The sequence below is a fragment of the Carboxylicivirga mesophila genome (assembly GCF_018271975.1).
In the GTDB taxonomy this organism is placed as follows: Bacteria; Bacteroidota; Bacteroidia; order Bacteroidales; family Marinilabiliaceae; genus Carboxylicivirga; species Carboxylicivirga mesophila.
Genome location: NZ_JAGUCN010000020.1, coordinates 57,672 through 115,342 on the forward strand (window position 1 = coordinate 57,672; position 57,671 = coordinate 115,342).

The following is a 57,671-nucleotide window of genomic DNA, read 5'->3' on the forward strand; positions in this document are numbered from 1 at the left end:
TCCAGTAGACGCTTGAACTTGACATATCTGAAGACTGAGAAATCAATTTTCTGAGATAGAATTGACTTGGTACTATATACAGTTTTCAGGATTTCACCATTCTTTGTCGACACAGCCCGAAGATAAATACTCACCCTATCTTCACGATACTGACCTGATGCTCCTGCTCCAAAATAACGTAAGCCTGCACCGCCAGTCCTTACGTTGGTTTCATAGGAAATAATGCCACCTTCCAAAATAATACCTGCAAATAAGAGCGGACTTAAGGCTGTTTGTCCCTTTCCTTCATAGGCTGCCAGTGTATTTGTAATAATCTGGCGCTCTGCACTTAAGTTCCCCAGATTTTCACGCTCAAGCGGACGGAACCAACCCGACTCTTCCAATGAGCGTATTAAAATGGTGGTAGCGCCTTGTGTTACTGCAGTCGACCAACTTGATCCGTAGTCAGTTGGCTTGTATTGCCCGGTCTGATCCCTGAACTTATAGACTGCAGCAATTAATTTTTCCTGAGGAGGAGGTAAGTCTTTTAATTCTGAATGAAATGGTGTTTCAGCACCTAACCTGGCCGGTTCTGTCTTATGTGTTTGATGAATTGTCGGACTGCACCCCCAAAGAAGCACGACAAGCATAAAGAAAGAGAGGTATATTTTCATGCCTCAATATTTTAGGTTTAGGTTAATTCTGTGGAACCGTCACGCTGGTTTGGCTACCATTTAAGGCATCCAGTATTGAAACGTTCAGCCCATCAGCCCCATCTGTAACTTCAATATGATATGAGCCTACATCATATGTACCAGGTAATAGCTCACCGTCACCGAATTGATCGGATACTAACTTTCGACTAAGCTGATATAATATTTGCCTGTTAAGGTCTTCCTGAAAGCTTGCAAGTGGATCATTTTGCTTATTATTATCGGCTTCAGGATCTTTAAATGTATCCTGGGCTTGCGCCTGACTGAGCAGCCAGGAATAGTTATATGTATCTCCACCAAATGCCGGATTAACAGGCTTATATACAAAATCCTGAGCCTCTGCCATAACTGACAAAAATATACAGCCCACTAATATTAATAATGCTCTCATTTTCCCTGGTTTAGTTTGATTATCTATCTTGATTCTGATACCTTCTCTGTTGCTCTAAAATTGCCCTCTGCGCTCTTATTTCCCTATAAATTTGTTGCTGGGCAATACTAACTGCCCCTTTTGCCATTTGTTCAACTTCATCATAACGCCTTCTCATCATCTGCTGATAAATCAGCTGCTCTTTCAGGTACACCTCAATTATAGTGTTGTTAAACTGAAACGGCTTCTCCTTTATTTTTAAATAATAATTGGAATAACCCGTTGGCTTACTCCAATTAGCGAAAAATATTTCGTAAAATTCCCGACCCGATTTCGACATCGTTTCGTCCATTATAATACCGTCAATCTCCAAAGTCGGTGGCTCAACATTTTGTTGTTGGACCCTGGCTTCCTTTACAGCCTTATCGTATTGCCTAACTAATTCTAAAATAGCTTCCGGCACTTCTTTTTGAGTTGAGTCAACTACTGTTGTATCAGTATTCTGACCATATAAACTAGTGGCTAACACCAGCTCAAAAAGAACAACCAGAAAAAACTTATTTTTCATCAAAATGAACCTATTCTTCCCTGCTTTATCAGCACAGTTCCTGCATTTCCTTTCTGCTCTACCTTAACTCCGGGAGCTCCTTCATACTGCACATATGTCACAGAATGTCCATTGCCCCTTTGTATAAACATAGAATTTGCATTCGGATTTGCATTACCAAACTTAATTGTGCTTTTTGTGTTATTATCACCTTGCTGATTTATATTTTCATTTTGTCCATAACCAACAAGTATTGAATTTGCAGAGTTGTTATTGCCATTTTGCGTAACAGTTGTAGTATGTGAATTACCTAACTGCGTAACTAGTGCTTCATTATTTTGACCATTCTGATAGACAGAAGCATCATTGTCAACCCCTATCTGCATAATAAAAGCAGCATTACCAGAGTCCTCAACTTTTGCCTGAGGTATCGTCAACAGCCCCTCTTTACTTTGGCTGTGAACCGATATCCCAATCACAAACAGAACAGTAAGCAGATTAACAACCTTCTTCATTTGGTCTTATTTTTTTGGTAATTACCAAGTTATACTAAGGTAAGTAAAAATAACTGTAGGCTTTAAAAAACTTGATAATCTACTATTTTTCATAGATTAACACATATTTTCGTACAGTTAATGAACAAAACGGAGAGACTAAATCAGCCTCTCCGCTATTATTATTTTAGAAATTCTGATTAATAGTGGAATTATTGCCACTACCTGCCTGATTGATAGCACCATTATTGGCAACACCACCACCTTGATTAATGGTAGCTATATTACCCGTTCTTTCTGACATCATATCAACACCTTGATTAATTACTGCATTGTGAGCAGCTGTACCTCGTTGATTTACATATGCCTCACTGGTAATTTGACCATATTGATTAACTTGAGCTGTTGCTCCATCAACATTACCATACTGACGAATCTTAGCATAGTTCTCTTCACCTGTCAACATAATAAAATCAGTTTGATTAATTCCAGCCGATGAATTAGTTACATTCTGAGCTTGAACAATAACAGCTTCAGAGCCATCTTCCATGGTTTGACCAATACCTGCGAAATTATTATCACCAATTTGTCTTACACGGGCAGTGGCTTCATATGTACCAAATTGACCAACCAAAGCAATATTGTCATCACCTTTTTGTACAACACGAGCTTTTGACATTTCGCTATCATACTGACCAATGGCTGCTGCAGAATAATTTCCTTCTTGCTTAACAACAGCTCTATTCTTTTCGCCACCAAACTGACCTATAGCAGCTAAATTAAAAGTTGATCCATTAGCCTGCTCTACAAAAGCCTTGTTTTTAAATCCATCTTCCTGACCAACAAGCGCTGCACTTGCATAACCCCTTTGATCAACGTCTGCATTGTTCTTTTCACCACTTTGGTTAACCATGGCTGCATTATATGTACCTCTTTGAAGTACATCAACATTGCCTTTTTCTCCTGTCTGGTTTACATATGCTACTTGAGTATAGAAATAAGCATTTTGCTCACCTCTTTGTCTTACTTTGGCGGTATTTTTAAATCCATCCTGATTTACCCAGGCGCCTAATAAGTTACCGTCCTGCTTGATGGTTGCCTTATGCTTATTACCATTTTGATTGATTACAGCCAGATTATCATGTTCTTCATAAGCTGCCCATGTATTCTGGTCAATTTTTGCATTATTTCTATTACCAGTTTGAGTAATCCAAGCCTCGTTATCACTTTCGGTTTGATCAATGGATGCTTTATTCTTATTACCAACCTGCAATACATCAGCATAATTATTGCCCTGAACAATTGGCTGATCTTGTTTCACTGTTGCCAAGTTATCATTTCCATCCTGAGTTACATACGCCACCTGCATATCTCCTGCCTGATCAATTGTGGCATTATTCAAGTCTCCTGCTTGATTGACATCTCCGGTATGATTTGTACCTGTTTGATTAACAGTTGCATTATTTTGCGCAAATGCAACAATTGTTAAAGCGCTAAGCGCCAAACTAAAGAGTAACTTTTTCATGATTGTTTGTTTTAGGTAAAACATTAAAAATTATTTGAATTATTTTATTTGCTCGACCAAAGCATTGTTTTTTCTTCCTTGCTGAATTACGAATGATTGGTTACTATCACCTTGCTGATTAACATTAGCCATGTTTGCATTACCTTGCTGCAGAACAATGGCCATATTATCAGCTCCTTTTTTCTGCACTATCTTAGTTTCATTTTCTCTACCAGATTGTTGAACCAGTGCAGTCTGATTCTCTTTATACTGGTCAACATCAACCTTATTTTCGCGTCCTTCCTGCATAATGTATGCTTCATTATTGACATATTGGCCGCCTCCGTATTGATATACATCCGCCGCATTACCCTCACCCACCTGCGCAACAAAAACACGGCTATTTCGTAGCCTTTGATTAACATTCACCATGTTTTCTTGTCCTTTTTGCAGAACTACTGCCTCATTCCCTCCTTTGTTATAACTATCGTTTTGTTTGATCTTTATTTCGTTACTCCGCCCCATTTGAGTAGTAAGAGCCAAATGATTATCATTTGACTGACTAATATCCAACATATTCATCTCTCCAACCTGAATATGAACGCCGATATTGTTTTCACCAATAAACTCACCAACAATCTGATTGCCTTCTCCTATCTGATACAAATGATGTATGCTATTAGCAACATTTTGAGTTACTAAGGCATCATTACTAATTCCTAGCTGAGTGGCTGTTAGTTGATTATTTTCTCCCTGCTGATTAAGAACAGCCGTATTCTGATTCTGAGCTAACAATTGACTACTTAATATCAATCCAAGAATAAGGTTGGCAATAAGAAATGTGTGTTGTTTCATATTTTGAAAACATTTTAGGTCAAATGCTATTTAGCAATAGAAATACCAAACTCTCTATAGTTCTGATTTATAGCGCATTAAACAAATTAACAATAGCGAATAAAAATTAGAAATGACCATTTTCGTCCATCTCCATATGATATCACTCACAATACAAGTACATTAAACACTGATTTACTGCGTCTTAACAAACATAAATACTGCAATCAATATGGTGCCCCATAATGGCCACCTTTGCGAAATAATTTGGATGATGAATTTTTGTTGAATGATTCAAGATAAACTCGAGACAATTCACTTTGGACAGAATCACTTAATTAAGAGACGAAAATGATTTATTTATTGACGAATGACCTTGCAATATTTAAACATTATCTTTCGATCGTGGATACTCAAATCAAGAAGCGAAAAAGTGGAACAAAAAAAAACGACCGAAAATGGTCGTCCTTATTCGATGCCATGCTTTTTGAGCTTACGATTAAGTGCCTGGCGAGTAATATTTAGCTTTTCAGCTGTATGGGTTTTATTATGACTACAAGCCTTCATGGCTCTTAGTATGGTTTGTTTTTCTATTGCCTCAAGACTATAATCAACGTCTCCACCTCCCGATCCATTAGTATACTCTGTAAAGATGAGATGACGTGGCTTAACCACATTGGTATCACACATAAGAATAGCACGCTCAATAATATTCTTCAACTCCCGGATATTACCCGGGTAATGATGATTGAGCAACAAATTCATCGCCTTTGAATGCAAGCTGACTATACCCTTGTTATGTGTTTCAGAGAATAGTCTCACAAAATGATTCACCAAAACCGGAATATCCTCTACACGTTCTCGCAAAGGAGGAATATGAATATGGAAGGAATTTAGCCGATGATACAAATCAAGCCTGAACTGCCCATCTTCAATCATCTGCTTTAAATCCTTGTTTGTGGCACACACAATTCGGGTATTTACAGTAACAATATCGTGCGACCCTATCCTATTTACCTTGCGCTCATCAAGCACCCTCAGGAGTTTCGACTGCAATGCCAGATTCATATCTCCTATTTCATCAAGAAAAAGAGTTCCACCATTAGCCCTTTCGAACCAGCCTTCGTGATTGGATAACGCCCCAGTAAATGCTCCTTTCTGATAACCGAAGAATTCGCTTTCAAATAGCGAATCGGGGATAGCCGTACAATTAACCGGGTAAAAAGGCGCCCCACTTCTATCACTCATACTATGAATACCTCGGGCAATCAATTCTTTTCCACTTCCACTTTCGCCAGTAATCATCACCGAAGTTGCATCAGCCTGTGCCACCCTTTTCATCAGAGTATTTATTTCTTTAATGGCCTGACTTACTCCGATAAATTCAATCCCCCAATGTGCCTCAAATTTCTTACGAGACTCTTCTAACTGCCTGTCTACAACATAGTTTTTAACTCTAAACTGCTTATAGCTTTCACATTTTTCAATTGAACTCCTTAGCTCCCTGGCTCTAAATGGCTTTTCAATAAAATCGCGTATTCCTAATTTGAGTGATGCGATTGCATTTTTCAGGCTAGCCTGCCCTGTGATTATAATACCCTCAATTTCTGAGTAGTGCTCTTTGAGCTCATAGAAAATAGTTAGACCATCCTTATCAACTAAATTAATATCCAAGATGGCTAAGCGTGGCACACTATCTAGTTTTACATCTTTAAAAGATGCCCAAGAGTCAAACGCCAAAACCTCAACTTTATCCAGCACAATACTATCCTGAATTTCCTGGCGAAGCTCAGCCTCATCTTCAAATAGCAAAATCGTATATTTCATTGATGGTTTTATTTATTGTCCGCTAATCCATTGCCTTTAGCACAAATAAGCTAACTATAGTTAATGTATTGAATCACTCTTCTTTAATTATAGGAAACGACAGAGTTGTTTTAAAAAACTTTCCTTCCTTTGAGTCAACAGTAACCCGCCCATTCATCTTTCTCATCAGATTATTAATAATGAATAAGCCTAATCCGGTTCCTCCAACCTCCTTCTTTGTTGTATAAAATGGTTTAAACAATTGTTCCATTTCAGCATTGCTAACTCCAAGCCCATTATCAATAAAAATGACCGTAATTAGCTCTGATGTTTTTTTGAGAGTCACTTTTAATTTAGGCTTAAAATCCTTATTTAACGACTGTTTCAACTGCAACGATTGAATACTATTAGTAAGGATATTTACAAAAATCTGCTCCAGTTCATTGGCATTTCCATGAACATTAATATCATCCACATGATTGACCACCAATATAAGACCGCTAACTTGCATATAGCTAACATCCTCAAGCGCACAGTTAAGAACAGTCTTTATATTTATCACCTCATCTCTGCTTTCCGGAATTGTAGAAAACTGCTTCATCTCGTCAATAATTCCGCGCATTCGTTTTATTTGGCGCTGAATCTGCTCCCCTTTATTCATTAAATATTCTTCTGTTACATTCCCACGCTGCCAGTTTTCCAGCATATTATCAATCTTCAAACTCAAGTGTGTAAGCGGCTGATTCAGCTCATGAAAGATACCCGAAGCGATTTCACCCAAGGACTCTAAGCGGTTCTTTCGCAGTAATTTTAGTTCAAACGAGCGATTGAGTTCGAATTCATCCTGCACCTGCTGGCGCAACTCCTGGTTCTGGTCTTCGAGGTTTTGCTGCACCTCAATAAATTGCGTTAAATCTTTAATACTGGCCAGGTAAATCCTCTCAGTGCTGGAGTCTACCGGAATGAGATTTAGTAAAAAGGTCTGGTTATTTTCTGCTCCTTTAAAATGACAAAAAACAGCCCGTGAATTGGCATCCGACTTAATCATTTTCCGATAATCGAATGTTTCAGGCGAGAGAATATTGGTCTTAATAATATCCTGAATAAACAAAGGCTTGGCAATAATTTTGCTTTCCAAAAAATAATCAATAAATAACCGGTTGAGTTGAATTATTTCTCCATCTTTTTTGACCAATGCAATTGGCAACGGCAGCTTGTCAATTGGAATTAAGCCTTCCGATTTATAGCTCTCATCAACCAATCCTTTTAGATCAATATTGCCTTGTGCATTTTTAGTAAAACTACACTTAACAGCATATACCTCATTAGCACTGCATACGAGCATGTTGCACTGGAAACGCTTCTCAGCACTTTTAACAAATTGGTAGAACCTTTTTAATACAGTCTCAGGTAATAGTTCAGAAATCCGCTCGCTACTATCGAGCAAACCGCTGGCAATAAAATCGCCATAATAGCGAAGAATAGTACCCTTATTGTCCAGTAAAAAATAAAAAGCTTCCCGAAATGATGTTACACCGCTTGCTATCTGCTCATTAAGATACATACAATTCTCTCATCTGTTCATGAACAAATAAAAGTATGGCGAATTAATCAATTTTGCCTGAAAAATTGATTTACGACCTGTTTACTAAGACTATCGCGGGATATTTTTAGACTAAATCACATATTAGGCTATAAGTCTAAAATGCCAACTGCTGGAGCCAGTTATGTATGCGCACATCAGTTAAATCAGGTTCATTATCTTCATCCAGTGCCAAACCAACGAAATAATCACCAATTTGCGCCTCTGAATCGGAGAAATCGTAACCTTCAACCGATGTTTCACCAATCACTTTACAACCTTTTTCAGCAAGCAGATGATACAGCTTGCCCATGCCGTTACAAAATGTATCAGGATAAGTATGCTGATCGCCTAATCCGAACAATGCAAATGTTTTACCGGATAGATCCATTGACAATAGCAGATCAACGAAAAGCTCAAAGTCATCCTGCAAATTTCCAACTCCCCAGGTTGAAGTACCCAGAATTATATTATCATACATCTTGATATCACTTACCCCCAGATCGTTTACCGGCAAGCAGGTAGCTGTTGGTAGCTGCTGATGTATTTTTTCAGCAACAAACTGAGTGTTTCCTAGTGATGAGCCATAAAAAATTGCAGTTGACATGAGGCGTAAGTTTTAAGTTTAGCTAAGAAACATCTTCTCTCGCAAAAAGTTCTATTTCTTGCGGATGATTGTTATACCATCTCTAATGGGCAAGATAACCTTTTCCACTCTGTCATCTTCTTTAATCAGCTGATTAAAAGCTAATAACTCCTGAGTATAAGCATCATTTGCCTGAATTTCCTGTATCACTTTTCCATCCCACAACACATTGTCGGCCAAGATATATCCACCCGGGTTCAGTCTATCAAATACTAATTTATAATACTGTCGATACTGTCGCTTATCTCCGTCCATAAATACTAAATCATATTTTTTATTGAAGGACGGAATAATGTCAATAGCACTGCCTATATGAAGTTTTATCATCTGATGCATGCCCGCCTTGTCAATAAAAGTCTGTATAAACTCTTCATTCTCATCATTAATTTCGATAGTATCGATACGCGCACCTTCACGACGACAACCTAAAGCCATGCTAATGGCCGAATAACCTGTAAACGTACCAATTTCCAGCACATTCAATGGATTTATCATGAGGCAGAGCATTTTAAGTATCTGCCCCTGAAGATGACCACTTAACATCCTCGGTTGTAACATTTTAATGTGCGTCTGCCGGTTCAATTCCTGTAGAATGGCATTTTCATCATCAATGTGATTGAGTATATAGTGTTCCAGATCTATGGAAATATTAGTCATTACTATTTATAAATGAGGTACGACAAACTGTTAGGATTGAGCATTTCATTGGCAACATCCTGCAATTCAGATGCCTTAATAGAATCTATTTTGTTACAGATTACATCAAGCGGGTCTACCTGGTCGTATAGCATAAAGCTTTTACCCATCGACAACATAAGGTTTTCGCGATTATCGGACGATATAGTGAGCTGCCCTTTCAGTTGCCTTGCCGCCTTATGTAACTGCAATGCTCCCAATTGCCTATCACGCAACAACTTTAGCTCACGATCAATAATACTAAATGAGCGAATCAGATTCTCTTCGTCGGTGCCAAAATAAATATTGAAAACACCTGTGCCAAAATAAGGAGCATAGCTGGACTCCACATTGTATGCTATACCATTTTTCTCGCGTAAAGCCATATTCAGTCGCGAGTTCATACCGGGTCCGCCAAGCAGGTTATTAAGTAAATGAAGGTGCAATCGCTTGTCGTGCCTGAAGTCGTAGGCCACATTACCTATCATTACATGGCACTGATGCGTATCGCGCTCAATGGTTTGCGATTCGGGCACATACTTATTAACCTCAGGTCGGCTAAATGAACGGATATTTTCCTCGACATCCCCAAAATACTTTTCGGCCCATTTAACTATTTTCTTGAAAGAGGCATTACCCACCGAGCAGAACACCATCTCATCAGTATTATAGTTGGCCTGCATAAACTGACGAATCATATTCTCATCAAATGTTTTCAGTTTTTTCTCCGTTCCCAGGATGTTGCGCCCCATCGGATCACCTTTGAATAGCATCTCTTCAAACTCATCAAAGATATACTCGGCCGGACTGTCCTTATAAGAGTTGATTTCATCAACAATCACCTCTTTTTCTTTGGCCAGCTCTTTAGTTGGAAATGTAGAATTAAAAGTGATATCATGAATGAGTTCTATGGCTCGTTCATAATCCTGCTTTAAAAAAGAAGCATAAATACAGGTCTCTTCTTTGGTGGTATAGGCGTTCAGCTCCCCTCCTACATCATCCAAACGGCTCAATACATGATAAGCCTTCCGCTTTTTGGTCCCTTTAAAAATTACATGTTCAATAAAATGAGCCATGCCATGCTCCTCTTCCTTCTCATCACGCGAACCAGCATTGATAATTAACCCACAATACCCAACTGCCGACTTATCCTGCCGATGAATAACGCGAATTCCATTTCGCAAAGTATATATTTGATATTCCATTAATTTTTTTTGAGGGTGCAAAAATACTAAACATCAGGCAAATTCACACACCCATTAAAGAAAAGCAACACTAAAAGTTGAAAAATGTTTTTGTGGTATAAAATCTTTGCCTATATTTGCAACCGCAATTCGGAAGAGATGCAACGAAAAGTCCCGATACGCGGGGGTTTGACACAGATTGGTGCCATAGCTCAGTTGGTAGAGCAACGGACTGAAAATCCGTGTGTCCCTGGTTCGATTCCAGGTGGCACCACCAGTCGTAAGGCTGATTTTAGGGTTTATTAATAACCTGTGGGGACAGGTTATTAATCCAAAGGGTAAAGGGTTATTGTTTATGTTATTTTTACTTTGTAAAAATAACTCGGTGCCATAGCTCAGTTGGTAGAGCAACGGACTGAAAATCCGTGTGTCCCTGGTTCGATTCCAGGTGGCACCACAAGAAAAGATTGCTTAAAGAGTTAAGCAATCTTTTTTTTTAACCTTGATTCAAATTTTCCTCTCCTCTCAAATCTCTCGAATAAAATCTAATTATCATTACCCAATTGAATGCTGACGTTTGAAAAAATGTGGCAATCATATACTAATATTAGATAAAACAATGCGTATGAGAGGTTTTATTTTAGCCCTATTACTCCTGACTACCAGTTTCACATATGCCGGTAATAACAAGCAAGACACCATTACAAATGTCACTAATCAGTATCCTGGACTGGGTAAAGCAGCTTCTAGTATATTCTATTCAGATAAGCCATGGTCAGTAAGCGGCTTTGGGGAGATTAATACTGTTACAACACCCGGCTATACCCCCAACAAGGATGCATTGGGCGATATCGAGCTATATTATAATAATCTCTACCGCCTTGCCACATTCTTTGGCTACAGATTCAATGATAAATTGATTATTAACTCGGAACTGCAGGTTGAATATTTAAGCTCCGGACAGGAGAGCCATACCGAGATAAACTTTGAACTCTTTATGGACTATCGCTTCAATAAAGCATTTAATCTGCGTGCCGGTTTCCATCCCTTAGGTATTGGCTACATCAATAGCAATGACGAGCCAATTTTGTTTTACTCTGTTAACCGGCCCGAAACCGAACGATTGATACTTCCATCAACCTGGATTGAGTTGGGGCTGGCTGCCTATGGACAACTATCACCCAGCATCAGCTACTTTACCAGTATTGTTACCGCTTTGGATGGACAACACTTCAGAAGTGCTACATGGGTAAGAAATGGTCGCGAAGCATTTGATTTGAACTCGCTTGCCTGGGTAGGTCAACTGAATTATACTAACAAATCGGGATTAAACCTAAACATATCGGGCTATTACGGTTCAAACGGCAATGATGCCTATCAAATAGAGGATGCACCACAGCAACTCAATTCAAAACTATCACTACTATCTGGCTATGCACGATATACCCGTCAAAATTTCAGAGTACTCGCTGCCGGGACTTACGGCTGGCTGTCAGATTCCTATGGCGTTTACCACCTTACCAGTCAGGATGGAGGCGACGGACAGGTTCTGGGTTCACAAGTATTTGGCGCCTATACCGAAGCAGGCGTTGATATTCTTCACTGGCTCTGGCACCACCGGAAAGACATCAATAAAACAATATTGGACACGCATGAAATGAAATGGTCATTCTTTGTCAGATATGAACACCTCAACACACACCACAAGGTGGATAGCCGGCTAAGCGAATACCCTCGCGTACAAAACTATATGAATATACTGGCATTAGGCACGAATATTAACCTTACCGAAGATATTGTTATTAAAGCCAATTACCAGTTCAGGCAGAACCTTACTCCTTCGGAGTTCTCGATACCAACTGGTAATTGTTTTGAATTTGGTCTCGGTTTTAACTTTTAATTCTTACTCTCATCAGTAATTCGTATTCCCAGGTTGGCTGTGTTAACAATAGCTGCTTCATCAAACGATGTCATTTTGTTTAACATAGCCACCGCACCTTTCACAACAGTATAAGCTACCGCTGCACCCGTTCCTTCTCCTAAACGAAAGCCTAAATCCAAAATTGGCTCACCCCCAAGATAATCGACCATGTGTTTATGCCCTTGCTCCTGCGACTGGTGAGAAAAAAGCGCATAGCTGACCACATTGGGTTCAATGGCATGCGCTGCCAGCAGAGCCGAAGTTGTTATAAATCCATCGGTAATAATAATCATACGGCGGGCAGCCGCTTCAAGCATACCTCCTGCTATGGTAGCAATCTCAAGCCCACCAAAGCGTGCCAGATTCTCAATGGCATTATCCGAAATACCATGCTTCTTGATAGCATCGCCCAGCACCCTGGCTTTATTCTTAACACCCTCTGCTGTTAACCCTGAACCCGGACCAACAGCCTTGTCCACATCCAGCCCGGTAAAAACTGACAACAAAGCAGAAGCCGGCGAAGTATTTCCAATTCCCATCTCCCCAAAACCAACTACATTAGTGCCTTCATTCGCTAACTTCGCTACAATATTGCGCCCATTATTCAATGCCTGCAAACATTCATCGATGGTCATCGCCGGTTCTTCTAAAAAGTTACGGGTACCCTTCCTCACCTTAGCGTCTATTAGCCTCGGGTGAGGCTGAAAGTCAAAATTAACACCCGCATCTACCACTTTTAAATCAAAACCATACTCCTGCGAAAAAAGGCCTATGCCTCCACCTCCATTAAGAAAATTCAGGCACTGCTGCCAGGTTATCTCAACCGGACAAGGGCTTACTCCCTCATCGCAGATGCGATGATCGGCTGCCACGGTTAGCATCACCGGTTTACTCAATTGAGGCGTTAAAGAACCTTGTATCAGGCCAATTTGCTTAGCCAGACGTTCCATCTGCCCCAGGGAACCAACAGGCTTGGCTTTCTGATCAATTTTATATTGAAGCTGTTCGGCCAATTCATACCGAAGTGGCTCAATGTTAAGGTCATCCAGTTTAATCATTACTGAAGAATTATATATCTTATTACTATACACAAAAGAATACTGCAAAAGCATACCCAATGATTCACCCGGGCAGTTTTATATACATCATGCAATTTCAATGGACGCTCATTGATACCAATAAATGGTTTATCTACCATCCGACCATGGTAAATATTTGGCCCGCCAAATTTGACATCCAAAATACCTGCCAGCGCTGCCTCGGGATACCCAGCATTGGGGCTACTATGTTTATTACCAAACATGACAACAAACCGCATGGCACGAACTGACCCTCGAACTACTGACATTAATAAAGCCGTTATGCGAGCCGGCAGATAATTAGCCGCATCATCAATATAAGCAGCTGCCCGCCCATACAACAGGTAACGCTCGTTCTTATAGCCAATCATTGAGTCAAGTGTATTAATCATCTTATAAGCCATCATACCCGGAACGCCTAATAAGATGAACCAAAAAACAGGGGCAACCACCCCATCACTCAGGTTCTCTGCCATGGTCTCAAGAGCAGCCTTTCTTACTTGCTGTTCAGACAGTTGAGAAGTATCCCGCCCCACTATGCGACTCAACTGCCGGCGACCGGCCTCTATCCCGCTTTTTTCCAGGACCTTAAACACATCAACACCTTCCTTAATAAGCGTTTTGTTGGCCAAGCCGTAAAAGAAGAAAAGCATAGTCAGCAAAGCATTTAACCACATACCAACTTGTTGAGACCAAAACATAAGCCAATAAAACCCCAGATATACTAACACTATTAGCCCGACACTGGAGAACAAACCTTTAAGTAAACGATGGCTACCTTTATTTAAACGATGCTCTGAGAAACTAATCATCCGCCCAAAATAAACCACCGGATGCGGTAACGCTATCGGATCGCCCAGTAATAAATCAAGCAAATAGGCCACTACAACGGCCAATACCAGCCATAAATCTGCATATTCAATCATTGGAATATACTTTTAAAGGCTGTTATCAGTCTATCATTCTTTTCTCGCGAAAGAGTAGCCAGCCGTATATGGTATTCGCACAAGGTTCGGAAATTACTGGCATCGCGCACCAGCAAACCATACTTTTCCACTAATAATTGCTTTAATTCAGCTGCTGGCATAGGTGTTTTAACCAGAAAATAGCCTGTTGAAGAGGGATAGACTTCAATTCCAGGAATGGCTGAAATCTCAGTCCTGAAAGTCTTTGACAGACTCAGATACGTTAATAATTCAAGCTCATCAATAATTGGTTGACGAAGGGCAAATTCACCTGCTTTAAGCGCCAGACTATTAACCGACCAGGGCGGCCTATAGATGGATAATCGACTAACAACAGCCTGATGCCCTAACACATATCCCAGGCGCAATCCGGGCAAGCAATAGTTTTTAGTCATCGATTTAAGGATCAGCAGGTTCTTAAACCTGCCAATATATGGAACCATAGAGATATCCTCGATGCAAAAGTCAGCATAGGCTTCATCAATTACAAATGTGGTCTGAGGATTATTCTTAATGAGATCAAGCAATAGCTCTTTTGAAAACACTTCACCGGTTGGATTATTGGGGTTACATAACCAGAATAGCCCTTCAGGTGTATTCATTCCATCTGAAAGGAACCCTGCGCCACAATAACTAATCTGATGATTGTAAACCTGGCATGCATGCTCATATTCAGAAAAAGTGGGGGTAATAATGCGGCTGCCGGCATTAGCAAAGCCCTGAGCAATGTAAAATATAGCCTCAGCGGTTCCGTTACAAACCAACACCTGATCTTCAGCCACATGATGATTATCAGCCAATGCAGCAGTAAGTGATTCACACTGCAATTCAGGATAGTTGGCAATGCAGGACATATTAGCTTTAAGGAAGCTATCCAACTCAGGATGAGGTCCTTTATACCAGGTATTAGTACTAAAATCGGCAATTATATCATGACAATAGCGATAAGCATCATTACCATGAGCAAACTGACTGCTTCTACTGATTAAGGATACCGGCATTATCATATATGGTTTTAATATTAATGTGCTGACGCAAATGTGCTGCCAGACGATCGTATTCGTTTTCTTTAAACTCATTATACGAAAACAATGCACCTGGTTCATTGGTATAAGGAGCTACCAGCCGGTCAATTACCTCCTGGTTATCAAGTATCCCATGCATATAGGTTCCCCAGCAATAGTCATTCAGGTAAATTCCATCAGTATGCCCGTCATTAGTGGTAACCAATGAGCGCACATCATCGTGTATAGTACTTTCACCCATATGTATCTCGTAGCCGGCACAAATACCCCTGCCATCAAGAAAAGTAAATTGTTGCTGCACCGTCTTTTTATGACTCGTAATCACTGTGGTCATCGGCAGCAGTCCTATGCCTTCAATAGTGGATACAACGCCCTCGATATTATGCGGATCATCAATACGCTCACCCAACATCTGGTAACCTCCGCAAATACCTATAATTGTTTTATTAGCCTGTTGCATTTGTTTTAACAAGGCAGGAATACCTTTTTCGCGGATATAAAGTAAATCTTTGATTGTGCTTTTTGAGCCCGGGAGAATAACAATATCGGCCTTTTCAATTTGAGATAGCTCTGTTGAATAGTATACATTTATGCGTTTATCAAACTGCAAAGCATTAAAATCGGTAAAGTTTGACATCTGTGGCAACTTTACAACAACTACATTCACTTTGCCCTCTGCGGGTATATTATTCCGGGTTTCAAGCGCCACCGAATCCTCGTCCTCAATATAAATATCTTTAAGATAGGGTACTACACCTACTACCGGAATACCAGTGAGGTCTTCAATTATCTGTCTGCCTTCGTCAAACAAACGCACATCGCCCCTGAATTTATTTATGATTATGCCCTTCAGCAAAGCACGTTCCTCTTCATTAAGCAGCATTACCGATCCATAAACACTGCCAAACACACCACCGCGCTCAATGTCGGCTACCAAATACACATCTGCGCCAGCCCTAGCAGCCATGCGCATATTAACTATATCACGTTTTTTCAGGTTTAATTCTGATATTGAACCTGCCCCTTCCATAACAATGGGTGAATATCTTTCTGACAGTCGACAGAAAGCGGCATAGGCCTCATCAAACAAACGAACATTGTCATCCTTACGGAAATACTCATAAGCCGAACGATTGCCAACAGGTTTACCATTCAAAATGACTTGTGACATCATTTCACCACTTGGCTTTAACAGAACAGGATTCATATCGGTATGACAGGCTATTCCGCATGCCTCGGCTTGCACAGCCTGAGCACGCCCAATTTCATAACCGTCAGGCGTAGCAAAGCTATTTAAAGACATGTTTTGTGCCTTAAACGGAGCCGGAAGGCAGCCATCCTGTTTCAGAATCCGGCAAAAACCGGCATTTAAAACACTTTTACCGGCATCGGAGCATGTACCAACAAACATTATCGGTTTGTGCATTTTCATAAGTAGGGGTAAAATTTTGCCAAATATAGCAATTAAAGATCAGGCATCGGGGACTTTCACTACTTATTAACCTAAGACTTATACACAGTTTTTGTCACCCAACCAATAAAAAATTATCTTTAGGACCAATTCTAATCCCAGTTATAAACCTATGAGTACGGCCGAACACCAAACCGAGAATGAGCTAATAATTTGTAAAAACTGTGACAACCAATTTAGTGGCAAATACTGTTCAAACTGCGGACAGTCAGTAAAAGAGCTCGAACGCCCCATTCGCTTTATGATAGCAGATTTTATGGGCACCATCATTACATTCGACACCAGACTGGTAAAAACCCTGGTGACCATACTTTTTAAGCCCGGCCGACTGACGCTTGATTACATAGCTGGCAAAAGAGCCAGGTACATGCCTCCTTTCCGCTTTTACTTGTTTATCAGTTTTGTAATGTTCTTACTCATGTCTATTGTCACTAACAATTCGATACATGACAATTACGACAATACCAAAAATAAAGTAGAAACTGGTAAAGCAGAAATAAGTGCTATGGTTGATTCGGTTAAGCATAGCAACGATTCCATTTATGTAGCCGCACGCGAAGCCATTAAGGCAGAATTGGATAGCGCACAGATTGATTCGATAAAAATGGACAAAATGGACTCATTTATTGCCGACATTGAAGATGCAGTCGAAGATGTGGATGATAGTGACTCGAAATATGCGAAAACAGCCAGAATGATAAAGGACTACCCCGAACTGTACATTAACAAGCTCTACCAGTTCACGTCGTGGTCACTATTTCTTTTTATGCCAATTTTTGCTTTTTTTCTGTGGATTAGTTTCTTCAGAACCCGCAGGCTGTATATCGGACATTTAATTTTTGCGCTCAATATCCATTCATTCATTTTTACCATTACTGCCATCGTCATTGCTGTCAATATCATTTTCAAAAACTATTCGGTTGGTTGGATTGGCTACCTGTACTTCCTGGTGCCTCTCTATCAAATCATTGGAGCAAAGCAACTGTATCATCGCAAGTGGATAAACACCTTCTTTAAAATGACACTGGTATGGATGATGTATAGCTTTGTATGGCTAATTGGGCTGATTTTACTTGCTACTTTAACATTCTTTGGCTTAAATTCATAAACACACATTGTGAGCTATTTTTCTATCTTTGCAGCGCTTTATTTAAAACAAGGATAGATGATTCAGATTGATGATAAGATAATTAGCACTGATATATTTGAGAAACGGTTTGTTTGTAACCTGGACAAATGCAAAGGTGAGTGCTGTGTTGAGGGCGAATCGGGTGCACCGTTGGAAGACGACGAAACCACAATTCTGGAGGACATCTACCCGGTTATTAAGCCTTACCTGACCGAAACAGCCATCTCAGAAATTGAGAAACAAGGCAAATGGATAGTTGATACCGATGGAGATAAGGTGACACCCATTATTAATGGCAAAGAATGTGTGTATACTTATTTTGATGAAAAAGGCATCTGTAAATGCGCCATTGATAAGGCCTATCAGGAAGGTCTGATTGACTTTAAAAAACCAGTTTCCTGCCATTTGTACCCCATCAGGGTAACCAAATACCCCGATTTTGAAGGCTTGAATTATCACACCTGGCCCATCTGTCATCCAGCACGCGAGTTAGGCAGCCAGCTGGGAGTTCCTGTCTACAAATTCTTGAAAGAACCAATTATACGTAAATACGGCGAAGCGTTTTACAATGAGATGGAAGATGTGGAAGAAACACTGCGCAAACAAGGCTTACTTAACAAATAGCTGGTGGCATGCAGCAGCATAACACCACCAGCTTATCATTTTAAACCTCATTTAACCGGAATATAAATGGCCGTCAGCCAGTTGGCAGGATCTGTTTCATTGGATGGATCATTCAGATATATTTCAATTGGGTCTATCTTTTTATTGACCTTGAGGCGCTTATACCTGGCATAACTATAAGCAGCTGCCCAGCCATTTCCCAAATGCTCGTAATCACCTTTAAAAGTCACTTTAACCGCCTTTATTGTCGGATAGGTTTCTTTATAAAACTCGCCATCTAAAACAATCGCCTGATTAACAGGCACACCAGATGAATATGTACATTCAGGATCAGTAAAATCAAATTTGTGATAGATCGAAAATGCTGAGTCACTCTCAACACCTTCCTTTTCGCACAGTTCGTTGATTTTTGCAAATGTAGCTTTCATTGAAGGACCAACTTCGTACATAGGGCAAGTTTCTCTGATGGCTATATAATCAAAGCCATCAAGCGTTGCTACGCCATCAATCTTCACTTCCGAATCGATTTTACCTTTTTCTATAAAATCCTTAATCATCTTCAGCCCGCGTTCATAATCCATTCCTATCCATGGCTCCATCTGCTTGGCCATGAATTTGAAAAAGAATGGCATTTTACCTCTCATTCCCCAGGTTACTTCACATCCTCCATCTACTTCGGTAAACCGCCAGTAAACCTCCGACTTTGACTTAAAAGGTTTTATAAACCTTATTTCCTGCAAAATAGATGCATTTTCAACAATATCCAGATGCTCTATCTCTCCCGTACCTACCAAATCGCCCACCCAGCTATTAACAGCTCCAGTTCCAAGGCCTCCGTTAGTTACATTCACCTTAGCATCAGGCTCCATACAAAGCCATGGCGACCAGGTTGGCCAGGTTTTGAAATCAGCCACCAACTCAAAAACCCGCTCACGCGAAGCCTCCACCACTTGCGATTTATTAACATGATAGGAACCATCGATACTGAACAGCCAGATAAACACACCGGCAAAAATTACGGCAAGAAGAATTAAAGCTATTTCCATAACATAAAGGATTAGTGATTTTTAAAACATGGAAGATAACGAAGTTTTTAGGCGAACGCAAACCCCTTTAAGTTCGCTTAGAAATAACTTTGCAATGCCCAAAATCTGGCGTTTAAAACTCTACCACCAATGGTTCACTTAAAGTTCCTTCGGTATTACCTGCTCCCAAAGCCGCTACTCGTATTATATATTGCCTGACAAAACCATTAGTGCGCTTCGGTATTCTATACTTAGTATCATACACCACATCCAATATGAACCTGGCATCATCCGGCGAAAATGCATCAAAAGCCTGATATCGGTAGATAATGTATTTCTCAGGTGCTGCATTGTCGTTATTGGTGCTTTTCCATTTTATCTTTCTCCTAGTCGCTTTAAGCTTTTCAACATCTCCAGCTAAAGCAGCACTTTGACTATTAGCACCATAGATTGCCAACGCTTTGGTCTGATAAAAGTTATTTATCAGCGAATCTTGTAAACCCAGCAAATCGCGTTTCAGATGTTTATAACTAAAGAACACACTGCCATTAAGGTTGCTGGAACTTCTCACTAATCCAAGTTGAGACGGCAATTGCTGAACATCCTGCCAATCGGCCTTATCCGAACCAATCTTGTAAATACCATGACCAATATAAACTGGCAGACCACAACTATTCTCATTCCACCAATTAACTAATACGAGATAGTTGGCAACCGGATGCGACGTTCCCCAGTATAACTGTGGCACCACATAATCAATCCAGCCATTCTGCATCCATTTCAGCACATCGGCATAAAGACCATCATAATTCGTAGTTCCTGCTTTTGTATCTGAACCTAGCGGATCATCTGTTTTATTACGCCAAACACCAAAAGGACTTATACCAAATTGCACCCATGGTTTGGTTGATTGTATAGTTGCCTGTATCGACCGAATGGTTTGATTGACATTTTCTCTTCGCCAGTCAGCAATATCATCAAATTGCATCTGTCCATAACGCTCATAATACATAGAATCAGGAAACACCTGTCCGCTAACCGGATAAGGATAAAAGTAATCGTCCATATGAATCCCATCAATGGCATAATTTTCTACCAACTCCTTAACCACCTTGTTAATATGCGTATTGGCATCAGGGTGTCCCGGGTTGAAATAAAGCTTATTCCCATATTCTACAAACATTTCGGGCGTATCATGGTATGGGTGCTTTGCAGGTAACTCATCCCGCATATTCATAGAGGCTCTGTAGGGATTAATCCAGGCATGCAGTTCAAGTCCGTCAGCATGTGCCAGCTCAATCCAATACTTGAGCGGATCATACTTTGGTGACTTACCTGCCTCACCTGTCAATACCTTTGACCATGGTTCATAAACCGATTTATACAAAACATCTGAGGCCGGCCGGACCTGCAGGAATATTGCATTAAGTCCCAACTGTTTGCTATGCCTAATAATTTGCAAAGCCTCTGCCTTTTGTTCTTTCACCTTTAGTCCAGGTTGGCTGGGCCAGTCAATATTTGCAACTGTAGCAACCCAAACACCTCTCATCTCATTTTTGGGTGCCAGAGACGCCTCTTGTGCTATTAATAAACAGGGAGTAATTACATACAAGACAAAAATGAGGCTAAGCTTTGTGGCATTATTTATGTACACGGGCATTTAATATTATATTATGAAACTCAAAAATAGTAAAGCCAAATAAATTACAAACTTAATATTGACGAATCTGTTATTATCAAATAACCGTTTTTCAGGAGCTTAAAATGTTCTTATCTTTATAAGCTCAATATTATATCAGAAAACTAAAACCATATGGGGCTACTTAAACTGGGAGGAATGGCCAATTCTATTCAAAGAAAAGTTTCTATTGCATTTGTCATTATCATTCTTATAATGTCTGCCGTATCTTTTCTTAGTATCAGGGGCATTCGTCGCCTTTCGAATGTAGTGGAAAGCACAGAACAGGTTAATCAGCTTCAAAACAGCATATTTCACCTTCGCCTATATGAAAAACGGGCTTTTCTATCGGGCAATACCGCTCTTATTAATAAAGTTGATTCCCTCACATTCAGCATTAGTTCGCGCCTCCAAAATATCAGTCAATCAGAAGCTAACCCGCAAACAAAAGAATTACTGGCGCCGATGCACGATTTAGTAACCGCCTTTAATAAAGATTTCAAGCTCTATGCCTCCTTACATAACTACCAAAATATTTTATCGTTTAAAACGGATAGTATTTATGATGTTATTGAAAAAGAAGAGCTGCGCCATCAGGAGCTCATTGAAGACTGGATTGCAAAAAAACGAACTATACAGCAGACAACGCTTGAATACTACAATAAAGCACATGCCCTGCTAATAGCGATACGCTCTATGCAAAATCGCATTGAGATTGACTACTTGGGACAGGCTAGGCGCGACTCCATGGAAACCTGGTTTGACAACACCATAAACCTCACGTTTACCATTGAGAATCAGGTTAACAACATTGAAGCTCGCAGCCATATGAAGCAGTTCAGAGCTGACTTGCGTCACTACGAGCAAACCATCTTTAGAACCTTAGATTTAATAAATAACCTCAATGCCGTTCAGACATCATTAAAAAGCAACGCCAGCACCTTACAGAGAACTGCTGAACAAGCAGCAGCCATTCAATCGCAAATGCTAAGTAAGTGGGGCGTACTTAGCCTGCGCTTTTTAGTAATTCTGGTGGCAGTTGCAATCATTGCAGGTATTTTAGTTTTACGCTTTTTTGTTTTTACCATTACATCGGATGAGCGTAAAAGGCGCCACGCCGAAAATGCGATTGAAGACAACAGACGCTTGCTCGATGATATTATTAACAACTCAAAAGCACTCATATACGTCAAAGATCTGGAAGGCAGGTACTCCCTTGTTAACCAAAACTGGTGCGATGAGGTTGGCCTTAAAGAGGAGGATGTGATTGGCAAAAAAGCAGAAGTCCTGTTTGCCAAAGAACCCGTCGAGCAATGGCGCGAAGTGGATCTGCAAGTAATTAACAGTGGTATCCCCATCCACTATGAAGAAGAAATCGAGTTACGAACCGGGAAGCGCTACTTTTTATCCAATAAGTTTCCGATCAGAAACAAACGCGGTGAGATACAAGCCATTTGTGGCATATCAACTGACATTACAGAACTGAACAAAGCACTGCGTGATTTGGAAAGAAGCCGTGAGAACTACCGTAACATTGTAACCAATGTGCCTGGTATCGTATACACCGGCCTGGTGGATGACAGCCGAACCATGCTGTTTCTAAGCAGTGGTTTTAATAAGGTTACTGGTTTCGAACCTGAGAATTTCCTGGATGGCGTTCAGTCATTTACCAACCTCATTTTTGATAATGACAGAGAGCGGGTGCTAGATACAATTAAACAGGCTGTTGCCCAAAACCGCTCGTATGAAGTAGAATACCGCATAACCGATGTGCGCGGTGAGATGCGCTGGCTGCATGAGAAAGGCATGTCGGTTAAACAAAGTGAAGGTGGACATTACCTGCAAGGTGTAATGATTGATGTTACCGCTACCAAGGAAGCTATCTCGGAAGTAATGATGCGCGACCGCTTTCTGGAAGGTGTTGCTGAAGCCGTTAAGGAACTGATTGCCAACCAAGACTCTACAGAAGCTATCCGTAAATCCTTACGCATTGTGGCGCAAAGTGCAATGGTTGATCACTCATTTATATTTAAAAACGATGAGCCATTAGGCGACAACCAGCCTTCAGCATCGCATTTATACGAATGGCAAAAGGATCAAATAAAGCCAATTGAACGCACCAAGCTTCAAAATATTAAATACAGTCAAATTGGATCGCGCTGGTTCCATTTCCTATCTGACAAAAAAGACATCACGGGTTATAAAGATGATTTTGTTGAAGAAGAGCAGTTTTTATTCAATGAGTTAGGGCTGGAAAGCTTGCTGGTGGTACCTGTATTTGCCCGTAATACATTCTGGGGATTTATTGGTTTTGGCAACACCGACAAAGGCATGCCATGGGTTGAATCACACCGGGCCATTTTCAGAGCATATACGGTTACATTGGGTATTGCAATTGCCAAAGAGAAAGATGCAGTTCTATTGAAAGAAGCCAAGGATGATGCCGAAGCAGCTACAAAGGCGAAAAGTGATTTCCTGGCCAGAATGAGTCATGAGATCAGAACGCCTATGAATGCGATTGTTGGCTGGACACACCTTGCCATTGAGAAAGAAGTCAATCCGGGACAAAACGATTACCTGAAAAAAATTCAAGGCAGTTCTAAATCATTACTTGGCATTATCAATGATATCCTTGATTTCTCGAAGATTGAAGCCGGCAAGCTCAGCATTGAAACAATTGACTACGATCTGGAACAGGTATTTGACGACCTGAGTAATATGGTGGCCTACAAAGCCCATGAAAAAGGCCTCGATTTTATTTATGCACTGCACGCCGATGTACCACTTAACCTGATTGGTGATCCACTGCGCTTATCGCAGATATTGGTCAACCTGGTTAACAATGCCGTTAAATTCACCAATAAAGGTGAGATTGTCACAAGTGTTCTGGTGCTGCAGGAAGACGATAATGAAGTGGAGTTACTTTTCGAGGTGAAAGACACCGGCATTGGTATTAAAGAGGATCTGCAGGAGTACCTGTTCGATTCATTCTCACAGGCTGATGTGTCAACCACACGTAAATACGGTGGCACCGGACTAGGATTGGCTATCTGTAAGCGCCTGTCTGAACTGATGGGTGGCAGAATCTGGGTAGAAAGCACCTATGGCGAAGGAAGTTCATTCTTCTTTACAATGAAGGCAGGCAAACAAAAAGCCCAAAAACGCGATTTATTAATTCCACCTGAAGACCTGGAAAATAAGCATGTATTGCTCCTTGACAACCATCCGGCCACCTCTTCCATTATTAAAGACATGCTGGAGCTGCTTAAGTTTAGAGTGACATTAAAAAGACGTTGCGATTCTGCGATGCTCAAGCTTGTAGAAAGTCATCAGTCCGATCCTATCGATTTGATCATTGCCGACTGGAACATCCCCGGCAATAAGTTCAGCCATGCCATACAGGAGCTATACGTTAATAACACTAGCAAAGTACCAATTCTTGTTCTCATTAACGACTTCGGTCAGGACCATGACCTTCAAACCTTTATAAACAACAAGGCCATCGGTTCAATTATAAAACCGGTTAACTTCTCAACACTACACGATGCTTGCCTGGAAGCATTTGGTAAAGAAAAGACCAAATCGGCATGGCGCAAAAAAGAACCCGGGTTATACCTCAATGAGCTCAGACAACAGGAAGAAGTAAAAGTACTGTTGGTAGAGGATAACGAGACCAACAAACAAATCGGAATAGAATTGCTGGAACTGGCAGGTTTAAATGTGGATGTCGTATCAAACGGCAAAGAAGCTATTGCTGCTGTTCGCGACGGAGGCCCCAACTTTTTTGACCTTGTTCTGATGGACATCCAAATGCCTGTGATGGATGGGCTTGATGCCACTAAAGGCATATTAGCCATGGAAGAACATGCCAGCTTGCCAATTATTGCCATGACAGCCGATGCCATTGGTGGTATTAAAAAGAAATATCTCAATGCAGGCATGGTGGATATGATAGCCAAACCCATTGATCCTGAACAAGTTTATAAAAAAATTCTGAAATGGGTGGAAAAAAGAAGAGGCAGTAAGCGCCACAAACGTAAACCCATTGCAATTGTTGAAAAACCAGTAATAGAAATAAAACCCGACAGTAATAATTTGCCAGAAATAAAGGGAATTAATGTTAATGAAGGAGTTAAGCGATTTGCCAACCGATGGGACTTCTTCAAACGTCTTTTGCAACGTTTCTATTTCGACCACACCAATTTTGTGTTGGAATTTAATGCAGTAAGAGAATCAGAAAGAGATGCTGCAGAGCGCATGCTGCACTCTTTTAAAGGTATTTCGGGCACTATTTCGGCACCTAAACTCTATGAATTAGCCATTCAAACCGAGCAGGATTTTAAAAATGAAGAGCCCAAGTTTAATGAGCATTTTAAAGAATTATCTCAAGAATTAGAAACTATTTTGAAAGAATTAAGTACAAATAAAGCAGTTGATGTTGAGGGGTTTGAAAAACCAAAATAAGATGCATGATACAATATTGTAAATGGATAGTTTCCGGGCTTCTGCTAATCGCTCTGATGGCTTGCCAGGATGTAGAACCTGTTAGCAAACCAATAATTGCTTATCACTTTAACAATACGTTAAAGAACTCGGGAATGGTAAAAACAGCCATTTACGGACCCCAAGCAGCATCTTTTGCCTATTCAAAAAAAGACACCAGCCTCGATTTATCGCTCAATGCCTCAACACGCCAGCCACTTGCTATTAAACTGAAAGATAACTTTTCATTGAGCGACTATAAAGGTTTCACGGTGGCCTTTTGGGTCAAGAAGTTCCCATCCGATCCTCAAAACTATACTATCTTATCACATACTTATCAGGATTCAACCTGTGTGCAAGGCTGGAAAATCAACACACCCGCCAATGGCGCCTGGGAATGGCATCTGTCAGACGGCTGGGATGACTGGTACTACCAACCAACAGCCAAACAAACCATTAACGATGGTAAATGGCATTTGTTAGCTTTCTCCTATGACAAAGAATTGCAAGAAGCCCGCTTGTTTTACGACGGCAATAACGTTGCTGTCATCTCACTCCAAAACAACAAATTATCACTCAATAGCAGCCTGATTCATTTAGGCATTGCCGATAGTAATCAGCACAACATGGATCTATTCAATGGCGAAATTGATGATTTGCTTATTTGGTCGAGAGTAATCCCCGATAAAGAGATACAACTGCTGTACCGTCAAAAGGCCAGGCAAAAGTTGCAAACAGACAACACAAAGGAACAGTTTAAAGTAATGACCTGGAATATTTGGGATGGGGCTGTTCACGATGGCCGATTTGTTGGCGTTAAGCGCATTACCGAAATTATTGAACAGGCCGACGTTGATATTGTCGTATTGCAAAAATCTGGACAAGCAGCACCGTTTATTGCCGATGCATTAAATTACAAACTGTACCAACGAAGCAACAATTTAACTGTACTTAGTCGGTTTCCAATTATAAATGCGCACAATGTATTTCAACCCGAAACTGTGGGATGTATTGAACTTTCATTACCTAACGAAAAATCATTATTCATCTGCCCGATAAACCTGAACGCAACACCTAATTTGTCTGCATATATTCAATCAGGCGTTGCAGATACAGACTCGATCCTGCAATGGGAATCGGCAACAAGAGGTAAGGAATCTCAGTTTATCTTAAGCGAGCTCAATTATCAAATTACCAATGCCAATAAAAAACCAATAATAATTGCAGGCGATTTTAATTCAGGCTCCCACCTTGACTGGACAGCCAAAAACGCCCGCCATAACTATGGTTTGACAATTGCATATCCAACAACTCTAAATTTTGAGAAGAACGGATTAATTGACACCTACAGAAGGAAGCACCCTGATGAAACCAAGCACTTTGGTTATACCATTTCGCCTCGCTTCGATAGCATCATGAAAAACAGAACCAACTTCATTTACTACAAAGGCCAGCAACTTAAGCCTGTTGATAGCTATTTAATTGATGAACATCCTCAAACGTTCCCTTCTGACCATGCAGCTTTGGTGACCACATTTACATGGGAGGAGTAAATACTTTCTACCTAAAACCATTGGTTAGCAATTAAAAAAGGACTGGTACTAAAAAAATATGTAAATTGGATAAGGGAAAAACCTATTTGGCATGTCCTTTAATAAACTAGTTGTAAATGACTGTACAGTTAGACCCAAATATCCAGGATCGTGTGCTTTTGGAAAAAATTAAAGCAGGTGACGAACGTGCTTTTGAGCTGGTTTTTAAGAACTACTACCCGCACTTGGTGCTACTTGCCCAAAAATACCTTGGAGATAAAGATCTATCTGAGAGTATTGTGCAAGGTGTATTTGTAAAAATGTGGGAAAAAAGAAGGGAAACAGATATCAAATCACTGAAAGGCTTTTTGGTGGTAGCCGTTCGAAACAAATGTACCAATGAGCTTAAACACCGTCAGGTCGTTTATCAATACGAGAAAAATCAAAGCGAAAAGCCTGAGCCTGTTTGGATGTCGTTTAATGAAAATGTGTACCTGAATAAAATTAATAGTGTTATTGACGAATTGCCCGAACAACGAAGGCGCATATTCAGAATGAGCCGGATGGATGGACTTAAGTACAAAGAAATTGCCGAGAAACTAAATATATCGCCAAAAACAGTTGAAGTGCAAATGGGAAAAGCACTCAAATACCTGAGGGAACAGTTGCAACCTCTTAAAAAGCAAATGTTGGCAACCTTACTATTATTGCTAATGCTTTAATTGTGTGAATGATGAACAAAGAAAACGAAAATATTCGCTGGAGCCTGTTGGCTAAAGATGTGTCGGGAGAGCTGAGTGCCCAGGAGCATGAACAACTTCATAATGAGCTTGCCAACAATCAGGATATTGAAAAACAGGTGAAAAAGCTATGGGGCGATGCACACTACGCTCAAGCCCTTAAAGATATTAACACTGATAAAGCCTGGAGTAACGTTAAAACGCAAATCAACTCCAATAAAAAAGGTATTTTATTTAAACGCTACATGGCCATTGCGGCAACGCTGGTAATTATACTTGTTTCCAGCCTGTTTGTAGGAATCATATCAAAACAACAGACCTCTGTTATTAGTACAACACATAGTATTGAAAAGGTGGTTTTGCCTGATGGTACCACAGTTGACCTTAACCATGGAAGTACAATTACTTTCCCAAGAAAATTTAAGGGCAATACACGAAAGATACAATTGAATGGTGAAGCATTTTTTGATGTTGTCAGAAACGAAGCCATGCCATTCATCATAGAAACCGAACAGATCAATATCAGTGTACTTGGCACATCTTTCAATGTGAAAGCCTATGAAGGTGCAACAAATACTGAGGTTATTGTAACAAGTGGCAAAGTAAAAGTCGACTCAAAACTTAATAGCGAAAATGTTATACTTGAAGCTGGAGATGCTGTTAACTACTCAGTAAACTCAAATACTTTAGAAAGACACAAAGTATTTACTAACAATTACAAAGCCTGGAAAACGAAGGAACTGGAATTCAACAATACCAGCCTATCTGAGGTTATTCAAACAATTGAAGACAGCTATCATATATCAATAATTGTTGGCGACAGTATTTTCACTGAAAACAAAGTTTTGAATGCAACCTTCAGCAAATATTCTCTCGAACATGTACTGGAGTCTGTTTGTACATCATTTAACTTACAATACTCTAAACAGGGCGAAGCATATTTTATTGAAAACAGGCATTAAGCCAATATTTAAGGTTTAAAACAAATAATATCTGCAAAGGATTTGAAAAGAAAATGATACATTGTAATGGAATAATCATCTAAATCTAAACCATAACTGCTCCATTAAAATGAACAGGCACCTTCTAAGTAAATTTTGGCTTATCCTTTTTTTCATTTGCTTATTGCCTGAAACGCATGCACAGATTACATCAATTAATCAACAAGGCATCACCATAGAGGCCTTGTTTGATTCGCTAACCAATCAAACGGCCATCGATATCGCATACGATGTTAGCGCGATTCCATCAGATAGTGCTGTTAACGTGAATTTTCAGAATAAACATGCCCTTCAAATAGTTCAGGAAGTTTTGAGGAATTGCCAGGTTGACATTACCTATCTCAATGGTCAGATAATAATTAGCAAACAGCTCCCTGCACCTCAAAAACCCCAACATATTGTACTTACCGGAACCGTTCTGGACCAGTCAGATGGTAATGCACTTCCATTGGTTAACATCTCTGTCATTGATAAACCATTGGGCTCCATTACTAATTCCATTGGGCAATTCGAATTTAAATTGCCACATAGCTATGCAGGACAACAACTGGCGTTTTCTTTCTTAGGCTACAACACAACTTTCTTAGCCATACCAAAGGAGGACTCTATCATTGATATCCGCCTGACACCAACGTCGGTGAGACTCGATGAAATAGAAGTGACATATAAAGATCCACAAACAATTGTAGAGCAACTTAGAACACATCATCGCAACAATTATTTTGATGCCCAAACGGTTCTTGAAGGCTTTTTCAGGGAGTCAATAAAACAAGATGAATCATACGTCCAGGTATCCGAAGCAATTATTGAAATAATAAAGCCCAACTACTATAATCCGTCTAACCTGGAACGTGTAAAATTTATCAAAGGTCGTAAAAAGAACGACCTGCGCTCGATGGATTTTATTGATTTTAAGTTAGAAGGTGGGCCATTTCAATTCTCACGTATTGACATAGCCCGCTATCAGGATTTTTATCTGGAAGATAAGCAACTATATAAATACACCTACGATGGCATTGCCATTTTAAATGATGAGATTGTTTACAAAATCAAATTCAGACCAATAAATGACGATGGCGATTTGCTTTATAACGGCACACTTTTTATTCATTCCGAAAGCTTTGCACTTGTCAGAAGTGAATTTAAACTAACCAATAAAGCCCTGAAGACGAGCGGTAAAACATTAATCAGAAAAGCATCAAGAAAGATTAAAGTAAAGCCATTGGCTGCCACATACTATATTGATTATCGCTATTGGGAAAACAAATGGATACTTAACCGTATTAAAGGTGAAATTGTTATTCGAATCAACGATAAGAATCAGAAAGTCAACTCTGTATTTACAGCAACCACCGAACTACTGATTAGTGATTGTACCATCAACGAAAAGTACAAACTTAGGCCTTCAGAACTATACAAATCAAAGTATGTTCTGGCCGATCAGATTAAAGAAACCGATGAGGAATTCTGGAAAGACTATAATATAATACGTCCCGACGAGGAGCTGGAGAAAGTATTTAAACAAACAAAGGTTGTTTCCAAATAAGTTGATGGGACGATAAAATGAGTGGTTTTATAGTCTTGTTTGGAAACAACCTCATGGGATTGGTCATTGAAAAATTTTATGCGCAATGTTTCTGAAGGTAATCAATAGTCGATTTTACAGAAGTCAGTTGCGGTATCTCGTCATTTTGAATAGCCACATCAAATCGTGTTTCTAAATAAAATAAGAAACAATTCATATCTAAATCATCAACAAAAAGTTCTTCACGTAGCGAGGCTTCTTCACTGATTCGGTTCTTCGGCACACCAGTTTTTCTTAAAACTTTGTACAAATTACGCCTTATCGCTTTAGCATTCATATCAAATTCTTTTTTGTTTACATTCATTAGACAATCCAAAGACAATATGGACGTATCTTTTTTTTGAATTTTTTTGAAAAAAATTCAATTATCCACTAAAAACAAGGCTTATCAACTGATTACCTGCTATTTAATAATTATATATTTTTTCACTTTTTTCTCCTTAACTTTGTTAATTGTAACGCTAGTGAAATTATTATTGTGAGAAAGCACATTCTAACCCCCATCTTATTCCTATTTACGGTTTTAACGAGCACAGCTCAGGTTGATTCTTTAGGCAATAAAATCCTTAATAATCTTGATTCATTACGATTTGCCGAGATAGAAAGAAGTTCTTTCAAACTAATGCCATACATAGCGCCCAGCTATACTCCAGAAACTCAATTTTTATTGTCAGGGGGCGGACTTATCACTTTCAAAACTCATAAAGACAAAATCTTAAACCTCTCATCCATTCCGTTTTCGGTTGGCTACAGTTCCAATGGTTCGTTTTCGGTGCGTGCCATAAATGTGATTTACTGGAAAGGCGATAAATTACGGTCAATAGGCGAGTTTCAACTGCGTGATATGCCAGATAACTATTGGGGCGTTGGATATGATAAGGCTAATTCGGTGCCTAAAACAGATACCACAACAGCTTATTCACGCAACTATTGGCGCTTTTATCAGCGCTTCCTAGTCAGAACTCATGAGAAAATATTTGTAGGATTGGTGGTAGACATTAATCGCACCAGGGCAATGGACCTGAATCAACTAATGCTACAGGATGAAGATGTGTTACATGACGGGACTGACATTTTTAACACTGGTGTTGGTCTGGAGGTTAGTTACGATACTCGTGACTTTGTCCAAAATGCCTATAATGGCGTTTTTATTAGTGGGATATTTACAACATATGCCAAATTCTTGGGAGGCAATACCAACTATAATATTATTGACCTCGACTATCGGCAGTACCGGGCTATTCAGCGCGAACGAAGAACACTTGCATGGCAGGTTAAAGGACGTTTTACTTTTAGCGGCAATACGCCCTGGACAGACAAATCGATGTTGGGTGGCCTGGACAATATGAGAGGCTATACAATGGGACGATTCCGTGATGATAACATGGTTTTTTCAACCCTTGAGTACAGGCATATGTTTAAGCGAAAAAAACTAAATAAAAAAGGTAATTATAACAGCCGTTTTGGTTACGTTGCGTGGGTAGGTGCAGGTTCGGTAGCCCCGTCTGTCAATAAACTTAAAGACTGGCTACCCAATGCCGGTTTAGGCCTCAGGGCCGAATTGCAACCACGAATGAATATTCGTGTAGACTATGGATGGGCCAAAGGCGAAAATGGTGTTTACATTACCTTTGCTGAAGTTTTTTAAGTTCAATCTCACTGTTAATAAGTCACTTTAACAGCTGATACGACTTCAACAATTCCCTTTTATCAGATATTGCTTTGGCAAATAGCAATCTATCTTATCTTTGCCCGATAAAAGTATAGTATCATGCAGAACTTATTTGAATGTAAAGTCAAATACGAGAAAATTGACGAACAATCGGGCAAAGAAAAGAAAGTAAGCGAAACATACTTAATTGATGCTGTTTCATTTACCGAAGCTGAGTCTAGAATATATAAAGAAATGGAATCAATGATTCGAGGCGAATTTGTTGTTACCAATATCAGAAAGGCCAACTACACCGAGATATTTGAAAATGAAGACGGGGACATCTGGTATAAGAGCAAGGTTTCTTTTGCTTCAGTTGACGAAAAATCAGGCAAAGAAAAAAAGGTAAGTAATCAAATTCTGGTATTAGCAAGTAATGTAAAAGATGCCTATGATAAAATTCATCAGGGCATGGGCGGTATGACCGTTGACTTTGACATTAATGCTATTTCAGAAAGTCCTATCCTGGACTTCTTCCCATACTTTAAAGGTGATGAGGTGAATAATGACATCCCTGCCAACCTGAAACCATTGGCTGAGGTAGCAGAAAGAGATGAAAGCCCCGTATCAGATACTGAAACAGAAGAAGAATAGAGTTCTTAAGCCTCGGACCTGAGAAATCCGAGGCTTTTTCTTACAACACACTACTTATCTTAGAATCCAGCTGTTGCTGGTCGTTCATAAACGATAGCAAGCCTGCCTTATTCATTAAGGTATCAATCCCCACCTGATAATTTTCGATTTTACCGGCCCATTTGTTGTGAACAGGTATCTTACCGTCATTTTTTAAATGCTGAATTTCATTATTGTCAAAATCAGGAAAGATATCGTGACAACCATAATCGTTAAAAAGCTCTATCAAGGCATCTGTTGTATCGGGTGTTTTGTGAGCTAAACGCATGGCTACTTCTTTCTCCTGCTCTCTGGCCTGCCAGAGGTGCTTTAGATTAAACTGCCTAATCAATTCAACAGGTATATTAAACGCAGCACCATTAATATGTGAGCCGGTTGGTACATTGCCATTTTTTTGAGCATCAGCAATTACTTTCACAGGTATAGTCAGCACATCAGTACCCGCCAAACTTAGCAGCTGGGATGCTGATCGTATGCTGGCACCAATAAGTTTGGTATTAGCCAATCCTCTCTCATTAATCTTACGCATACATTTTTGGGTTTCAATGGTCACCTTTTCGCCAATTCCAACACCATCGCTCAGATTATTATTCACAAAATAAGCGCCCAGCCTTCCAACAAAAACATTACAATAAACAGGCTTAGCCACCAAACTGGCTATCACATTTTGACGCACGCTAAAACCTAAAGTCATATTCACCGGGATGCCTGTCTGATGAAGTTTCCTGGCCGCTATAAGTCCTGCAGCCGTAAATGGCACCTTTATTATAAAAGATTGTGGAGCTATAGCATGTAAACGCCTTCCAACCTCCACTGTCTGCAAAATATCATCGGCATAATCAGTATGCAATTCAACACTCACTTTACAGTTAAATATGTGAGCCAGGCGCAATCCGTGAATGGCATTGATACAAAAAGCAATCTCTTTCACAATTACCTCGTGCTCGTCCATTTTCAGTTCTTTCGACAAGTGCACAAACGCCTCATCATAAACACCCTTCTGAACTTCCAGGTTAAGCAAGGTATTATTGGTGGTAAGTGCCGAATATTCAGAAGTCCACAGCTCTCGTGCACTATCTATATCACCAGTATCCATCCAAAGATGACTGCCGGAAGTTAAATAATGCGACCAATATTCAGAATGCAATTGTTTAAGATTAGTATTGTCAAACTGATTGGCCAGATGGTAGATTGAATGGTTGGATATCGGATATTTCATAGCATGGAGGATTGGTTACTATAAAAATAAGCGATAGAATTCTGTATTTCAAGATGAAAGGCCAATAAAATAATTGACAAAAATCACCATTTATTGAATGCAATAACAAGAAAAGCAATCATGCACTTCACTACCTTTGTAACACTTAAAAAAGCAGGATTATGATGGAGTCAATCAAAGAAATATATAAAATTGGCAGCGGCCCTTCCAGCAGTCATACAATGGGACCTAAAAAGGCAGCTGAGATGTTTATTAAACGTCGGCCTGATGCCGCCCGGTATAAAGTTACTCTCTATGGAAGCCTGGCTGCTACAGGTAAAGGTCACCTTACCGATTACGCCATTGAGCAAGTATTTGAAAAGAAGAACTACCCTTTAAGTGTGGAATGGAAGCCTGAAGAGTTTTTACCACGCCACTCCAATGCCTTAACTTTTTATGCCTACAATAGTAATGATGAGGAAATTGACAGGTGGACGGCGTACAGCGTTGGAGGAGGCACAGTTGTTGATGATTTTACCAAAGAGGAAACAAAATCGATATACGAACTCACTACCCTTGAAGACATTCTCAAATGGTGCGAAGAAAATGGCAAACAGCTTTGGGAATATGTTGAAGAAGTAGAAGGGCCTACCATTTGGAAGTACCTTACAAAAGTATGGAAAGTAATGAAAACTGCCATTGATAAAGGGCTTGACGAAGAGGGAGTTCTTCCCGGCTCATTAAAGTTACCCCGAAAAGCAGCCTCATACTATATCAAGGCCAAAAACTTTAGTGGTAAAATGGAGCGTCGATCAATGATTTTTGCTTTTGCACTGGCCGTTTCTGAGCAAAATGCATCAGGTGGTAATATTGTGACAGCACCTACCTGCGGCGCCAGTGGGGTTTTACCAGCCGTACTAAAGTTCGTAGAAACCTATTATAGTGCTTCCGATAAGAAGATTCTCCGTGCACTTGCTACAGCAGGACTAATAGGAAATTTAGTTAAATATAATGCTTCAATTTCGGGTGCTGAAGTTGGATGTCAGGGTGAAGTTGGTACAGCATGTGCCATGGCTTCGGCTGCTGCCACGCAACTTTTTGGAGGAACTATCTATCAGATTGAATATTCGGCAGAAATGGGACTGGAGCACCACCTAGGGCTCACCTGCGACCCTATTGCAGGCCTGGTTCAAATTCCATGCATCGAGCGAAATGCCTTTGCAGCTGCGAGAGCATTAAATCACAACACCTATGTGCTATTATCCGATGGCAGACACCGGATAACATTTGACGAAGTGGTAAAAGCTATGAAACAAACCGGTCACGATTTGCCAAACATCTACAAAGAAACCTCCACGGGTGGTCTGGCAGTATTTCATCAAGCACGCAATATCATGAAGAACTCATAAATCATTAATAATCTGAGAGGTTAATTACTAACCTCTCAGATTATATTATATTTCCATGTAATTATGTTGGTTGAACTAATAGTTATGTTTATATTTAAATTACAAAACCAAACACAACAAAACATATGGAAATCTTATCCAACGAAGCAGTTATCTGGTTCATTGCAGGTGCTGCCCTACTACTACTCGAATTTGTTATTCCAGGTGTATTTATTTTATTTTTCGGAATTGGAGCTTGGGTAACTGCCTTGTGTGTGTATCTCTTTGAGCCATCATTGGCCATGCAGTTTCTGATTTTCAGTAGCACTTCAGTGTTATCGCTAATCTTACTCCGCTCATTTTTACTTAAGAAACTTTATAAAATGCCCGATCCGGTTGTTGATCCTGATGAAGAGTTTATTGGTGGTGTAGGCGAATGCATCGTCGATATCAGGCCCGATGCAGATGGTAAAGTTGAATTTAAAGGAACAAGCTGGACTGCTTCAGCTGGAACTGAAATAAATCCGGGAACGAAAGTCAGAATCATCAGAAAAGTAGGCTTACTTTTGGAAGTAGAACCTGCCTAAAATTTATTTAACCTCTTATTTTATTTTACTTATGGATGCACAAAGTATAGTATTTATTGTTATCGGTGTTATTGTATTCTTTATTCTACTCTCTTGCATTAAAATTGTACCGCAACGCTCTGCATATATTGTTGAACGACTGGGTAAATACAATGGCACATTAACTGCAGGATTCCATTTCCTGATGCCAATCATTGATAAGGTTTCATACAAACACACACTAAAAGAGGCAGCTATTGATGTGGCTTCACAGTCGTGTATCACAAAAGACAACATTGCAGTGGAAGTAGATGGCGTGTTATACCTGCAGGTAATTGACCCTCAAAAAGCTTCTTATGGAATTGACAACTATGGATTTGCGGCGATACAGATTGCTCAAACAACCATGCGTAGTGTGATTGGTCGCCTTGACTTAGATAAAACATTTGAAGAACGTGAAACGATTAACACCAGTATTGTTGATGCTGTTGACAAAGCCAGCGATCCTTGGGGAGTGAAGATCACCCGTTATGAAGTAAAAAACATCACTCCGCCTCAGAGTATTAAGGATGCAATGGAAAAACAGATGCGTGCCGAACGTGAAAAACGCGCAATGATTGCCGAATCGGAAGGTCAGAAGCAAGCTAAGATTAATGTAGCCGAAGGTGATAAGCAGGAATTGATTGCCCGCTCAGAAGGGGAAAAACAGAAACGTATCAATGAAGCTGAAGGTAAGGCCGCCGAAATTGAATTTGTAGCCACAGCAACCGCAAAAGGAATACGCGAGATTGCCACTTCAATCAATGAAAAAGGTGGTATTGATGCTGTGAACCTGCGGGTGGCTGAACAATACCTGGGAGAATTTGGCAAATTGGCTAAAACCAATAACACCATGATTATTCCATCCAATATGTCCGATATATCAAGTATCATTGCAACGGCCACCTCCGTTCTTGATCAAACCAAAAAATAATCTTTTAGGAAAGCGAGTCAGAAGGCTCGCTTTTTTTTAGCAAAACACCTTGCAAATAAATTGTTATTAGAATCAACAATAACAACTAATAGCAACACAACCAAAGACTGTTACAACAATAATTCCCACCTTCTATTCAAAGCCAATCACAACCCAATAAAACAACTTATTAGTTCTTTCCTCTTTCTTTTTTTTTACTTTTATCCCGAAAATGCACTGATAAACATTTACCCTAAATAATATTGCTCGCATGGATAGGGGGGATAACTTCCTGATAAAGGAGTTAAAAAAAGGAAATAAAGACGCTTTTGAATTTGTGTTCAAACAATACTATTCGTCGTTATGCTTGTATGCGGCAAAATACACTTCAGATGATTCAGGGGCTGAAGATATTGTTTCTGGTTTCTTTCTCAATTTCTATAAAAAGCGGCAAATACTGCAAATACATACTTCATTAAGAGCCTACCTTTATCAATCAGTCAGAAATCTCTGCTTAAACCACTTGCGAGATTTCAAAAAGCAGGCGACTCTAACTAATCAGGAAGATCAAGTTCATCTACATGCCTTTGAATACAATGAAACAGTATACGAAACGCTTATCGGAAAAGAAGTAGAACAGAAGATTACAGAAGCCTTGGAGCAGCTACCTGAACAATGCCGCATTATATTTGAGATGAGCCGTTTCAAAGGAATGAAATACAAGGAGATTGCCGAAGCGCTGGACCTTTCTGTCAATACCATTGAAACTCAAATGTCGCGTGCCCTGAAGAAATTAAGAGAAGACCTAAAAGAATACCTGCACCTAGTCGTTGGATTCTTATAAAGTTTCAATACATAACGGATGCTTACTAGCAAAATTCTTTCTAACAAACGCATCTTAAATCTCATAACTAGTAAATTCCCTGTTTAAAACACCTTACATCTAATCCCTCCACTCCTATCAAAATCGGTTCGGATATTATCACAATCATTTATACACTTCAATAACAAATACAAAACATCACCTCAAGCATTGAAATTAATAATCAATCGCATCTCGTTGAATTATTACCAATTACGCCCCTCAACACTAATTTTTGAGGTAGAATATTAAAATAATTTAGTTTTCATGTGGCGGTAAATTGTTTCTCTCGTGTCTTAGAGTTAAAATACAATATAATGTCCGAAGAAGATAAAATCAATCATATAGCCCGTTACTTGAATGGCAATAGAGACAGTCTAACCCTTTCAAATATAAACGAATGGCTGGAGGAGAATGAAACAAACCAGGTAATCTTCGACGAAATACGGGAAATCTGGCATTCACTTGATGCAGAAGAGGAAAAGAAGCGCTTTAATGTTAATGAAGCATGGGCAAAATACAGTTTATGGATTGATCAGCAGCAATCAGATAAAAACCAATCTATATTTAAACGGCATCTTATACAAGCCGGTAAATATGCAGCCGTAATACTGATCGCCATTATGAGCACTTGGTTAATTTTTGATTACAATTCCAATAATACCCAAGATCAATCTTTTATTGCTGATATACCATTAGGTCAAACAGGTACAATTACCCTTAATGACGGAAGCCAGGTAACTCTTAATAGTGGTTCAAGACTTACTAGCCTCTCAATGGGTAAGAATAATGAAAGAAGAGTAAGACTTAGTGGGGAAGCATATTTCAAAGTAGCACATAATCCAGACCTTCCATTCTATGTTGAAATAAATAATATCAATATAAAGGTATATGGTACTGAATTCAATGTGAATGGATATAATGAGGACAACTTTACAGAAACAACGTTAGTTAAAGGTAAAGTAGGCATTCAATTAAATACAGGGACAGAATATATTCTTAAACCTAATGAAATGATTCGTGTTGCAAGAGACAATAGTACTGAAATTGTAACAGTCCCATCTGCAGCGCAAGAAATCAACTGGTTGAAAAACATGTACAAGTTTAAAAATCAACCACTCAATGAAATTGCCAAACACATTGAACGTATGTACGGAATGAAAGTGATAATAGAAGATCAACAGCTAGCCAAAGAGAAATATACAGGGCAGTTCGCTAAAAACGAATACATCGATATCGTGCTGCAAAGATTGGTTATGACCTCTCCATTTAAAATAGACTATGACATAAAGGATGAACAAATAACAATTTATAGAAACTAAATTTTAACACTATAAAAAACAACATATGAGATAAACCAAGAAATTGAAAACAAAAAAGGGAATGCTCCAACATTCCCTCATTGACGAACATGCTCCAACATGTTCAATAAAATGTTATAGCCTGCTACTGGCACCAAACACTTTAATATTTCAAAAGTATGAAAAAAAATTCACCGGACAGGTATGTCCTGTTTAAATCATTACTAGTCATGAAGCTGACAGTATTACTCCTACTGGTTTTTACCATTAACGCTTTTTCTTCTGCCTACTCACAGAAAAGCAGGGTAACCATCCATTTGAAAAATGTATCCCTCGAAAAAGCACTTGAAACGATTGAAAAAGAATCTGATTATAAATTTTTCTACCACAACGAAAGAATTGATTTGTCAGAACATGTATCTGTGGAAGTGGAAAACGCAACAATTGAGGATGTACTATCCAAAATTCTGGATAGCAACAATGTCGATTATAAAATTATCGATCAGAGCATTATCCTAACGGAACCCGCTCATTATCTACCCAATGGAGCCCAACAACAAACAAAGACAACTGTTACAGGTGTTGTTAGGGATGCTGCAGGCGATCCACTGCCTGGAGTAACAGTACTTGAAAAAGGCACCACAAATGGTTCAATAACAGGCATTGACGGCTCCTACTCTATAACCACCGATAACCAAGATGCAACCATCCTATTCACATTCATCGGGTTTGAAAAGCAGGAAATCAAAATAGCCGGTCGTACTTCTATTGATATCACTCTTATGGAAGAAACAACCGGCCTAGATGAAGTGGTTGTGGTAGGTTTCGGAACCCAGAAAAAGTCCAATGTAACAGGCGCAACAACAACTGTTGCGATGGAGGATGTACTTGGCAACAGGCCAGTGACCAATACCATGCAAGCCATTCAAGGTACAGTACCAGGCATGCAAATTACAGTTCCATCCGGAGAACCAGGTGCTACTACAAGTATCAACATCAGGGGAACCACGTCCATCAATGGAGGTAGTGCATTGATTTTAATGGATAACGTACCGGTATCATCTGAAGATGTCAATCCTCAGGATGTAGAGTCAATTACCGTACTTAAGGATGCTGCTGCTTCATCCATTTATGGTGCCAGGGCTGCCTTTGGAGTTATCTTGATTACCACCAAAAAAGGAGGAAAGGACCAACCGGTAAAGTTTAACTATTCAAACACTTTCAGTTTTGGTACGGCAACTGATATTGCTGAAAAGGAATCGACCTACAACTTCGTTAACGCAATGAATGACTGGGGAGTAACTTCGTACTGGACCAACCAGGACATCCCAACCTGGGTTAACTTTCTGGAAGAATATAAGAATGATAAAGGACTTTATCCTGAAGGCTATGCCACTGATGAGTATGGCGTAAGATATCCCTTGACCAATACAGGAACTATCGATGAGTTAATTGGCCAGGGATCATTCTCTCAGATTCACAACTTCAATTTTAGTGGAGGAGGAAAAAGATCTCAATACCGCGTATCACTGGGTTACAGTGATGAAAACGGTATCATGGTATCTGAAAACGATCGCTATACCAAGTATAATTTTGCCACCTATTTAAGCACTGACTTAACCGACAATTTAAAGGCATCTGTTAATATTGCCTATCGTAACAGCTCAAAACTGACTCCGAGGACAAGCTATTACAATGCAGTTACAGCCAAACCATGGACACCGGCATCAGGAAACCACATTTTTGAGGATGGAACTGCAGTGCCTTATGATGCTCCTTCCAATCTGGCAAAGTTGCAGCAGCCAAATGAAGAGACACAAGGTAATATGCGTTTATTAGGTAAATTAGAATATGAGCCATTCAAAGATTTGATTTTGACAGGAGAATACACCTATGAATCAAAGAATCAGAATAACTACAGTATGGATGAGCAGTTGGACTTTGTGGATGCTAACCGCTATACCTTAAAAGAAGGAAATTCTGAGAGTACTTTTTATCGCAAATCGAATACACAAAGGACTTATAACGCAAGTAACTTCTATGCTAAATATAAGAAGCAAATTGGCAATCATCATTTTAACGCCTTAGCTGGTATCAACAAAGAAGAATTTCATTCTGAAAACTTTTGGGCCAGAAAAGCAGAGCTTTTAAATGCAGACTTACCAGCCTTATCAACAGCTACAGGAACGATTACTGCCGACGACAGCTTTGGCGAATGGGCTGTATTGGGTTACTTTGGACGTATCAATTACAACTATAAAGAGAAATACTTTGTTGAGGCCAACGGACGCTACGATGGCTCCTCGAAATTTGCAGCACGTGAGAAGTATGGTTTCTTTCCATCTTTTTCAGTGGGCTGGAATATGGCAAGGGAAAACTTTATGTCAAACTTCGAAACCATTTCGCATCTGAAGCTGAGGGCTTCATGGGGAGAAATAGGTAATCAGGAGGTTAATGGTAATTACTTATCCATACCAGGTATGCCTATCACAAATGCCAATTGGATCAATCCTGATTCGGGCTTAAGATACAATACCGTTAACCCACCAAGTTTAGTAAGTCAGACTTTTACCTGGGAAACGGTTCAAACCCTTAACTTTGGATTAGATGTAAAATTGCTTAACAACAGATTGAGCACTTCTTTCGATGTTTTTAACAGAAAAACATTAGGCATGATTACGGCTGCCGTTAAGGTGCCAGATGTGCTTGGTACAGTTGCTCCACCTGCCAATGCAGCAGATTTGGAGTCACGCGGTTGGGAACTAGAGATGTCTTGGAATGATCGCATCAATGAATTCAAGTATAACGTAGGTTTCACACTATTTGACAATAAAGCTGAGATCACAAGGTTTGATAATCCTGCCGGGCTAATCAGCACCTATTACGAAGGACAAATTTTAGGTGAAATTTGGGGCTATGAAAGTGATCGCTTTTATACGGTTGACGATTTTGTTGAAGGAAGCTTAAATGATAATTTAACAGGAGGAACCTTAAATGAAGGTGTTCCTGCATTTATTGGTCGTAATCCAAATCCGGGTGACATGATGTACAAAGACCTGAATGGCGATGGAGAAATCAGTCCGGGAAGCAGCACACTAAGTGATCCAGGAGACCGAAAAATTATTGGTAATAATAAGCGTCGTTACCAGTATGGTATTTTTGGTAATGCATCCTACAAAAACTTTGATTTCTCATTCCTTCTGAACGGAGTTGGAAAACGGGATTTGTATATCAATAACAACATTCGATTCCCTTATACCGGAGAATTTAATACCATGCATAAAGGTCAGATGGATTATTGGACACCTGAAAATACCGATGCTTATTTTCCAAGAAACTATGACCTGGGCGGTGTTAACTACGGAAACAGCCGTTTAACACAAACCAAGTATCTGATTGATGGCTCATTCCTGCGTATCAAAAATATTACACTCGGATATACATTGCCACAATCACTATTGAGCAAAGTAAACATTGAAAAATTCAGAATTTACGTATCCGGAGAGAATCTTCACAGTTTTGATGATATGCCTGATGGTATTGATACCGAGCTGCAATCAAAAGACCAAGGTTTTTACTATCCATTGATAAGAAGCTTTAACGTTGGTTTAAATGTTACTTTTTAACTTAATAAAAGCTACAGAAATGAAAAAAACATATAGCGTATTATCGGTTTGCATGATCCTGCTTTTAGTAGGGTGTAGCGATGCATTTTTAGATAAAGCCCCACTAGATCAGCTTTCAGAGCCAACTACTTTTACTACGGATGCTAATTTTGAAACCTATTGCTGGGGATTTTACAATACTTTCCCTGGTTTTGATCTTACCCCAACCAATAATGAGTGGAATGGTGATTTGATGTGTCAAGGCTCTGGCAGTATCGGTCGTGATTGGCTCTGGCAAAATGTAGTTGAGCCGAACAATGCTGATAGTTGGACAGAGCCTTACGAGAGAATTCGTCGAATTAACCTGATGTTGAGTAATATCGAAGGCAGTCAGTTGGATGAAGAAGGACAGAAGCACTGGCGCAGTGTCGGATACTTTTTCAGAGCCTATGAGCATTTTCAATTGTTGATTAAATATGGTGAGTTCATTTATTTGGATGAATTAGTTAATGAAACAGATTTGGATGTATTGTATGGACCAAAAACATCACGTGATGAAATTGCTGCTAAGATGTTAGCGGATTTGGAATATGCAGAAGCTAATATCCGAGCTGAAGGAGCTAATGTAGTTGACCAGAGTGTTGTACAAGCATTAATCTCACGTTTTGGGCTGTTTGAAGGTACTTGGCGCAAATACCACTCACTGGGTGATGAAACTAAATACCTGCGTGCCAGTGCAGATGCTGGCATGGCACTTGCCCAGTCATTTCCTGATTTGCATGGCAATTACGATCAGGTGTTTAATAGTACTAATTTGAATGGAACAGATGGCATTCTACTATATAAGGCCTATGAATTTGATGTAATGATGCATATTCACACCTCACGCCATCGTAACTCGGCAGGAAACTGGGATATTACCAAACGCGGTATTGACAAATTTTTATGCAAGGATGGTGAAACCATATGGACCAGTGGCATGTTTGAAGGCGATGTAAATGCACCAGAGGATCCGTACGCTGAATTCAGAAACCGCGATGAGCGATTGTATTATATGACTCCTCCACCATATCAGGTCGTGCCAACTGGTCAAAAGACCTGGGAATACGATCCGGATCCAAAACACCGTGAGTATATTGATTTAATGAGCACTTTATCGGATGCCAATCATAAGCCATTGCCTTTAAGCAACTGGCAGGGGATTATCTTAAAGCAAGAGCCACATTATCGTAAAAGCAATAAGGGCCAAGGCTTTATGGTGAGCTATACTGGCTACCGATTTCATAAGTATTACAATGAATTTCATACCGGCATACAAAACAAAGAATACACCGATTTTCCGGTATTCCGCATGGGTGAGGTATTGGTTAACCTGGCTGAAGCTCTGTTTGAGTTAGGTGAATTTGATCAGGATGCTGCCAATTTAACGATTAATAAATTACGTGCTCGTGGAAATGTAGCAGTTTTAGATATTGCTAATTTCGTTGATGACCCAACGCGTGACGCTGATGTGGATCGTGTACTATGGGAAATCAGGAGAGAACGTGCAGTTGAGTTAATGGGTGAAGGTTTCCGTTTCGATGATATCAGAAGATGGAGAAAAGCCCATGAGTATGGAGCACTTGAAAAATTAGGCAGGTATGTCAATAATGCCAACTTCGGTAACAAACTACCTATTCAGGGTGGCGCTTCTGTTGGTTTTGTTTCTCCATGGGGCGTGCCTCCAGGATTCCCGGAACACTACTACCTATATCCAATTCCATTGGAAGAATTGGCATTGAACGAAAAACTGGTTCAAAATCCAGGTTGGAAAAGAGCAGAATAAGAAACCTGATGAAAAGTTCATAAATGCATCACATTTAAATAAGTCAGCCTGTTTTTTAATACAGGCTGACCTTTAATTTTAATAAATTATTATCGCTAACAATTATTCACCAGTAGAGACCTAAAGATTTAGGTTAAATCTATAAATCTGAGAAATGTAATATAAAATCAGCCAAAATGAAAAAGCAAATAATCCTCATAATTGTCTTAATTGCACTAATGAATACATTCTTTGGCTGCGTTAATAGCTACTCTTTAGAACGTTCAAAGAAAAGTCCAAACATTATACTTATCAATATTGATGACATGGGTTGGTGCGATGTTAGCTTTATGGGTTCTCAGTATTATGAAACACCTAACCTGGACGCACTGGCTAAAAACGGTATGATCTTCACTAATGCCTATGCTTCGGCATCGAACTGTGCCCCCAGCCGAGCCAATATGATGAGTGGCCAATGGCCTCAACGCCATGGGATTTATACTGTAGGCTCGTCTGAAAGAGGAAAAAGCGCTACTCGTAAACTAATTCCAACCAAAAACAAGGAGTCTATACCTGAGGATAATATTCTCATCCCTGAGGTTCTGAAAAAAGCCGGGTATATTACTTGCCACTCAGGCAAATGGCATTTAAATGACGATCCCACTACCAAAGGTTTTGACATCAATATAGGTGGAAATCATTCAGGTAATCCCGGCAGCTATTATCCACCATACAGAAATGTAAATTCATTAACAGCTCCGGACGATGATTATTACCTTACCAATCTGATAATGGATAAAACGCTTGAATTTCTTAACACAGTATACGACCAACCGTTTTTCCTTTACTATTCACCCTATGCGGTCCATACACCAATACAACCCTATAAGCCTTTGCTAGGAAAATATGAAGATAAACCTGAATGGAACGGACAAAATAATCCCAGCTATGCTACTATGGTTGAAAATCTGGATACTCAGATTGGCCGAATGATTAAACAGTTAAAAACATCCGGACAACTAGATAATACCTTCATCCTGTTTATATCTGATAATGGAGGACACTATGGTGTCACTAAACAATGGCCCTTGAGATCAGGTAAAGGAGCTTACTACGAAGGAGGAATACGTGAACCAATGTTCGCCTATTGGGAAGGCAAAATTCCGGCAGGCACAAAATCTGAAACACCAATAACTAATCTGGATTTCTACCCTACCATTTTGGATGTTGCAGGAATTTCCAAACCTATCAATAAAGTGCTGGATGGCCAATCCATACTACCATTGCTGACAAAACAATCAGAAATGCCTCATAGACCTTTATATTGGCATTTTCCAATATACCTTGAGGCTTATGCAAAAAACGACACCACTACCTTCGATCCTTTATTTCGCACTCGCCCGGGTTCGGCTATTCGTTATGGAGATTGGAAACTCATTCAGTACTTTGAGAATAACGACTTTGAATTATATAACCTGAAAGATGATTTGCGTGAGCAAAATAATCTGGCTACTACTAATCCGGAAAAACTAAATGAATTACTGGAACTGCTTGAAAAATGGCGAAAAAGCACAAATGCACCAGTTCCAACTGAATTAAATCCGGAATATATACCAAATTAAAACATCATGAAGCTTATTGGAATCAAATACTTTAGCTTGCTTACACTTGCTCTTACTACACTTATAGCAGCATGTGGGGACAGACATCAAAAAGAAGGTGAAAGTCAACAACCTAACGTCATCATCCTTTTCTCTGATGACGCAGGTTATGCCGATTTTAGCATGAATGGGAATCAGCTTATCAAAACTCCTAATATAGATGCCATCGCTAAAAATGGAATCACATTTACCAATGGGTATGTGAGTGGACCGGTATGCAGTCCTTCCAGAGCAGGTTTAATGACCGGACGTTATCAGCAGCGCTTTGGACATGAATGCAACCTGGGAGGTAACTATACTAAAGTTGATGAAGAGCTATTAGGTCTGCCCGTTGGAGAATTAACCATTGCCGATTTAATGAAACAAAGCGGCTATTGTACCGGCATGATAGGCAAATGGCATTTAGGTGAAAAACAACAGTTTCATCCTTGTAATCGTGGTTTCGATTACTTCTTTGGCATGCTTGGTGGCAGCTCGGCTTATCACGCAGGTAAGGCAAGCTCAATCATTCGAAATTTTGAACAAGTCAACTATAAAGCTTTACCTTATTTGACCGATGCCTTTGGTGACGAAGCATGCAGTTTTATAGCTGAAAACAAAGAGCATCCATTTTTCCTGTATGTATCCTTCAATGCACCTCATACGCCAATGCACGCTCGCCCTGATTACCTGGCAGAGGCTAAAAGCCTATTCGAAACAGAGCAACGGGCAGTTAACGCCGCTATGACACGATCACTGGACGACAATGTTGGAAAGGTGATGACTAAATTAAAACAACTGGATTTGGACGATAACACCTTGGTTTTCTTCACCAATGACAATGGAGGAGCCATGCCCTATAATGCTTCTTGTAATGATCCATTCTCAGGAACCAAAGGCACCTTTCTCGAAGGGGGAATTCATGTACCTTTTCTGGCCCAGTGGCCGGAGATGATTCCTGCAGGTGCCAAGTATATTCAACCTGTTATCACGCTGGATATTTTACCTACTTCAATAGCCGCTGCAGGGGGCGAGTGCCCACCTGATAGAAAATATGACGGTGTTAACCTATTGCCATATATTACACAAAAAAGTAATAACATTCCGCATTCAGATTTATACTGGCGTTTACAACATCATGGAGCCATACGAAAAGGAAACTGGAAACTTATATGGTTTGATGATAAAGCTCCTTGCCTGTACAACCTTGATACCGACATCTCTGAACAAACTGATTTAGCTGAGGAATATCCGCTTAAAACTAAGGAGCTATTGGATGATTTTAACCGTTGGCAAAAGGAGCTACAGGCACCAATATGGGTATCTGATCCTAAATGGAAAGAGCATTCAAGGCAGCGCTATGATCAAAGCTACGTTAATTCATTGAAGAAGAGATAGAATGTTCTTTATCATACAGATAAACAAGTAAATGACATATATTATCATATAGGAACAGAGTAATTTATAGACTAAAATACTAAATACACAAACAGTGAAACTACATCCTTATTTTAAAACAGCAATAGCACTACTAACTATAGGTGCTATGATGACCAGTTGTGCTCAAAAGACTAAAAAAACTCAACAGCCAAACATTATTTATATCCTGGCCGATGACTTGGGATATGGTGATTTAAGCTGCTATGGACAAACCAAATTTGCAACGCCAAACATTGATAAGCTGGCTGAACGCGGCATGCGTTTCACACAGCATTACTCTGGCAGCACCGTTTGTGCGCCGTCGCGCAGTGCCTTAATGACAGGCCAGCACACCGGGCACACTTACATCCGAGGTAACAGAGAGCGCCAGCCCGAAGGTCAGCACCCATTAAAAGGTGATGCAGTTACCATTGCGGAGTTATTTAAGCAAGCGGGGTACGCCACCGGTGCATTCGGTAAATGGGGATTGGGTTACCCAGGCTCAGAAGGTGATGCCAACAACCAGGGCTTCGATACCTTTTTTGGCTACAACTGCCAAATGCTGGGCCACCATTACTATCCTTATTTCTTACGCTCCAATCAGGATAGCCTTGTGTTGGAAGCCAATGCCGGACAGCAAACAGGTATTTATGCTCCTGACCTGATCCACGAAAAAACTCTTCAATTCATTGATGACCATAAGGATGCACCATTCTTTTTGTATGTACCATCAATTATTCCTCATGCCGAATTGTTTGCGCCGGAAGAATACATGGAACGCTTCCGTGGACAATTTGAACCTGAACACACTTATAAAGGGGTGGATGATGGTCCTCGATTCCGTAAAGGACCTTACGGCTCTCAGGCTGAATCACACGCTGCATTTGCAGCTATGATTACGCTATTGGATGATCAGGTAGGTGAGATAGTGCATAAAGTAGAAGAACTGGGTTTGGCTGATAATACGCTCATCATCTTCACATCCGACAATGGGCCACACATTGAAGGAGGCGCGCAGCCGAACTATTTCAATAGCAACGGCCCGTTCAAAGGCTATAAAAGAGATTTATACGAAGGTGGCATCCGTGTGCCGTTTATTGCCAGCTGGCCTGGTGTTATTGCTGAAGGTACAACTTCCGATCACATCTCTGCTTTTTGGGATATGATGCCAACATTTGCCGATATCACAGGTCAAAAGGCTCCGGAAGGCATCGATGGCATTTCGATGCTGCCTACCTTAACCGGTGAAGGTGTGCAGGAACAACACGAATTCCTGTATTGGGAATTTCATGTTTGGGGTGGCCGTAAAGCTTTAAGAATGGGCAATTGGAAAGCCGTTCAGTATGGCATCTCTAAAAACCCTCAGGCGCCAATTGAGCTTTATGACTTATCGGTTGATCCGGGAGAAACAAAGAACGTAGCAAACGAACATCCTGAGATTATAAATGAGATAAAGACTATCCTTAGTACTTGTAGAGTTGAATCAGACATCTTTAAGTTCTGACAAAAGGCAATAACACCATCGGAACACTAGCTGTGAAGTACATTTTTCGAATAATTTCACTAAAACACAATGAGAAATAAATAAAAATATAACGAAAGAAGCATTGTTTTCATTTCGTTTTTAAAGAGAAGAAACGTATTTTTGATAAAAAATAAAAGTACATTATACTTTTATATAACTAATAACCGGAAATAATGATGAAATATATTTTAATATTAAGTGGGATCATTTGTATGGCCATCTTTAATTCATGTTCAACACCTTCCAAGCAAAACCCTAACATAGTAATCATTTATGCCGATGATTTAGGGATTGGTGATGTAAGTTGTTATCAACAAGGCACACTTAATACACCAGGTATTGACCAAATGGCAGCCGAGGGCTTAAAATTCACAAATGGATATGCAACTGCGGCTACCTGTACGCCCAGCAGATATAGTTTATTAACAGGTGAATACCCATGGCGAAATAACCGAGCTGCTGTTCTGGCCGGAAATGCTGCTTTATTGATAGATCCAAACTCCAACACCTTACCCAAACTTCTAAAAAATAATGGATATACTACAGGAGTGGTAGGCAAATGGCACCTGGGGCTTGGCGATGGCAACATTAACTGGAACGCACCTATCACATTGGGTGCTAATGAAGTTGGTTTTGACTATTCATACATCATGGCAGCTACCAATGACAGGGTACCAACGGTTTTTGTGGAAGACGGTGAGGTTGTTAATCTGGATAAGAACGATCCGATACTGGTAGACTACCGGGAAAACTTCGAAGGCGAACCAACCGGAAAAGATAATCCTGAGCTATTAAAAATTCATCCAAGCCATGGCCACGATATGAGTATCACCAATGGCATATCGCGCATTGGATATATGAAAGGTGGAAAATCAGCCCTATGGGTAGACGAAAATATGGCTGACAACTTTTTGGAAAAAGCAAAGAACTTCGTTAAGCAAAATCAAAGCAAACCCTTTTTCTTGTTTTATGCCCTGCATCAACCACATGTTCCTCGCGTTCCACATCAGCGCTTTGTCGGTAAATCTGGATTGGGACCCCGCGGCGATGCAATTTTAGAAGCCGACTGGTGTGTGAGTGAGTTTCTTAAAACGCTCGATGAATTAGGTTTATCCGAAAACACATTGGTGATATTCTCAAGTGACAACGGACCGGTTTTAGACGATGGCTATCAGGATGAGGCTAAAGAACTACTTGGAGATCATACACCATGGGGAAACTTGCGTGGTGGCAAATACAGCTTGTATGATGCCGGCACACATATTCCATTCATTACCCGATGGAAAGGGCAGATTAAGCCAGGTGTATCAGATGCTTTAATATCACAGGTTGACCTTTATGGAAGCCTCGCAGAACTTTTACAATCAGAAAACAAACGGCCTGATAGCCATTCCTTATTCGATGTACTCATTGGCAAATCAACAAATGGACGCAACCATTATGTAACAGAAGGCTTACAAGGCCGATTAGCCTATCGCGAAGGCGACTGGGTAATGATTCCGCCGCACAAAGGAGGGAAAAAAATAAGCTGGGGTGTGGATATGGAAACTGGTTTCTCAATGCAATCTCAACTATACAATCTTAAGGACGATCCAAGTCAACAAAATGATTTGGCAGAAGAGTATCCTGAGAAAGTTGAGCAAATGATGAAAAGCTTTGAAGCAATTAAATCGCGTAAATAAATGGGACTATATCATTTATTAGAGGTAGTAATCATACAAAACGAACTAAAATGAAACAACTCATTTCAATTCTTCTGTTTCTTATCGGTATTCAGATAATAGCTCAAGAAAATATAGCCAAACCTAACATCATCCATATTTTGGCCGACGATGTTGGTTATGATGATTTGAGTTGTTTTGGTTCAAAGGATATTTCAACGCCCAACCTGGATGCATTAGCAGCCAAAGGAATGAAATTTACCAGCTTTTACGCTCCTCATGGCACATGCACCCCTTCCCGGGCTACTTTGTTGACTGGCCGCTATTCGCCTCGCATAAATAATAACCAAGGGCTATTTGTGCTCTTTCCACACTCTAAACACGGCCTTGAAGATGAATTGGAAACAACCATTGCTGAGCTTTTAAAAGAAGAAGGTTATACCACTGGATTGTATGGCAAGTGGCACCTGGGGCATTTGCCACAGTACCTGCCTTGCGTGCATGGGTTTGATGAGTTTTTAGGCATCCCCTATCCCAACGACCATGGACCGGAACGGATTGGTAACAGCGGCTGGCGGCCCAATGGCGTGAGCGATCCGGCTATTCCGTTGATTGAGCAGGCTCAAATCATTAAGCGTTGCGATAACAATGATCTGGCTGAGCTCCCTGCTTTATTTACCCGTGAAGCCTGTAAGTTCATTTACAGAGCAGTTAAGGAACAACAGAAGCCTTTCTACCTTCAATATGCCAACATTGAAACGCATACGCCCTGGTTTGTTCCCAAAGGCTTTGAAGGCCGAAGCAAGGCAGCAGCCTATGGTGATGCGGTAGAATACCTTGACACCTCTGTTGGTATTATTATGAACACACTAAAACGCTTAGGTATCGAAGACAATACCATCATTGTTTTTTCATCTGATAACGGGCCATTGGTACACCGCGACCAGGAACTGGAGAACTGCTATGGAAAATTTGGATTCACCGATCCTGAGAGAAAACATATACTGAGAGAAGGTAAATACCAGGAACGTTACGATGGCGGCATCCGTGTATCGTGCATCATGACCTGGGAGGGGCAAATACCAGCCGGTACAAGCTGTAACGAACCTATTGGTGCAATGGACTTATTCACCACTTTTGCGGAACTTGCAGGTGCTTCAATTCCTGATGATCGGATAATTGATGGCAAGAATATCTGGCCACTGATGAGTGGTCAGCCAGGTGCAAAAACACCACACAAAGCCATCTATGGGTTTAAGCCTAAAGGTGGAATATCCAGTATACGCTACCAAAACTGGAAACTGGTTTTGGCAGGTAAGCACTGGACTGGCGAATTAAAGGAACATCACTTGTTTGACTTAACGACTGATATTGGCGAAACGACCAACGTGGCTGAACAACACCCTAAACTGGTAAATCAATTGGTAAAAATGGCTAATGAGGCTGCCGAGGCAGTTCAACATGATAAAAAACTAAATTAAATTCAACGATTATGGCATCCGACAGACGATCATTTCTTAAAAACATGGCCCTTGGGGCCGGCGTTGTTACAGCTGCTCCTTTAGCGAGCTGTGCAACAACAGGCACCAAAGAAAAAGAACAAGTAGCATACATACGAGAAAATGCAGAGCGAGTACCTAAAATGAACTTTAATATGTGTGGCTATGCAGCGCCAAAACTTAGTACAGTGCGTGTTGGTTTCGTTGGTATTGGCGATAGAGGTACACCGGCAGTTAAACGCATGACGCACATCGAAGGCGTTGAAGTGACTGCCATCTGCGACACTCGTCAGGCAGCTATGGATGGTGCACAAAAGATTTTGAGCGAAGCTGGATTACCTAAAGCGAAAGAGTTTACGGGTAGTGATACGGCCTTTAAAGAGTTATGTAACAGCGACCTCGTGGACCTGGTGTACATTGCTACTCCCTGGGAATGGCACGTACCGGTAGCTATTGCCGCCATGAAAGGCGATAAGCATGCTGCTGTAGAGGTATCTACCGCCAAAACCATGGACGAGTGCTGGGAGATGGTGGAAGTATCGGAACAAACCAAGAAACACTGTGTTATTTTGGAGAACTGCTGCTACGACTTTTTCGAGCTGTTAACCCTTAACATGGCTCGCCAGGGCGTGTTTGGCGATTTAGTACACGGAGAAGGTGCTTACATCCACGACCTGGATTACTGGCATTTCAATAAGCCCCAGGATGACAAGCCGGGTGGCGATGGAGCCTATGATAAGCTGTGGCGTCTGCACGAAAATACCCGTAAGGCCAATGTATATCCAACACACGGTTTAGGCCCTATCTGTCAGGCCATGGACATCAACCGTGGCGATCGCATGGATTACCTGACGGCCATGATGTCTGATGACTTTACCCTGGCCAATCGCATCAAAGAATTAGCACCTGACCGTCCTGACCTGCAACAATTTGTTGGCAAACAAATGCGCGGGAATATGGATATGCAGATGATACGCACCGTCAAAGGACGCACCATCATGATACAGCACGACATTAGCTCACCACGCCCCTATTCACGTATTCACATGTTAAGTGGTACTAAATGTTTTGCACAAAAATGGCCACTTCAACATATCGCATTCGGCCACAATGTAGCGGACGATGCTAAAATGAAAGAGCTGTGGGATACCTACACTCCTGAAATTGTGCGCCGTGTGGGTGATATGGCTAAGCAAGTAGGTGGTCACGGAGGTATGGACTTTATCATGGACTGGCGCCTGATTGACTGTTTACGCAACGGCTTACCAATGGATATGGACGTGTATGATGCGGCAGCCTGGAGTTGTATCACGCCGCTGAGCGAATGGTCCATCGCTAATGGGTCAAAACCCATTAATGTACCTGACTTTACACGCGGTGCCTGGAAAACCAACAAGCCGGTTGAATTAACCCTTAAAGGTGGTGGTACCACAGGTGTAAGAAACCTGGCTGAGGCAGACTCAAAAGGACAATTATCTGTACATTAATTTAATAAAGCAGCAGGCTGCATAAGCCTGCTGCCATTCTCCAAATAATTATATTATCCATGTCATCTGGTAATAATCATATACTGGATTAATTCATTACTATGGCTAAACACTTTTTCGCATACTTATTGGTATTTGTTGGTATTTCAAACTTATGCCCGGCATTAGCCAATAAATCAAACGACTGGGAGAACCCCAAAATGTTTAATCAAAACAAAGAGGCTCCCCACGCATCATTCATGACCTTCTCGAACCTGCCAGATGCTTTAGCTAAGAAGCACGAGGCATCGGTTTATTACAAAAGTCTGAATGGCACCTGGAAATTTAACTGGGTAAGAAAACCGGCTGACCGACCTGTCGATTTTTACAAACCATCCTTTGATGTCAGCACGTGGGATAACATAAAAGTTCCGTCCAACTGGGAGCTTGAAGGCTATGGCATACCTATTTATTGTAATCATCAATACGAGTTTGCCAGCTATAAAGCGCCTGTTTCAGACGAGATCAAATATGTAGAAACCATCTACCCGGCTAATCCGGGCCAGGTGCCTCATGATTATAACCCGGTTGGCTCCTACCGACGTTCATTTACTGTACCTGAGAGCTGGGATGGCCGCCAGATTTTTATTCAGTTTGGCGCTGTTAAATCGGCCTTCTACATTTGGATTAATGGACAGAAAGTAGGCTATAGCCAGGGTAGTAAAACCGAGGCTGAATGGGACATTACCAAGTACCTGCAAAAAGGCGAAAACACCGTTGCCATTGAAGTATATCGCTGGAGTGACGGCTCCTACCTGGAATGTCAGGACTTCTGGCGCATCAGCGGGATAGAACGTGATGTATTTATCTACTCGACCCCTAAAGTGCGTATTCGCGACTTCTTTGTCAAAGGAGATTTGGACGAGAACTACACAAATGGTCAGTTAAAGATTGACGTTGACCTGAAAAATCACATAAAAGGACTTCGTGCCGGCAACTACAAGCTGACTTACATGCTGTTTGATCACAATCAGAAGGTAATAGCCAGCGAAACAACCACAGCTAAAATCAATAAAAAAGCTGATTTAGAGCTGCATTTTGAAAAGGCCATCGATAATCCGTTAAAATGGACTGCCGAAACGCCTAACCTTTACACCGTTGTATTACAACTTGAGGATGCCAAAGGCAATAAGGAATATGTATCAGCCAAAACAGGTTTCCGGAAAGTGGAGATCATTGATGATATTTTCTACATCAATGGTGTTGAAGTATTGATCAAAGGCGTTAACCGTCATGAGCACAACCAAACGACTGGTCATGTGGTGAATGAGGAAGACATGCTTCACGAAGTAAAACTCATGAAACAATTCAACATCAACGCGGTGCGCAACTCACACTACCCTACTCATCCACGTTTTTACGAGCTTTGCGATGAATACGGCCTGTATGTAACCGACGAGGCCAACATTGAATCACACGGCATGTATTACGGCAAATATTCATTGGCTAAAAACCCTGAGTGGAAAGAAGCTCACCTCGACCGCAATATGCGCATGGTTGAGCGCAGCAAGAACCACCCATGTATCATTGTGTGGTCAATGGGTAATGAAGCTGGCGACGGCGAGAACTTCACCGCTGTGTATGACTGGATTAAGCACCGCGATCCTTCACGACCTGTACATTATGAACGTGCTGAGATGCGTGAAAATACAGATATATTCTGCCCACAATACCCGGGCGTTCGCTATCTGAAACACTATGCTTCGAAACACCAGACTAAGCCAATGATTATGAGTGAATATTCTCATGCCATGGGCAACAGTACGGGTAACCTGGCTGATTTATGGGACGTAATTTACGACCGCAACAACCGCCAGTTGCAAGGTGGCTACATTTGGGACTGGATTGACCAGGGCTTACTGGAGCACGATGAAGAAGGACGTCCCTACTGGACCTACGGAGGCGACTATGGTGAGAACATGCCAACTGACGGTAACTTTGTATGTAACGGCATCATTTTCCCTGATATGACGCCACAACCAGGCATCTGGGAAGTAAAATACGCCTATCAGTATGTGCGCTTCTCCAATGAAAATCTGCCACTTGGTCAATACAAAATCTCCAACTATCATGACTTTATCAGTCTGGATAATTATGATATTCGCTGGAGCATCTCCGAAAACGGAAAAGAAATCCATCATGGTTATGTGGATGTTTCATTAAATCCGCACCAAAGCCAGGTAATTGAAATCCCTTCTGCCCCAATTAAGGGTCTACCGGAATGTGAGTATTTCATCGATTTCTCGGTACGACTGAAGCAAGGTGTTTCACTACTTCCGGAAGGTTTTGAAGTAGCTCACGAGCAATTTACCTACCCGGTTCCTGTGCACCCAATTGCTCCTTTTGAGCAATATGCTAAGCTTAAAGTCAATGAAAATGACGCGCTGATTAGTGTTGATGGACAAAACTTCAGCATTGCTTTCAGTAAACAAGAAGGTACCATCTCACAATGGACTGTTAACGGAACCGACCTAATTCAGAAAGGTCCGGCCATTAATTTCTGGCGCGCTCCTAACGACAACGACAAAGGCAGCAACATGATTAAGCGTCTGGGCATCTGGCGCGAGGCAAGCCAATCGGTAAAAGTGACTAACATCAATGTTGAGCAAGCAACCAACTATAAGGCCGTTGTTAATGTAAGCTACTCAATTGAAGCCATCGCATCGACGCAAACGGTGAGTTACGAAGTATTGGGCAATGGTAAAATCATTGTTACCAATAAGCTTCAATTAGGTAAAGACGACTTGCCAGCTCTTCCGCGCTTTGGCATGCGAATGGAAATGTCTGTTGAGTTCGATAATCTGAAATTCTTTGGACGTGGCCCACACGAAAACTATTGGGACCGAAACCGTAGTGCATTTGTTGGCTATTACGAAAGCAAAGTAGCTGATCAATACGTGCCCTATGTTCGTCCGCAGGAAAATGGCTACAAAACTGATGCACGCTGGTTTGAGTTGCGAAACAATAACGGTTGGGGTATAAAAATCAGTGGCATGCCAACCTTAGGTTTCTCGGCACTGCACAACCCAATCGAAGATTTCGATCAGGAAACACACGATGAATACAAACACCTCAACGACATCGTTAAGCAGGATGGCGTATACCTCACATTCGATTTGAAGCAGATGGGTGTGGCAGGCGATAACTCATGGGGAGCTACTCCATACGAGCAATACACCTTACCTGCCGAAAACTATGAGTTTAAATTCAGTATCGAACCTGTTTTTTAATAAATAGACAAAAGGTTATATATTTCACAAAAGAGTCTGGTTATTATTAATCAGGCTCTTTTGCCGTTAATAATTTAGGGGATATACGACAATTGGGTGTTATACTTTTAAAGTCCTTCTCGAATAAATACTATTTTTGAACGGAGATAAACAAAAAATAATGAAAAAGGGGGTAGTTCGACTTTTATTATTGAGCATTGTGCTTGTTTTACTAAGCTTCTTATTAAAGAAAGCCGACCATTACACCTCTACCGACTCCTATTGCAACAGCTGTCATGTGCACGAGCATGCTCATAGCTCTTGGCTGCAATCGCCACACAACCACTCTGCCGAACAAAAAGTACATTGCATCGATTGCCACCTGCCACCCAAAGGGCAAAGTTTTTATAAGGAAAAAGCAAAGGCTGGTATTCGCGACATCTATGCCTTTTATTTTAAGGACTCAACTGATATTAATTGGCAGCAAAAGTCGCAGGTTGAGTTTGCAAAACATCATACCTACAAAGAATCCTGTATCCACTGTCATCCCAAATTATTCCCTGTTGAGCTGTCAGAAAACG

General features: G+C 40.5%; 44 protein-coding genes and 2 tRNA genes (2 of these 46 cut by a window edge). 27 read left to right on the forward strand and 19 right to left on the reverse strand.

Translation table 11 applies throughout. The features are described 5' to 3' along the window. The 11 genes from KEM09_RS16155 to KEM09_RS16205 all read right to left on the reverse strand — a co-directional run. On the reverse strand, positions 1 to 653 hold the start of the coding sequence (locus tag KEM09_RS16155) for a CsgG/HfaB family protein (RefSeq protein ID WP_212229848.1). It extends 739 nt beyond the left edge of the window; 653 of the gene's 1,392 nt are visible here — the first part of the coding sequence; its start codon is at positions 651 to 653; its stop codon lies off the left edge, out of view. 22 nt (positions 654 to 675) lie between these two features. Further along, entirely contained in the window at positions 676 to 1,083 is a 408-nt protein-coding gene (locus KEM09_RS16160) for a curli production assembly/transport component CsgF (RefSeq protein WP_212229849.1), read from the reverse strand. Positions 1,084 to 1,102: 19 nt separating this feature from the next. Continuing rightward, complete coding sequence (locus KEM09_RS16165; protein WP_212229850.1) at positions 1,103 to 1,630, reverse strand: CsgE family curli-type amyloid fiber assembly protein; 528 nt, start codon at positions 1,628 to 1,630, stop codon at positions 1,103 to 1,105. Then, positions 1,630 to 2,124, reverse strand: coding sequence for a hypothetical protein (locus tag KEM09_RS16170; protein WP_212229851.1), 495 nt, complete (start codon positions 2,122 to 2,124; stop codon positions 1,630 to 1,632). The genes KEM09_RS16165 and KEM09_RS16170 overlap by 1 nt, the downstream gene beginning before the upstream one ends. Before the next feature lie 166 nt (positions 2,125 to 2,290). Then, the gene (locus tag KEM09_RS16175) at positions 2,291 to 3,628 is read right to left on the reverse strand and encodes a hypothetical protein (protein WP_212229852.1); all 1,338 of its coding nucleotides are present in this window, start codon (positions 3,626 to 3,628) and stop codon (positions 2,291 to 2,293) included. Positions 3,629 to 3,667: 39 nt separating this feature from the next. Next, on the reverse strand, positions 3,668 to 4,462 hold the full coding sequence (locus KEM09_RS16180; RefSeq protein ID WP_212229854.1) for a hypothetical protein: 795 nt from the start codon (positions 4,460 to 4,462) through the stop codon (positions 3,668 to 3,670). A gap of 447 nt (positions 4,463 to 4,909) precedes the next feature. Next, positions 4,910 to 6,268, reverse strand: a complete 1,359-nt coding sequence (locus KEM09_RS16185; RefSeq protein WP_212229856.1) for a sigma-54-dependent transcriptional regulator — start codon at positions 6,266 to 6,268, stop codon at positions 4,910 to 4,912. A gap of 73 nt (positions 6,269 to 6,341) precedes the next feature. Next, on the reverse strand, positions 6,342 to 7,811 hold the full coding sequence (locus tag KEM09_RS16190) for a sensor histidine kinase (RefSeq protein ID WP_212229858.1): 1,470 nt from the start codon (positions 7,809 to 7,811) through the stop codon (positions 6,342 to 6,344). A 136-nt stretch (positions 7,812 to 7,947) separates the two neighbouring features. Then, entirely contained in the window at positions 7,948 to 8,436 is a 489-nt protein-coding gene (locus KEM09_RS16195; RefSeq protein WP_212229860.1) for a flavodoxin, read from the reverse strand. A 51-nt stretch (positions 8,437 to 8,487) separates the two neighbouring features. Beyond that, complete coding sequence (locus KEM09_RS16200; RefSeq protein WP_212229862.1) at positions 8,488 to 9,132, reverse strand: O-methyltransferase; 645 nt, start codon at positions 9,130 to 9,132, stop codon at positions 8,488 to 8,490. A 2-nt stretch (positions 9,133 to 9,134) separates the two neighbouring features. Further along, positions 9,135 to 10,355: a M16 family metallopeptidase gene (locus KEM09_RS16205; RefSeq protein WP_212229864.1), complete on the reverse strand. Its 1,221-nt coding sequence runs from the start codon at positions 10,353 to 10,355 to the stop codon at positions 9,135 to 9,137. 180 nt (positions 10,356 to 10,535) lie between these two features. Between KEM09_RS16205 and KEM09_RS16210 the strand changes: the two genes are divergently transcribed. The 3 genes from KEM09_RS16210 to KEM09_RS16220 all read left to right on the forward strand — a co-directional run bounded on the left by KEM09_RS16210 (position 10,536) and on the right by KEM09_RS16220 (position 12,234). After that, a tRNA-Phe gene (locus tag KEM09_RS16210) sits at positions 10,536 to 10,611 on the forward strand. Positions 10,612 to 10,718: 107 nt separating this feature from the next. After that, positions 10,719 to 10,791: transfer RNA gene (locus KEM09_RS16215), tRNA-Phe, on the forward strand. Between the two features lie 168 nt (positions 10,792 to 10,959). Continuing rightward, positions 10,960 to 12,234, forward strand: coding sequence for a hypothetical protein (locus tag KEM09_RS16220; protein ID WP_212229866.1), 1,275 nt, complete (start codon positions 10,960 to 10,962; stop codon positions 12,232 to 12,234). On the opposite strand, the gene cobT is transcribed toward KEM09_RS16220, so the two are convergent. From cobT to KEM09_RS16240, 4 genes are read right to left on the reverse strand one after another with little or no spacing between them, the layout of a single operon-like run. Continuing rightward, positions 12,231 to 13,313 (reverse strand): nicotinate-nucleotide--dimethylbenzimidazole phosphoribosyltransferase, encoded by a 1,083-nt coding sequence (cobT, locus tag KEM09_RS16225; protein WP_212229868.1) that lies wholly within the window; start codon positions 13,311 to 13,313, stop codon positions 12,231 to 12,233. The genes KEM09_RS16220 and cobT overlap by 4 nt on opposite strands. After that, positions 13,313 to 14,260 (reverse strand): adenosylcobinamide-phosphate synthase CbiB, encoded by a 948-nt coding sequence (gene cbiB / locus KEM09_RS16230; RefSeq protein ID WP_212229870.1) that lies wholly within the window; start codon positions 14,258 to 14,260, stop codon positions 13,313 to 13,315. Before cbiB ends, cobT begins: the two co-directional genes overlap by 1 nt. Further along, positions 14,257 to 15,300 (reverse strand): pyridoxal phosphate-dependent aminotransferase, encoded by a 1,044-nt coding sequence (locus KEM09_RS16235; RefSeq protein ID WP_212229871.1) that lies wholly within the window; start codon positions 15,298 to 15,300, stop codon positions 14,257 to 14,259. The genes cbiB and KEM09_RS16235 overlap by 4 nt, the downstream gene beginning before the upstream one ends. After that, positions 15,278 to 16,756, reverse strand: coding sequence for a cobyric acid synthase (locus KEM09_RS16240; protein ID WP_212229873.1), 1,479 nt, complete (start codon positions 16,754 to 16,756; stop codon positions 15,278 to 15,280). Before KEM09_RS16240 ends, KEM09_RS16235 begins: the two co-directional genes overlap by 23 nt. A gap of 151 nt (positions 16,757 to 16,907) precedes the next feature. Here KEM09_RS16240 and KEM09_RS16245 point away from each other — a divergent pair, with 151 nt between their 5' ends. Then, on the forward strand, positions 16,908 to 17,903 hold the full coding sequence (locus tag KEM09_RS16245; protein ID WP_212229875.1) for a DUF3667 domain-containing protein: 996 nt from the start codon (positions 16,908 to 16,910) through the stop codon (positions 17,901 to 17,903). A gap of 57 nt (positions 17,904 to 17,960) precedes the next feature. Next, positions 17,961 to 18,548 carry a DUF3109 family protein gene (locus tag KEM09_RS16250; RefSeq protein ID WP_212229877.1) on the forward strand — a complete coding sequence of 196 codons (588 nt, stop codon included), beginning with the start codon at positions 17,961 to 17,963 and terminating at the stop codon, positions 18,546 to 18,548. 47 nt (positions 18,549 to 18,595) lie between these two features. Here KEM09_RS16250 and KEM09_RS16255 read toward each other — a convergent pair whose 3' ends face one another. Continuing rightward, the gene (locus KEM09_RS16255) at positions 18,596 to 19,594 is read right to left on the reverse strand and encodes an SRPBCC family protein (RefSeq protein ID WP_212229878.1); all 999 of its coding nucleotides are present in this window, start codon (positions 19,592 to 19,594) and stop codon (positions 18,596 to 18,598) included. Between the two features lie 112 nt (positions 19,595 to 19,706). Then, the gene (locus KEM09_RS16260; protein ID WP_212229879.1) at positions 19,707 to 21,233 is read right to left on the reverse strand and encodes a glycoside hydrolase family 10-like protein; all 1,527 of its coding nucleotides are present in this window, start codon (positions 21,231 to 21,233) and stop codon (positions 19,707 to 19,709) included. 153 nt (positions 21,234 to 21,386) lie between these two features. Between KEM09_RS16260 and KEM09_RS16265 the strand changes: the two genes are divergently transcribed. The 5 genes from KEM09_RS16265 to KEM09_RS16285 all read left to right on the forward strand — a co-directional run bounded on the left by KEM09_RS16265 (position 21,387) and on the right by KEM09_RS16285 (position 30,552). After that, entirely contained in the window at positions 21,387 to 25,715 is a 4,329-nt protein-coding gene (locus tag KEM09_RS16265) for a response regulator (protein ID WP_212229880.1), read from the forward strand. A 5-nt stretch (positions 25,716 to 25,720) separates the two neighbouring features. Beyond that, entirely contained in the window at positions 25,721 to 27,286 is a 1,566-nt protein-coding gene (locus KEM09_RS16270; protein WP_212229881.1) for a LamG-like jellyroll fold domain-containing protein, read from the forward strand. A 116-nt stretch (positions 27,287 to 27,402) separates the two neighbouring features. Further along, positions 27,403 to 27,987 carry an RNA polymerase sigma-70 factor gene (locus KEM09_RS16275; RefSeq protein WP_212229882.1) on the forward strand — a complete coding sequence of 195 codons (585 nt, stop codon included), beginning with the start codon at positions 27,403 to 27,405 and terminating at the stop codon, positions 27,985 to 27,987. Between the two features lie 8 nt (positions 27,988 to 27,995). After that, positions 27,996 to 28,967 carry a FecR family protein gene (locus KEM09_RS16280; protein WP_212229883.1) on the forward strand — a complete coding sequence of 324 codons (972 nt, stop codon included), beginning with the start codon at positions 27,996 to 27,998 and terminating at the stop codon, positions 28,965 to 28,967. Between the two features lie 109 nt (positions 28,968 to 29,076). Beyond that, positions 29,077 to 30,552 (forward strand): carboxypeptidase-like regulatory domain-containing protein, encoded by a 1,476-nt coding sequence (locus KEM09_RS16285; RefSeq protein ID WP_212229885.1) that lies wholly within the window; start codon positions 29,077 to 29,079, stop codon positions 30,550 to 30,552. A gap of 76 nt (positions 30,553 to 30,628) precedes the next feature. Here the strand turns inward: KEM09_RS16285 and KEM09_RS16290 are convergent, their stop codons facing one another. Next, positions 30,629 to 30,868, reverse strand: a complete 240-nt coding sequence (locus KEM09_RS16290) for an acyl carrier protein (RefSeq protein ID WP_212189955.1) — start codon at positions 30,866 to 30,868, stop codon at positions 30,629 to 30,631. Between the two features lie 201 nt (positions 30,869 to 31,069). Here KEM09_RS16290 and KEM09_RS16295 point away from each other — a divergent pair, with 201 nt between their 5' ends. Beyond that, complete coding sequence (locus tag KEM09_RS16295) at positions 31,070 to 32,239, forward strand: BamA/TamA family outer membrane protein (RefSeq protein ID WP_212229887.1); 1,170 nt, start codon at positions 31,070 to 31,072, stop codon at positions 32,237 to 32,239. A 123-nt stretch (positions 32,240 to 32,362) separates the two neighbouring features. Beyond that, positions 32,363 to 32,896, forward strand: a complete 534-nt coding sequence (locus tag KEM09_RS16300; protein ID WP_244825061.1) for a DUF4494 domain-containing protein — start codon at positions 32,363 to 32,365, stop codon at positions 32,894 to 32,896. Between the two features lie 40 nt (positions 32,897 to 32,936). Here the strand turns inward: KEM09_RS16300 and KEM09_RS16305 are convergent, their stop codons facing one another. Beyond that, positions 32,937 to 34,154 carry a transaldolase family protein gene (locus tag KEM09_RS16305; protein ID WP_212229889.1) on the reverse strand — a complete coding sequence of 406 codons (1,218 nt, stop codon included), beginning with the start codon at positions 34,152 to 34,154 and terminating at the stop codon, positions 32,937 to 32,939. A 161-nt stretch (positions 34,155 to 34,315) separates the two neighbouring features. Between KEM09_RS16305 and KEM09_RS16310 the strand changes: the two genes are divergently transcribed. The 15 genes from KEM09_RS16310 to KEM09_RS16380 form a co-directional block, all read left to right on the forward strand. Further along, on the forward strand, positions 34,316 to 35,542 hold the full coding sequence (locus tag KEM09_RS16310) for an L-serine ammonia-lyase (protein ID WP_212229891.1): 1,227 nt from the start codon (positions 34,316 to 34,318) through the stop codon (positions 35,540 to 35,542). 125 nt (positions 35,543 to 35,667) lie between these two features. Further along, positions 35,668 to 36,108 (forward strand): NfeD family protein, encoded by a 441-nt coding sequence (locus tag KEM09_RS16315; RefSeq protein WP_212229892.1) that lies wholly within the window; start codon positions 35,668 to 35,670, stop codon positions 36,106 to 36,108. Between the two features lie 31 nt (positions 36,109 to 36,139). Next, complete coding sequence (locus tag KEM09_RS16320) at positions 36,140 to 37,060, forward strand: SPFH domain-containing protein (protein WP_212229893.1); 921 nt, start codon at positions 36,140 to 36,142, stop codon at positions 37,058 to 37,060. 250 nt (positions 37,061 to 37,310) lie between these two features. Next, a complete protein-coding gene (locus KEM09_RS16325) occupies positions 37,311 to 37,883 on the forward strand; it encodes an RNA polymerase sigma-70 factor (RefSeq protein WP_212229894.1) in 573 nt (190 codons plus the stop codon). 335 nt (positions 37,884 to 38,218) lie between these two features. Continuing rightward, a complete protein-coding gene (locus KEM09_RS16330; RefSeq protein ID WP_212229895.1) occupies positions 38,219 to 39,223 on the forward strand; it encodes a FecR family protein in 1,005 nt (334 codons plus the stop codon). Positions 39,224 to 39,381: 158 nt separating this feature from the next. Further along, complete coding sequence (locus tag KEM09_RS16335; protein WP_212229896.1) at positions 39,382 to 42,828, forward strand: TonB-dependent receptor; 3,447 nt, start codon at positions 39,382 to 39,384, stop codon at positions 42,826 to 42,828. A gap of 19 nt (positions 42,829 to 42,847) precedes the next feature. Beyond that, entirely contained in the window at positions 42,848 to 44,632 is a 1,785-nt protein-coding gene (locus tag KEM09_RS16340) for a RagB/SusD family nutrient uptake outer membrane protein (RefSeq protein WP_212229897.1), read from the forward strand. Between the two features lie 176 nt (positions 44,633 to 44,808). Next, the gene (locus KEM09_RS16345) at positions 44,809 to 46,233 is read left to right on the forward strand and encodes a sulfatase (RefSeq protein WP_212229898.1); all 1,425 of its coding nucleotides are present in this window, start codon (positions 44,809 to 44,811) and stop codon (positions 46,231 to 46,233) included. A gap of 6 nt (positions 46,234 to 46,239) precedes the next feature. Continuing rightward, complete coding sequence (locus KEM09_RS16350) at positions 46,240 to 47,649, forward strand: sulfatase (RefSeq protein WP_212229900.1); 1,410 nt, start codon at positions 46,240 to 46,242, stop codon at positions 47,647 to 47,649. Positions 47,650 to 47,797: 148 nt separating this feature from the next. Beyond that, entirely contained in the window at positions 47,798 to 49,174 is a 1,377-nt protein-coding gene (locus tag KEM09_RS16355) for an arylsulfatase (protein ID WP_212229901.1), read from the forward strand. Between the two features lie 194 nt (positions 49,175 to 49,368). Beyond that, positions 49,369 to 50,877, forward strand: a complete 1,509-nt coding sequence (locus KEM09_RS16360; protein WP_212229902.1) for a sulfatase family protein — start codon at positions 49,369 to 49,371, stop codon at positions 50,875 to 50,877. A 50-nt stretch (positions 50,878 to 50,927) separates the two neighbouring features. Continuing rightward, a complete protein-coding gene (locus KEM09_RS16365) occupies positions 50,928 to 52,337 on the forward strand; it encodes a sulfatase family protein (RefSeq protein WP_212229903.1) in 1,410 nt (469 codons plus the stop codon). An 11-nt stretch (positions 52,338 to 52,348) separates the two neighbouring features. Next, positions 52,349 to 53,842: a Gfo/Idh/MocA family protein gene (locus tag KEM09_RS16370; RefSeq protein WP_212229904.1), complete on the forward strand. Its 1,494-nt coding sequence runs from the start codon at positions 52,349 to 52,351 to the stop codon at positions 53,840 to 53,842. 101 nt (positions 53,843 to 53,943) lie between these two features. Continuing rightward, on the forward strand, positions 53,944 to 57,111 hold the full coding sequence (gene lacZ / locus KEM09_RS16375; protein WP_212229905.1) for a beta-galactosidase, LacZ type: 3,168 nt from the start codon (positions 53,944 to 53,946) through the stop codon (positions 57,109 to 57,111). 160 nt (positions 57,112 to 57,271) lie between these two features. Beyond that, a protein-coding gene (locus KEM09_RS16380) for a NapC/NirT family cytochrome c (protein WP_212229906.1) crosses the window boundary here: on the forward strand, positions 57,272 to 57,671 show its 5' portion. Its footprint extends 890 nt past the window's final position; 400 of the gene's 1,290 nt are visible here — the first part of the coding sequence; its start codon is at positions 57,272 to 57,274; its stop codon lies off the right edge, out of view.

What these genes read in the sequence shown, in the direction of transcription:
- KEM09_RS16325 (WP_212229894.1), top strand. Translation starts at nt 37,311, where the DNA reads ATGGATAGGGGGGATAACTTCCTGATAAAGGAGTTAAAAAAAGGAAAT.
- KEM09_RS16280 (WP_212229883.1), top strand. Translation starts at nt 27,996, where the DNA reads ATGATGAACAAAGAAAACGAAAATATTCGCTGGAGCCTGTTGGCTAAA.
- KEM09_RS16300 (WP_244825061.1), top strand. Translation starts at nt 32,363, where the DNA reads ATGCAGAACTTATTTGAATGTAAAGTCAAATACGAGAAAATTGACGAA.
- KEM09_RS16185 (WP_212229856.1), bottom strand. Translation starts at nt 6,268, where the DNA reads ATGAAATATACGATTTTGCTATTTGAAGATGAGGCTGAGCTTCGCCAG.
- KEM09_RS16315 (WP_212229892.1), top strand. Translation starts at nt 35,668, where the DNA reads ATGGAAATCTTATCCAACGAAGCAGTTATCTGGTTCATTGCAGGTGCT.
- KEM09_RS16365 (WP_212229903.1), top strand. Translation starts at nt 50,928, where the DNA reads ATGAAACAACTCATTTCAATTCTTCTGTTTCTTATCGGTATTCAGATA.
- KEM09_RS16220 (WP_212229866.1), top strand. Translation starts at nt 10,960, where the DNA reads ATGAGAGGTTTTATTTTAGCCCTATTACTCCTGACTACCAGTTTCACA.
- KEM09_RS16350 (WP_212229900.1), top strand. Translation starts at nt 46,240, where the DNA reads ATGAAGCTTATTGGAATCAAATACTTTAGCTTGCTTACACTTGCTCTT.
- KEM09_RS16265 (WP_212229880.1), top strand. Translation starts at nt 21,387, where the DNA reads ATGGGGCTACTTAAACTGGGAGGAATGGCCAATTCTATTCAAAGAAAA.
- lacZ (WP_212229905.1), top strand. Translation starts at nt 53,944, where the DNA reads ATGGCTAAACACTTTTTCGCATACTTATTGGTATTTGTTGGTATTTCA.
- KEM09_RS16180 (WP_212229854.1), bottom strand. Translation starts at nt 4,462, where the DNA reads ATGAAACAACACACATTTCTTATTGCCAACCTTATTCTTGGATTGATA.
- KEM09_RS16370 (WP_212229904.1), top strand. Translation starts at nt 52,349, where the DNA reads ATGGCATCCGACAGACGATCATTTCTTAAAAACATGGCCCTTGGGGCC.
- KEM09_RS16255 (WP_212229878.1), bottom strand. Translation starts at nt 19,594, where the DNA reads ATGGAAATAGCTTTAATTCTTCTTGCCGTAATTTTTGCCGGTGTGTTT.
- KEM09_RS16195 (WP_212229860.1), bottom strand. Translation starts at nt 8,436, where the DNA reads ATGTCAACTGCAATTTTTTATGGCTCATCACTAGGAAACACTCAGTTT.
- KEM09_RS16190 (WP_212229858.1), bottom strand. Translation starts at nt 7,811, where the DNA reads ATGTATCTTAATGAGCAGATAGCAAGCGGTGTAACATCATTTCGGGAA.
- KEM09_RS16160 (WP_212229849.1), bottom strand. Translation starts at nt 1,083, where the DNA reads ATGAGAGCATTATTAATATTAGTGGGCTGTATATTTTTGTCAGTTATG.
- cobT (WP_212229868.1), bottom strand. Translation starts at nt 13,313, where the DNA reads ATGATTAAACTGGATGACCTTAACATTGAGCCACTTCGGTATGAATTG.
- KEM09_RS16320 (WP_212229893.1), top strand. Translation starts at nt 36,140, where the DNA reads ATGGATGCACAAAGTATAGTATTTATTGTTATCGGTGTTATTGTATTC.
- KEM09_RS16205 (WP_212229864.1), bottom strand. Translation starts at nt 10,355, where the DNA reads ATGGAATATCAAATATATACTTTGCGAAATGGAATTCGCGTTATTCAT.
- KEM09_RS16275 (WP_212229882.1), top strand. Translation starts at nt 27,403, where the DNA reads ATGACTGTACAGTTAGACCCAAATATCCAGGATCGTGTGCTTTTGGAA.
- KEM09_RS16245 (WP_212229875.1), top strand. Translation starts at nt 16,908, where the DNA reads ATGAGTACGGCCGAACACCAAACCGAGAATGAGCTAATAATTTGTAAA.
- KEM09_RS16335 (WP_212229896.1), top strand. Translation starts at nt 39,382, where the DNA reads ATGAAAAAAAATTCACCGGACAGGTATGTCCTGTTTAAATCATTACTA.
- KEM09_RS16260 (WP_212229879.1), bottom strand. Translation starts at nt 21,233, where the DNA reads ATGCCCGTGTACATAAATAATGCCACAAAGCTTAGCCTCATTTTTGTC.
- KEM09_RS16305 (WP_212229889.1), bottom strand. Translation starts at nt 34,154, where the DNA reads ATGAAATATCCGATATCCAACCATTCAATCTACCATCTGGCCAATCAG.
- KEM09_RS16290 (WP_212189955.1), bottom strand. Translation starts at nt 30,868, where the DNA reads ATGAATGCTAAAGCGATAAGGCGTAATTTGTACAAAGTTTTAAGAAAA.
- KEM09_RS16310 (WP_212229891.1), top strand. Translation starts at nt 34,316, where the DNA reads ATGATGGAGTCAATCAAAGAAATATATAAAATTGGCAGCGGCCCTTCC.
- KEM09_RS16330 (WP_212229895.1), top strand. Translation starts at nt 38,219, where the DNA reads ATGTCCGAAGAAGATAAAATCAATCATATAGCCCGTTACTTGAATGGC.
- cbiB (WP_212229870.1), bottom strand. Translation starts at nt 14,260, where the DNA reads ATGATTGAATATGCAGATTTATGGCTGGTATTGGCCGTTGTAGTGGCC.
- KEM09_RS16355 (WP_212229901.1), top strand. Translation starts at nt 47,798, where the DNA reads ATGATGACCAGTTGTGCTCAAAAGACTAAAAAAACTCAACAGCCAAAC.
- KEM09_RS16165 (WP_212229850.1), bottom strand. Translation starts at nt 1,630, where the DNA reads ATGAAAAATAAGTTTTTTCTGGTTGTTCTTTTTGAGCTGGTGTTAGCC.
- KEM09_RS16175 (WP_212229852.1), bottom strand. Translation starts at nt 3,628, where the DNA reads ATGAAAAAGTTACTCTTTAGTTTGGCGCTTAGCGCTTTAACAATTGTT.
- KEM09_RS16270 (WP_212229881.1), top strand. Translation starts at nt 25,721, where the DNA reads ATGATACAATATTGTAAATGGATAGTTTCCGGGCTTCTGCTAATCGCT.
- KEM09_RS16360 (WP_212229902.1), top strand. Translation starts at nt 49,369, where the DNA reads ATGATGAAATATATTTTAATATTAAGTGGGATCATTTGTATGGCCATC.
- KEM09_RS16285 (WP_212229885.1), top strand. Translation starts at nt 29,077, where the DNA reads ATGAACAGGCACCTTCTAAGTAAATTTTGGCTTATCCTTTTTTTCATT.
- KEM09_RS16340 (WP_212229897.1), top strand. Translation starts at nt 42,848, where the DNA reads ATGAAAAAAACATATAGCGTATTATCGGTTTGCATGATCCTGCTTTTA.
- KEM09_RS16240 (WP_212229873.1), bottom strand. Translation starts at nt 16,756, where the DNA reads ATGAAAATGCACAAACCGATAATGTTTGTTGGTACATGCTCCGATGCC.
- KEM09_RS16345 (WP_212229898.1), top strand. Translation starts at nt 44,809, where the DNA reads ATGAAAAAGCAAATAATCCTCATAATTGTCTTAATTGCACTAATGAAT.
- KEM09_RS16170 (WP_212229851.1), bottom strand. Translation starts at nt 2,124, where the DNA reads ATGAAGAAGGTTGTTAATCTGCTTACTGTTCTGTTTGTGATTGGGATA.
- KEM09_RS16200 (WP_212229862.1), bottom strand. Translation starts at nt 9,132, where the DNA reads ATGACTAATATTTCCATAGATCTGGAACACTATATACTCAATCACATT.
- KEM09_RS16235 (WP_212229871.1), bottom strand. Translation starts at nt 15,300, where the DNA reads ATGCCGGTATCCTTAATCAGTAGAAGCAGTCAGTTTGCTCATGGTAAT.
- KEM09_RS16250 (WP_212229877.1), top strand. Translation starts at nt 17,961, where the DNA reads ATGATTCAGATTGATGATAAGATAATTAGCACTGATATATTTGAGAAA.